This is a genomic window from Pseudomonas sp. MDT1-85 (assembly GCF_054898065.1).
Window position 1 is genome coordinate 345650 of sequence record NZ_CM142715.1, and the last position, 46851, is coordinate 392500.

Annotated in this window: 50 protein-coding genes and 1 rRNA gene (2 of these 51 only partly in view); 20 read left to right on the plus strand and 31 right to left on the minus strand. The window is 58.1% G+C overall.

Annotation, left to right across the window (positions count from 1 at the left end):
- A protein-coding gene (locus tag ACYZT2_RS01605) for a PA5502 family lipoprotein (protein WP_461969569.1) crosses the window boundary here: on the plus strand, positions 1-203 show its 3' portion. The gene continues 514 nt to the left of window position 1, outside the view; the window shows 203 of its 717 coding nt (coding positions 515-717); its start codon lies beyond the left edge, outside the window; its stop codon occupies positions 201-203.
- Between the two features lie 110 nt (positions 204-313).
- Here ACYZT2_RS01605 and katE read toward each other — a convergent pair whose 3' ends face one another.
- Complete coding sequence (gene katE / locus ACYZT2_RS01610) at positions 314-2452, minus strand: catalase HPII (protein ID WP_461969571.1); 2139 nt, start codon at positions 2450-2452, stop codon at positions 314-316.
- 264 nt (positions 2453-2716) lie between these two features.
- On the opposite strand from katE, the gene ACYZT2_RS01615 reads away from it, so the two are divergent.
- Genes ACYZT2_RS01615 through ACYZT2_RS01625 form a run of 3 tightly spaced genes read left to right on the plus strand, consistent with a single transcriptional unit; the run spans position 2717 to position 5231 of the window.
- The gene (locus ACYZT2_RS01615; RefSeq protein WP_461969573.1) at positions 2717-3724 is read left to right on the plus strand and encodes a methionine ABC transporter ATP-binding protein; all 1008 of its coding nucleotides are present in this window, start codon (positions 2717-2719) and stop codon (positions 3722-3724) included.
- Complete coding sequence (locus ACYZT2_RS01620) at positions 3724-4398, plus strand: methionine ABC transporter permease (RefSeq protein ID WP_461969575.1); 675 nt, start codon at positions 3724-3726, stop codon at positions 4396-4398. The genes ACYZT2_RS01615 and ACYZT2_RS01620 overlap by 1 nt, the downstream gene beginning before the upstream one ends.
- 59 nt (positions 4399-4457) lie before the next feature.
- Positions 4458-5231 (plus strand): MetQ/NlpA family ABC transporter substrate-binding protein, encoded by a 774-nt coding sequence (locus ACYZT2_RS01625; RefSeq protein WP_461969577.1) that lies wholly within the window; start codon positions 4458-4460, stop codon positions 5229-5231.
- A 152-nt stretch (positions 5232-5383) separates the two neighbouring features.
- Here ACYZT2_RS01625 and ACYZT2_RS01630 read toward each other — a convergent pair whose 3' ends face one another.
- The 5 genes from ACYZT2_RS01630 to ACYZT2_RS01650 are packed head-to-tail and all read right to left on the minus strand — an operon-like array spanning position 5384 to position 9292.
- Complete coding sequence (locus ACYZT2_RS01630) at positions 5384-6019, minus strand: SCO family protein (protein WP_063341991.1); 636 nt, start codon at positions 6017-6019, stop codon at positions 5384-5386.
- On the minus strand, positions 6016-6915 hold the full coding sequence (cyoE, locus tag ACYZT2_RS01635; protein ID WP_461969580.1) for a heme o synthase: 900 nt from the start codon (positions 6913-6915) through the stop codon (positions 6016-6018). The genes ACYZT2_RS01630 and cyoE overlap by 4 nt, the downstream gene beginning before the upstream one ends.
- Positions 6903-7982 (minus strand): COX15/CtaA family protein, encoded by a 1080-nt coding sequence (locus ACYZT2_RS01640; protein ID WP_461969582.1) that lies wholly within the window; start codon positions 7980-7982, stop codon positions 6903-6905. Before ACYZT2_RS01640 ends, cyoE begins: the two co-directional genes overlap by 13 nt.
- 10 nt (positions 7983-7992) lie before the next feature.
- Positions 7993-8586 carry a hypothetical protein gene (locus ACYZT2_RS01645; RefSeq protein ID WP_461969584.1) on the minus strand — a complete coding sequence of 198 codons (594 nt, stop codon included), beginning with the start codon at positions 8584-8586 and terminating at the stop codon, positions 7993-7995.
- Positions 8552-9292, minus strand: coding sequence for an SURF1 family protein (locus tag ACYZT2_RS01650; RefSeq protein ID WP_461969586.1), 741 nt, complete (start codon positions 9290-9292; stop codon positions 8552-8554). Before ACYZT2_RS01650 ends, ACYZT2_RS01645 begins: the two co-directional genes overlap by 35 nt.
- 70 nt (positions 9293-9362) lie before the next feature.
- On the opposite strand from ACYZT2_RS01650, the gene ACYZT2_RS01655 reads away from it, so the two are divergent.
- Entirely contained in the window at positions 9363-9566 is a 204-nt protein-coding gene (locus ACYZT2_RS01655; RefSeq protein WP_030129650.1) for a twin transmembrane helix small protein, read from the plus strand.
- A gap of 16 nt (positions 9567-9582) precedes the next feature.
- Here the strand turns inward: ACYZT2_RS01655 and ACYZT2_RS01660 are convergent, their stop codons facing one another.
- The 4 genes from ACYZT2_RS01660 to coxB form a co-directional block, all read right to left on the minus strand.
- Positions 9583-10470: a cytochrome c oxidase subunit 3 gene (locus tag ACYZT2_RS01660; RefSeq protein ID WP_461969588.1), complete on the minus strand. Its 888-nt coding sequence runs from the start codon at positions 10468-10470 to the stop codon at positions 9583-9585.
- 33 nt (positions 10471-10503) lie between these two features.
- Positions 10504-11061: a cytochrome c oxidase assembly protein gene (locus ACYZT2_RS01665; protein ID WP_461969590.1), complete on the minus strand. Its 558-nt coding sequence runs from the start codon at positions 11059-11061 to the stop codon at positions 10504-10506.
- 126 nt (positions 11062-11187) lie between these two features.
- Complete coding sequence (ctaD, locus tag ACYZT2_RS01670; protein ID WP_461969592.1) at positions 11188-12780, minus strand: cytochrome c oxidase subunit I; 1593 nt, start codon at positions 12778-12780, stop codon at positions 11188-11190.
- An 82-nt stretch (positions 12781-12862) separates the two neighbouring features.
- On the minus strand, positions 12863-13990 hold the full coding sequence (gene coxB, locus ACYZT2_RS01675; protein WP_461969594.1) for a cytochrome c oxidase subunit II: 1128 nt from the start codon (positions 13988-13990) through the stop codon (positions 12863-12865).
- Positions 13991-14362: 372 nt separating this feature from the next.
- On the opposite strand from coxB, the gene ACYZT2_RS01680 reads away from it, so the two are divergent.
- A complete protein-coding gene (locus ACYZT2_RS01680) occupies positions 14363-15013 on the plus strand; it encodes a hypothetical protein (RefSeq protein ID WP_461969596.1) in 651 nt (216 codons plus the stop codon).
- 119 nt (positions 15014-15132) lie between these two features.
- Here the strand turns inward: ACYZT2_RS01680 and ACYZT2_RS01685 are convergent, their stop codons facing one another.
- The 3 genes from ACYZT2_RS01685 to ACYZT2_RS01695 form a co-directional block, all read right to left on the minus strand.
- Entirely contained in the window at positions 15133-16659 is a 1527-nt protein-coding gene (locus ACYZT2_RS01685; RefSeq protein ID WP_461969598.1) for a SulP family inorganic anion transporter, read from the minus strand.
- An 80-nt stretch (positions 16660-16739) separates the two neighbouring features.
- Positions 16740-17471, minus strand: coding sequence for a carbonic anhydrase (locus ACYZT2_RS01690; protein WP_253554266.1), 732 nt, complete (start codon positions 17469-17471; stop codon positions 16740-16742).
- Between the two features lie 243 nt (positions 17472-17714).
- Positions 17715-18773 carry a PA0069 family radical SAM protein gene (locus ACYZT2_RS01695; RefSeq protein ID WP_461969601.1) on the minus strand — a complete coding sequence of 353 codons (1059 nt, stop codon included), beginning with the start codon at positions 18771-18773 and terminating at the stop codon, positions 17715-17717.
- A 232-nt stretch (positions 18774-19005) separates the two neighbouring features.
- Here ACYZT2_RS01695 and ACYZT2_RS01700 point away from each other — a divergent pair, with 232 nt between their 5' ends.
- Both ACYZT2_RS01700 and ACYZT2_RS01705 read left to right on the plus strand, forming a co-directional pair.
- Positions 19006-19311 (plus strand): hypothetical protein, encoded by a 306-nt coding sequence (locus ACYZT2_RS01700; protein ID WP_461969604.1) that lies wholly within the window; start codon positions 19006-19008, stop codon positions 19309-19311.
- Between the two features lie 299 nt (positions 19312-19610).
- On the plus strand, positions 19611-20258 hold the full coding sequence (locus ACYZT2_RS01705) for a phosphatase domain-containing protein (protein WP_461973308.1): 648 nt from the start codon (positions 19611-19613) through the stop codon (positions 20256-20258).
- A gap of 46 nt (positions 20259-20304) precedes the next feature.
- Here ACYZT2_RS01705 and ACYZT2_RS01710 read toward each other — a convergent pair whose 3' ends face one another.
- Together ACYZT2_RS01710 and prlC are read right to left on the minus strand one after the other, a co-directional pair.
- A complete protein-coding gene (locus ACYZT2_RS01710) occupies positions 20305-20592 on the minus strand; it encodes a YheV family putative zinc ribbon protein (protein ID WP_461969606.1) in 288 nt (95 codons plus the stop codon).
- Complete coding sequence (prlC, locus tag ACYZT2_RS01715; protein ID WP_461969608.1) at positions 20589-22640, minus strand: oligopeptidase A; 2052 nt, start codon at positions 22638-22640, stop codon at positions 20589-20591. Before prlC ends, ACYZT2_RS01710 begins: the two co-directional genes overlap by 4 nt.
- A 101-nt stretch (positions 22641-22741) precedes the next feature.
- Between prlC and ACYZT2_RS01720 the strand changes: the two genes are divergently transcribed.
- The 3 genes from ACYZT2_RS01720 (at position 22742) to ACYZT2_RS01730 (ending at position 24664) form a co-directional block, all read left to right on the plus strand.
- Positions 22742-23296 carry a gamma carbonic anhydrase family protein gene (locus tag ACYZT2_RS01720; RefSeq protein ID WP_461969610.1) on the plus strand — a complete coding sequence of 185 codons (555 nt, stop codon included), beginning with the start codon at positions 22742-22744 and terminating at the stop codon, positions 23294-23296.
- A gap of 51 nt (positions 23297-23347) precedes the next feature.
- Positions 23348-23998 (plus strand): HAD family hydrolase, encoded by a 651-nt coding sequence (locus ACYZT2_RS01725; RefSeq protein ID WP_461969612.1) that lies wholly within the window; start codon positions 23348-23350, stop codon positions 23996-23998.
- Positions 23999-24172: 174 nt separating this feature from the next.
- Positions 24173-24664 (plus strand): REP-associated tyrosine transposase, encoded by a 492-nt coding sequence (locus tag ACYZT2_RS01730; RefSeq protein ID WP_461969614.1) that lies wholly within the window; start codon positions 24173-24175, stop codon positions 24662-24664.
- Positions 24665-24710: 46 nt separating this feature from the next.
- Here ACYZT2_RS01730 and ACYZT2_RS01735 read toward each other — a convergent pair whose 3' ends face one another.
- Positions 24711-25802: an aminopeptidase gene (locus ACYZT2_RS01735; RefSeq protein WP_461969616.1), complete on the minus strand. Its 1092-nt coding sequence runs from the start codon at positions 25800-25802 to the stop codon at positions 24711-24713.
- Positions 25803-25860: 58 nt separating this feature from the next.
- Here ACYZT2_RS01735 and ACYZT2_RS01740 point away from each other — a divergent pair, with 58 nt between their 5' ends.
- Together ACYZT2_RS01740 and ACYZT2_RS01745 are read left to right on the plus strand one after the other, a co-directional pair.
- Positions 25861-26277 carry a PA0061/PA0062 family lipoprotein gene (locus tag ACYZT2_RS01740; RefSeq protein ID WP_461969618.1) on the plus strand — a complete coding sequence of 139 codons (417 nt, stop codon included), beginning with the start codon at positions 25861-25863 and terminating at the stop codon, positions 26275-26277.
- A 40-nt stretch (positions 26278-26317) separates the two neighbouring features.
- The gene (locus ACYZT2_RS01745; RefSeq protein ID WP_429431123.1) at positions 26318-26737 is read left to right on the plus strand and encodes a PA0061/PA0062 family lipoprotein; all 420 of its coding nucleotides are present in this window, start codon (positions 26318-26320) and stop codon (positions 26735-26737) included.
- Positions 26738-26743: 6 nt separating this feature from the next.
- On the opposite strand, the gene ACYZT2_RS01750 is transcribed toward ACYZT2_RS01745, so the two are convergent.
- Positions 26744-26977, minus strand: a complete 234-nt coding sequence (locus ACYZT2_RS01750) for a DUF1161 domain-containing protein (RefSeq protein WP_461969621.1) — start codon at positions 26975-26977, stop codon at positions 26744-26746.
- 175 nt (positions 26978-27152) lie between these two features.
- Positions 27153-27584: an OsmC family protein gene (locus ACYZT2_RS01755; protein ID WP_461969623.1), complete on the minus strand. Its 432-nt coding sequence runs from the start codon at positions 27582-27584 to the stop codon at positions 27153-27155.
- A gap of 238 nt (positions 27585-27822) precedes the next feature.
- On the opposite strand from ACYZT2_RS01755, the gene ACYZT2_RS01760 reads away from it, so the two are divergent.
- Positions 27823-28824: an LLM class flavin-dependent oxidoreductase gene (locus tag ACYZT2_RS01760; protein ID WP_461969625.1), complete on the plus strand. Its 1002-nt coding sequence runs from the start codon at positions 27823-27825 to the stop codon at positions 28822-28824.
- A 64-nt stretch (positions 28825-28888) separates the two neighbouring features.
- Here the strand turns inward: ACYZT2_RS01760 and ACYZT2_RS01765 are convergent, their stop codons facing one another.
- Positions 28889-29113, minus strand: coding sequence for a DUF1161 domain-containing protein (locus tag ACYZT2_RS01765; protein ID WP_461969627.1), 225 nt, complete (start codon positions 29111-29113; stop codon positions 28889-28891).
- Between the two features lie 130 nt (positions 29114-29243).
- Complete coding sequence (locus ACYZT2_RS01770) at positions 29244-29459, minus strand: dodecin (protein ID WP_007902773.1); 216 nt, start codon at positions 29457-29459, stop codon at positions 29244-29246.
- 154 nt (positions 29460-29613) lie between these two features.
- Between ACYZT2_RS01770 and ACYZT2_RS01775 the strand changes: the two genes are divergently transcribed.
- Positions 29614-29940: an ElaB/YgaM/YqjD family protein gene (locus tag ACYZT2_RS01775; protein WP_253554321.1), complete on the plus strand. Its 327-nt coding sequence runs from the start codon at positions 29614-29616 to the stop codon at positions 29938-29940.
- Here the strand turns inward: ACYZT2_RS01775 and ACYZT2_RS01780 are convergent.
- Positions 29937-30830, minus strand: coding sequence for a LysR family transcriptional regulator (locus ACYZT2_RS01780; protein WP_461969630.1), 894 nt, complete (start codon positions 30828-30830; stop codon positions 29937-29939). The genes ACYZT2_RS01775 and ACYZT2_RS01780 overlap by 4 nt on opposite strands.
- Positions 30831-30942: 112 nt before the next feature.
- Between ACYZT2_RS01780 and trpB the strand changes: the two genes are divergently transcribed.
- Positions 30943-32178: a tryptophan synthase subunit beta gene (gene trpB / locus ACYZT2_RS01785; protein WP_007902766.1), complete on the plus strand. Its 1236-nt coding sequence runs from the start codon at positions 30943-30945 to the stop codon at positions 32176-32178.
- Positions 32178-32990: a tryptophan synthase subunit alpha gene (gene trpA, locus ACYZT2_RS01790; RefSeq protein ID WP_461969632.1), complete on the plus strand. Its 813-nt coding sequence runs from the start codon at positions 32178-32180 to the stop codon at positions 32988-32990. Before trpB ends, trpA begins: the two co-directional genes overlap by 1 nt.
- Before the next feature lie 111 nt (positions 32991-33101).
- Here trpA and ACYZT2_RS01795 read toward each other — a convergent pair whose 3' ends face one another.
- From ACYZT2_RS01795 to ACYZT2_RS01840, 10 genes are all read right to left on the minus strand, one after another.
- Positions 33102-35063 carry a DUF7844 domain-containing protein gene (locus ACYZT2_RS01795; RefSeq protein ID WP_461969634.1) on the minus strand — a complete coding sequence of 654 codons (1962 nt, stop codon included), beginning with the start codon at positions 35061-35063 and terminating at the stop codon, positions 33102-33104.
- Complete coding sequence (locus ACYZT2_RS01800) at positions 35060-35380, minus strand: DUF2388 domain-containing protein (protein WP_461969636.1); 321 nt, start codon at positions 35378-35380, stop codon at positions 35060-35062. The genes ACYZT2_RS01795 and ACYZT2_RS01800 overlap by 4 nt, the downstream gene beginning before the upstream one ends.
- Before the next feature lie 28 nt (positions 35381-35408).
- Positions 35409-35726, minus strand: a complete 318-nt coding sequence (locus ACYZT2_RS01805) for a DUF2388 domain-containing protein (protein ID WP_461969638.1) — start codon at positions 35724-35726, stop codon at positions 35409-35411.
- Between the two features lie 107 nt (positions 35727-35833).
- Complete coding sequence (locus tag ACYZT2_RS01810) at positions 35834-36151, minus strand: DUF2388 domain-containing protein (RefSeq protein WP_461969640.1); 318 nt, start codon at positions 36149-36151, stop codon at positions 35834-35836.
- A 304-nt stretch (positions 36152-36455) separates the two neighbouring features.
- Positions 36456-36671, minus strand: coding sequence for a DUF1127 domain-containing protein (locus ACYZT2_RS01815; RefSeq protein WP_253554367.1), 216 nt, complete (start codon positions 36669-36671; stop codon positions 36456-36458).
- Between the two features lie 319 nt (positions 36672-36990).
- Positions 36991-38484: an acetyl-CoA hydrolase/transferase family protein gene (locus ACYZT2_RS01820; RefSeq protein ID WP_461969642.1), complete on the minus strand. Its 1494-nt coding sequence runs from the start codon at positions 38482-38484 to the stop codon at positions 36991-36993.
- A gap of 189 nt (positions 38485-38673) precedes the next feature.
- The gene (locus ACYZT2_RS01825; RefSeq protein ID WP_461969644.1) at positions 38674-40110 is read right to left on the minus strand and encodes an NAD(P)(+) transhydrogenase (Re/Si-specific) subunit beta; all 1437 of its coding nucleotides are present in this window, start codon (positions 40108-40110) and stop codon (positions 38674-38676) included.
- On the minus strand, positions 40110-40433 hold the full coding sequence (locus tag ACYZT2_RS01830; RefSeq protein WP_003187010.1) for an NAD(P) transhydrogenase subunit alpha part 2: 324 nt from the start codon (positions 40431-40433) through the stop codon (positions 40110-40112). Before ACYZT2_RS01830 ends, ACYZT2_RS01825 begins: the two co-directional genes overlap by 1 nt.
- 15 nt (positions 40434-40448) lie before the next feature.
- A complete protein-coding gene (locus tag ACYZT2_RS01835) occupies positions 40449-41570 on the minus strand; it encodes a Re/Si-specific NAD(P)(+) transhydrogenase subunit alpha (protein ID WP_461969646.1) in 1122 nt (373 codons plus the stop codon).
- 434 nt (positions 41571-42004) lie between these two features.
- Positions 42005-42904 carry a LysR family transcriptional regulator gene (locus tag ACYZT2_RS01840; protein WP_461969648.1) on the minus strand — a complete coding sequence of 300 codons (900 nt, stop codon included), beginning with the start codon at positions 42902-42904 and terminating at the stop codon, positions 42005-42007.
- A 158-nt stretch (positions 42905-43062) separates the two neighbouring features.
- Here ACYZT2_RS01840 and ACYZT2_RS01845 point away from each other — a divergent pair, with 158 nt between their 5' ends.
- The 3 genes from ACYZT2_RS01845 to ACYZT2_RS01855 all read left to right on the plus strand — a co-directional run.
- On the plus strand, positions 43063-44244 hold the full coding sequence (locus tag ACYZT2_RS01845) for an acyl-CoA dehydrogenase (RefSeq protein WP_030129615.1): 1182 nt from the start codon (positions 43063-43065) through the stop codon (positions 44242-44244).
- A 13-nt stretch (positions 44245-44257) separates the two neighbouring features.
- The gene (locus ACYZT2_RS01850) at positions 44258-45478 is read left to right on the plus strand and encodes a CaiB/BaiF CoA transferase family protein (protein ID WP_461969651.1); all 1221 of its coding nucleotides are present in this window, start codon (positions 44258-44260) and stop codon (positions 45476-45478) included.
- A gap of 645 nt (positions 45479-46123) precedes the next feature.
- A 16S ribosomal RNA gene (locus ACYZT2_RS01855) occupies positions 46124-46851 on the plus strand; it runs 811 nt beyond the window's last position.

Sequence of the window (46851 nt, forward strand, 5' to 3'; positions counted from 1 at the left end):
AACTGGATGCCATCGCCGCCGATGTGGTGAATTATCAATGCGATGTGAGCATTCAGGCGCCGCGCACCCAGGATTACCCATGGCTGGCCACGCTGCTGACCAAACGGGTGAAGAAACTGGATTCGGAGTTTGATCTGAAGCTGGAAAAGCAGATTTTGCGCAACATTCCGGCGCAGATGGTTTTGAGTCCGCGTAAGCCTTAAAAGCTTCGCGGGCAAGCCTCGCTCCTACAGATTCGACGCAAAAACCTGTAGGAGCGAGCGGGCGGCGATCCGACTTGCCCGCGAAGGCGCCCTTCCTAACGATAAAAATCCTAAGCCGGAACCGCCTTCGCCTTAGGCTCCCTCTCCCAAACCCGATGCTGCCCAATCGCAGCAAAAAACGCCTTGAACAGCGTGGCATCCGTACCCACGATCAGACCCGCATCAACCTCCAGTTTCAACACATCCAGCAACTGCTTCGCTTCGCCATGCAACGCGATGGCCTTCAAATGCTTGTACGCCTCAAGCAGGTAATGCAGCGCTACACCATCAGTACTCAGCGCCTTGATCGACGCCGCGCCACCCGGCACAAACACCGCGTCGAACGCTACAGAAGGCAAACCTTCCATCGACGCATCCACCGGCAGCACTTTGCCATCGGCGGTTGTCACGGGGGCCGAGGTCGGGCCGAGCAGTTTGGCGTGCGCACCTTCGGCCATCAGCGCCTTCTTCATCGCATCAATCGCCGCGCCATCCACCCCGTTGGCCGCCAGAATGGCCACTTTTCGGGTTTTGATATCCCCCGACAGCAGGTTGGCCTGGCTCAGGGCAGGGGAGTGGTCGAGTGACGTTTTGCGCACCTCGACCGTTCCGGCCTTCGGTACCGGCAAGCCGAGGTTCTGTGCCACGCGTTTGGCCAGTTCCAGATCGATATTGGCCAGGATCTCATTCACCTGCCGCACACGAATAAATTCGCGTTCGACCTTGCCCAACTCAAAGCTGTAGGCCGCGATGATGTGTTCCTGCTCGTGCTTGCTCATGCTGTGGAAGAACAGCCGCGCCTGAGAGAAGTGGTCGGCGAACGACTCGCTGCGCTGACGGATTTTCGCAGCGTCGATGCGCTCCGGATAAGTCTCGAAGCCACCGTTCTGCGCGGCCGGTGGGGTCTCTTTGGGCCAGCCGCTGTCAATGGAGTTTGGCTCGTAGGAAGCGCGTCCCTTGTCGATAGTAGTTCGATGCTGAGCATCCCGTTGACCATTGTGGAATGGCGACACCGGACGGTTGATCGGGATCTCGTGAAAGTTCGGCCCACCGAGTCGGCTGATTTGCGTATCGGTGTAGGAAAACAACCGACCTTGCAGCAACGGGTCATTGGAGAAGTCGATCCCCGGCACGATATGCCCGGGGCAGAAGGCAACCTGCTCGGTCTCGGCGAAGAAATTGTCCGGGTTGCGGTTGAGCACCATTTTGCCCAGCGGAGTGATCGGCACGACTTCCTCAGGAATGATTTTGGTTGGATCGAGAAGGTCGAAATCGAAGGCATGTTCGTTTTCTTCCTCGATGACCTGTACGCCCAATTCCCATTCCGGGTAGTCCCCCCTCTCGATGGACTCCCAGAGATCACGACGGTGGAAGTCGGTGTCTTTACCGGCAAGCTTCTGCGCTTCATCCCACACCAGCGAACAGGTGCCAGCGGCGGGGCGCCAGTGGAATTTTACGAAACGCGCCTTGCCTTCGGCATTGATCATGCGAAACGTGTGCACGCCGAAGCCCTGCATGGTGCGCAGGCTTTTGGGGATCGCCCGGTCAGACATGGTCCACATCACCATGTGCGCGGATTCCGGCACCAGGGAAACAAAGTCCCAGAAAGTATCGTGGGCTGAGCCGCCAGTAGGAATCTCGTTGTGGGGCTCGGGTTTTACCGCATGTACGAAGTCAGGAAACTTGATTGCATCCTGAATGAAGAACACCGGCATGTTGTTGCCCACCAGGTCGAAGTTGCCTTCGTTGGTAAAAAACTTCACCGCGAAACCTCGTACGTCCCGCACGGTATCGCCTGACCCGCGGGGGCCTTGCACCGTGGAAAAGCGCGCAAAAACCGGAGTCTTTTGATGTGGGTCTTGTAGGAACCCGGCCTTGGTCAGTACGGAATGGGTTTCATACGCCTGGAAGTAACCATGGGCTCCGGTACCACGGGCATGGACGATGCGCTCGGGAATGCGTTCATGGTCAAAGTGCGTGATCTTTTCACGCATGATGAAGTCTTCCAGCAACGACGGCCCGCGGGCACCGCCCTTCAACGTGTTCTGATTGTCCGCGACCTTCACACCCTGGTTGGTGCGCAAGGCCTGTTCGGTGGCATCGGAGCGAAATTTTTCCAGGCTGTCGAGCTTGGCGTTGGTGTTGCTGCGGTCCAGGGTATCGGTCCCGGCCAGTGCGCTTTTTGGGGCGGCAGGCTTTTTAGTACTCATCAGACGTAAACTCCTCGTTGCGATTCCCGTCGGGCCAAGGCTTATGAGCCATTGCCCGGACACGGCATCCAGGCATTCTCGAGTTGCTTAATCAGTGACCGATGGGGAGTTGGCGCCGTTCCTTTTTTCTGACCTTTGATCGCGTTATTGCCAAATCGCTGGTTGAATGCGAAATAAATGCTAAGAACCTCTATACGGACAGGCTAAAATGCGCGCCCGGCTAACCGCTGATCCTTTTCTAACGCGCCCCACAAGGTTCGCTACGTGATCGAGTTTCAAAACGTCCACAAAACTTACCGCGTCGCCGGTAAGGATATTCCCGCCCTGCATCCGACCAGTCTGACGATTGAGAATGGTCAGGTCTTTGGTCTGATCGGCCATTCCGGCGCGGGAAAAAGTACCCTGCTGCGTCTGACCAATCGCCTGGAAAACTCCAGTGGCGGCAAGATCATCGTCGATGGCGAAGAAGTCACCGCGCTGGATGCCAATAGCCTGCGGCGCTTCCGCCAGCAGGTCGGGATGATTTTCCAGCACTTCAACCTGCTGGCGTCCAAGACCGTGGCCGACAATGTCGCGCTGCCGCTGACCCTCGCCGGTGAACTGTCCCGTAGCGAAATCGACCAGCGTGTAGCGGAGTTGCTGGCGCGGGTCGGCCTGTCTGACCACGCGAAAAAGTATCCGGCGCAACTGTCTGGCGGTCAGAAGCAGCGTGTCGGCATCGCCCGCGCCCTGGCAACCAAACCGAAAATCCTGCTGTGCGATGAAGCCACCAGTGCCCTGGACCCGCAAACCACGGCGTCGGTCCTGCAACTGCTGGCCGAGATAAACCGTGAGCTGAAACTAACCATCGTGCTGATCACCCACGAAATGGATGTGATTCGTCGAGTCTGCGATCAGGTGGCGGTAATGGATGCCGGCAAGATCGTCGAGCAAGGTTCGGTGGCCGAGGTGTTCCTGCATCCCAAGCACCCGACCACCAAGCGCTTCGTGCAGGAGGACGAGCAAATCGACGAAAGTGAACAGCGTGACGACTTCGCTCACGTACCGGGGCGCATCGTGCGTCTGACTTTCCAGGGCGAATCGACCTACGCGCCGCTGCTGGGTACCGTCGCCCGGGAAACGGGAGTGGACTACAGCATCCTGGCCGGTCGCATCGATCGCATCAAAGACGTCCCTTACGGGCAATTGACCCTGGCCGTCACCGGTGGCGACATGGAAGCGGCGTTTGCTCACTTCACCGCAGCCGACGTCCACATGGAGGTGCTGCGCTGATGGAAGTCCTGACGAGTTTCTTTTCCAATATCGACTGGTACGAAATCTGGCTGGCCACCGGCGACACCCTGCTGATGCTCGGCGGTTCGCTGTTGTTCACCGTGCTTTTGGGATTGCCGCTGGGCGTCCTGTTGTTCCTGTGCAGCCCGCGCCAGTTGCTGGAAGCCAAAGGCGTGTACGCGATGCTGTCGCTGGTGGTGAATATTCTGCGTTCGCTGCCGTTCATCATTTTGCTGATCGTGATGATTCCGTTCACCGTGTTGATCACGGGCACCTCCCTGGGTGTCGCCGGCGCGATTCCACCGCTGGTGGTGGGTGCCACGCCGTTCTTCGCGCGACTGGTGGAAACCGCTTTGCGTGAAGTGGATCGCGGCATCATCGAGGCGACCCAGGCCATGGGCGCGACGACACGTCAGATCATCACCAACGCCCTGCTGCCGGAAGCCCGTCCGGGCATCTTCGCGGCGATTACGGTGACAGCGATTACACTGGTGTCCTACACGGCAATGGCCGGTGTGGTCGGCGCTGGCGGCTTGGGCGACCTGGCGATCCGTTTTGGTTACCAGCGTTTCCAGACGGATGTGATGGTTGTGACGGTGGTGTTGCTGCTGATGCTGGTTCAAGTGCTGCAAACCGTTGGCGACAAATTGGTTGTCCATTTCTCACGTAAATAAGTCATGAGCCGGCCATTCGCTGGCAGGCGCCAAACGGGCGCCCACAAGGAGTTAGCTGAATGAAAAAACTACTCGTCGCGTTCGCTGCCGTTGCAGCCTTTTCCGCACACGCTGCCGACACCCTGACCGTCGCGGCCACCCCGGTGCCTCACGCGGAAATCCTCGAGTTCGTTAAACCGGCCCTGGCCAAAGACGGCGTGGATCTGAAGGTCAAAGTCTTCACCGACTACATCCAGCCGAACGTGCAGGTTGCGGAAAAACGTCTGGACGCCAACTTCTTCCAGCACCAGCCGTACCTGGATGAGTTCAACAAGGCCAAGGGCACCAACCTTGTCAGCGTTGCCGGCGTGCATCTGGAACCGCTGGGCGCTTACTCCAGCAAGTACAAAGCGCTGACCGAGCTGCCGGGCGGCGCCAACGTGGTGATCCCGAACGACGCCACCAACGGCGGTCGTGCGTTGTTGCTGCTGGCGAAGGCTGGCCTGATCAAGTTGAAGGATTCGAACAACATCCTGTCGACCGTGAAGGACATCACCGAGAACACCAAGGACCTGAAATTCCGCGAACTGGAAGCCGCGACCATCCCGCGCGTGCTGACTCAGGTCGACCTGGCGCTGATCAACACCAACTACGCGCTGGAAGCCAAGCTCGATCCGTCCAAGGACGCGCTGGTCATCGAAGGCAGCGACTCACCGTACGTGAACATCCTCGTTGCCCGTCCAGACGACAAGAGCAGCGCCGCGATGCAGAAACTTGTTGCTGCGCTGCACAGCCCGGAAGTGAAAGCCTTCATTCTCGAGAAGTACAAAGGCGCGGTATTGCCGGCGTTCTGATCTGACGCAATAAGAAAAACGGGGACGCATTGATTGCGTCCCCGTTTTTTTATGCCTGAAATACCACCCCTGTAGGAGCCAGGCTTGCCGGCGAAGGCGTCCGTAAGATCGCCTTCGCCGGCAAGCCTGGCTCCTACAGGGGGTGGTGTTGTTTACTCGCGCTTGAGCATCACCGGCAGCTGCGCCACCAGTTTCTGGTTGTTCAACGGTGCACGAATAAACCCGCGCTGCGTCCCGTCCGGGCCGATCACCGCGAGGTTGCCGCTGTGATCGACGGTGTAATTAGGCTTGCTGGTGTCCGCCGGAATAAACGGAATACTCACCGCATTGGCCAGTTTCTGCAGGTCTTCGACCGAGGACGCAGTCAGCCCGATGAACTGTGGATCGAAGTAGCCCAGGTACTGCTTGAGTTGCTTGGGCGTGTCGCGGTTCGGGTCGACGCTGACCAAAACGACCTGCAACTTGTCCACAGCATCCGCTGGCAGTTCACTCTTGATCTGCCGCAATTGGGCGAGGGTGGTCGGGCAGATGTCCGGGCAGAAGGTATAGCCGAAGAACAACACACTCCACTTGCCTTTCAGCTCGTTGATCGCCACCGGCTTACCGTCCTGATCGGTCATCTTCACGTCCGGCAAATTACGGCTTTGCGGCAACAGGATGATCCCCGCATCGATCAGTGCCGTCGGGTCGCCCTGGTTTTTCCCGGTCAGTACTTTATTGATGGTCAGGCCCAGGATCAGCGCGATCAAGGCGACGAGAATGAAGACGGTTTTCTGGGTTCGAGTCATAGGTTCAACAGTAAGTAGTGGTCTACGAGCAGCGCGATAAACAGCAGGAACAAGTAGTAAATAGAGTACTTGAACGTGTTGATCGCCGCGTGCGGCCGAGTGCCACGGTACAGCACCACGGCCCATTGCAGAAACCTCGCGCCCAGGACGAGGGCACACATCAGGTAGAGCACGCCGCTCATGTGGATCACGTAGGGCATCAGGCTGACAGCCAGCAGCGCAAAGGTATAAAGCAGGATGTGGACTTTGGTGTAGTGCTCGCCATGGGTCACCGGCAGCATCGGAATGTCAGCCTTGGCGTATTCCTCTTTGCGATGAATCGCCAGTGCCCAGAAGTGTGGCGGGGTCCAGGCGAAGATGATCAGCACCAGCAGCAACGGTTCGGCACTGACATGACCGGTGGCGGCGGTCCAGCCGAGCAGTGGCGGGGCCGCACCCGCGAGGCCGCCGATGACGATGTTCTGCGGCGTCGCACGTTTCAGGAAACCGGTGTAAACCACGGCATAACCGAGCAAGGACGCGAGGGTCAGCCACGCCGTCAACGGGTTGGTGAAGGTGAGCAACAAGGCTTGGCCGAGCAGCGCCAGCACCAAGGCGAAGGTCAGCGCAGCGCTCGGAGATACCCGACCTTCGGCCAAGGGCCGTTTGTGAGTTCGGGCCATGACCGCGTCGATGCGCCGGTCCACCACATGGTTGACCGCCGCCGCACCCCCGGCACACAGGGCGATCCCCAAATTGCCAAACACCAGCACCGTCCACGGCACCCCGGCGCGGGTCGCGAGGAACATGCCGACCAGCGAGGTGATGAGCATCAGCACCACCACTTTCGGCTTGGTCAGCTCCAGATAATCGCGCCAGATTGCCTGACTGTGACGTTCGCCGATCAGGGTCGCCATGGCATTTCTCCTTTTATTGTTATCGGCCCGGCCGAGTGTTTACGCAGGCTGAGACGCCAGCGCACGGGAGGCTGATGCTTGACCCGAACCAGACTGGTTCGTGCGTGATAATTGACCAGCACCATCGTCAGCAGCAGCGCTGCACCGCCGGCGTTGTGGGCGACGGCCACCGGCAGTGGCAAGTGGAACACCACATTGCTGATGCCCAGGGTGATTTGTGCGGCAAGGGCGATCAGCACCATGGCGGCCAGGCGCGTCATGCCGACGATCTTCAGTTGCCAGGCCAGACCGAGCAGAACGAGGGTGACCAGTAACGCGCCGATGCGGTGAGTCAGGTGAATCGCGGTGCGGGCATCGCTGTCCAGTTGACCGCCCAGGTAATTGGGGCCGATGTGTTGGGTCAGGTGAAAGCCGTTGGCGAAATCAGCCGGTGGCAGCCATTGTCCGTGGCAGGTCGGAAAGTCGATGCAGGCCACCGCTGCGTAATTGGAACTGACCCAGCCACCAAGGGCAATTTGCAGGATCACCAGCAGCAACCCGGCGGTCGCCCAGTGCTGCAAACGTCGGGGCACGGTCAGCGCCGGCAACACGCCGGACAGGCGCAAGGTCAGCAGAAACAACAGGCTCAAGGTCGCAAAGCCACCGAGCAAATGCCCGGTGACCACTTGCGGCCAGAGCTTGAGCGTCACCGTCCACATGCCGAACGCCGCTTGGGCGAACACCACCGCCAGCACAAACAACGGCAGTTTCACCGGCTGCCCCGGGTGATGACGATGGGTCCAGGCCCGACCGGCCAGCACCGCGATCAATAGCCCCAACGTGCCGGCGAAGTAACGATGGAGCATCTCGTTCCAGCCTTTGTTGGCTTCTACCGGCGCATCGGGAAAATGCAGTTCGGCATGGGCCAATTGGGCTTCGCTGTTCGGCACGCTGATAAAGCCGTAACAGCCGGGCCAGTCCGGACAGCCAAGACCCGCATGGGTCAGGCGTGTGTAGGCGCCGAGCAACACCACAATCAGTGCCAGCAAGGTGGCAAACAGCGCGAGGCGAAATCCAGGTTTGGCCATGACGATGCCCTTATCCGATGTTCGACAGTTTCAGCAAATGGCGCAGGTCGTTGAGCAGGTCCTTGCCCTTCACCGTCGGGTCGTAGCGCAGCACCAGGTTGCCGTGAGGGTCGATGATCCACAGGTGCGGCGTGTCATTGCTCTGAGCGCCTTTGATGTAGGTTGGCGGGTCCAGTGAATAACGTTGCAGCTGCGGGTATTCACGTTGAAGTTTAGTCTCGTAATCGCTGTTCAGCGGCTGTGCGATGGCCAGCGCATGGCTGGCGCGGGAGGCCTCGCGACCGAGGCCGATCTGGATCTGGCGCGCCAGATACACCAGCTGCTGGCAGTCCACCGAACAGTCCTTGGGCGCTGTCACCAGTAACTGCCAGCGGTCTTCTTGCGCTGGTACGCCGATGTCGGCGCGGGTCTGGCCGTTGCCGATCAGTTCGCCGTGATAACTGCGGCCCTCCGGCACCCAGAACTGCAATTTGTACATGCCGGTGGCGAGGATCATCGGACCCACCACTCCTAACAGGATCAGTAACAACTGCAAGCGCCCGCGCCGACGATTTACCGGCGTTTTCGCCTCAGACATGCCGGGTGGATTCATGGCCGCTCCCATTATTGTTCTCCTTTGCGTTGTGCCAACCGAGATAGAGGTAAAGGCCGAGCAGGGCTATCGACAGGGCGAACCACTGCACGGCATAAGCCAGGTGTTTTTCCGGCCCCATGGCCACCACCGGCCAATCGGCCTGGTAGGTCGCGGGACCACTTTGCGCGCGTAATTCGTAGGCGAAACCGTCACGGTCAAGCGCCGCCCAGAGCCTGGCCGGTTCAATGGCGGTGACCAGTTGTGGCCAGGTCGTGGCGTCTGGGTCGGCGTGCAACTGGAACGTTGCGCCGGGGGAGACGTAGATCCAGGCGTCGAGGCTCAATGCTTGAGTCGGTGTGGTGAATGACGGCGGTGTGCGCCGATCCGGCCACGGCAACCAGCCACGATTGACCAACAGCCAGAGCCCGGTTGCCTGATCCCGGAACGGTTGCAGCAGCTCGACCCCAACCTTGCCGTCGCGCTGACGGTTGTCCAGCAGCAGGCTGTGTTCGGCATCAAACTGGCCGTGCAGGCGAACCCGGCGGAAGGCCGGATCTTCGGTGTGTTGCAGTTCGGTGCTGGCCATCGGTTCGGCTGCGCGGCGCTCGGCGTAGCTTTGCAGCAGCGCGCTTTTCTCCGCGCCCCGGCTCAACTGCCAGAACCCGAGTGACACCAGCAAAGGCAGCAGCATCGCGACCACCAGGGTCGGCCCGAGGCCCGGCCGAAAGCGTTTCATGGCGTCGCCAGAAAGTCGGTAATCGCGATAGCTATACTCAAATGCATCGCCTGTCCCCCGGAGTGTCACCATGCTCAAAGCAGCCATCGTCCTGATGCTGATTGCCACGGTTGTCAGCCTGTTCAGCGGCCTGTTTTTTCTGGTCAAGGACGACAGCCACTCGAATCGCCTGGTCATCGCCTTGAGTGTTCGTGTTGCGCTGGCCGCCACCACTGTCGGCTTGATCGCCTGGGGTTTTTTCAGCGGCCAGTTGGTGTCTCACGTGCCTTGGTAGTCATGAGAGCCAAGGCTCAGAGCACGTAGACGAAAACGAACAGACCGATCCACACCACGTCCACGAAGTGCCAGTACCAGCTCGCCGCCTCGAAGCCGAATTGATGGTCGGCATCGAAGTGCCCGCGCATGACCCGCATCAGCATCACGAACAGAATGATGGTGCCCATGGTCACGTGTGCGCCGTGGAAACCGGTGAGCATGAAGAACGTTGCGCCGTAGATGCCGGAACCCAGAGTCAGGCCCAGTTCGTGGTAGGCGTGCAGGTATTCTTCGGCCTGGAAACCGAGGAACGCGCAACCGAGCAACACCGTCAGTGCCAGCCAGATTTTCAGTGCGCCGCGGTGGCCTTTTTTCAAGGCATGGTGAGCAACGGTCACGGTGACGCTGGAACTCACCAGCAGCACGGTATTGAGTAGCGGCAGGCCCCAGGGGCTGATGACTTCCTTGGGTGGAGGAAAGAGTTTCGGGTCGGGGTTGTTCAGCAGCGGCCAGGTGAATTCAAACGTTGGCCACAACATGTGAGCGATGCCTTTGGTGCCTTCACCGCCCAGTGCCGGGCCCGTGATGTTGCGCACATAAAACAGCGCACCGAAAAAGGCGATGAAGAACATCACTTCCGAGAAAATGAACCAGCTCATGCCCCAGCGGAACGAGCGGTCCATCTGTGCGCTGTACAACCCTTGGCGACTTTCCTTGATCACCGTACCGAACCAGCCGAACAGCATGTAGGCCAGCAGCAGGCTGCCGACGAAAAAGATCAATGGACCATGGGATTCCGGACGCGCAGCCTTCAGGTCGTTGAACCAGGTGCCCAGGCCGAACACCGTGACGAACATGCCGACCGTGGCGATAATCGGCCATTTGCTTTGGGCTGGAACGTAATAATGTTCGTGAGTTGCCATTTATTGTTCTCCTTATCGGGCACGCTTTAACGCCTAGCCGCCGGTGCTTGCTGCAACAGCCACGGGCGGATGACGTGCGGTGATATCGAACAGCGTGTAGGACAGCGTCAGGTGCTTCACTTCCTTGGGCATGTCGCGGTCAACAATGAACCGTACCGGCATCTCGATGCGTTGACCGGGCTGCAGCACTTGCTGGGTAAAGCAGAAACATTCGGTCTTGTGGAAGTACGCGGCTGCGTTGCTGGGCGCGATGCTCGGAACCGCCTGAGCGCTCATCGGGCGATCAGTCGGGTTATGGGCGATAAAAATCATCTCGTTCACCGCCCCCGGGTGAGCGGTCAGCTCATCACTCTTGGGATAGAAATCCCAGGCCATGTCGGCGGCGTTGGTCGACAGAAACTGCACGCGAACCTGCCGCGAGGCGTCGACCGTTTGCTCGCCTTCATACTGCCCGGAGGTTTTGCCATTGATGCCGAACGCCTTGCACATCACGTCGTAGATCGGCACCAGGGCAAAGCCGAAGACAAACATCGCTACCACGACCAGCAACAGGCGGGTGACCAGTTTCTTCATCGAAATCGAATCAGCCATGATGCTTAACCTCTGCCGAGAACCCTGTGGGAGCGGGCTTGCTCGCGAAGCAGGCGCCGCGGTTTGGCGGACAGACCGCGTCATCGTTCTTCGCGAGCAAGCCCGCTCCCACATGGGTTACGGTGTTCATTTCACTTCCGGCGGCGTGGTGAAGGTGTGATACGGCGCCGGCGACGGAATGCTCCATTCCAGGCCTTCGGCGCCATCCCACGGCTTGGCCGGTGCCGGCTCGCCGCCACGAATGGTCTTGATCACGATGAACAGGAAGAAGATCTGCGTGGCCCCAAACATGAACGCACCGATCGACGACACCATGTTGAAGTCGGCGAACTGCAGGTTGTAGTCCGGAATCCGCCGCGGCATGCCCGCCAGGCCCACGAAGTGCATCGGGAAGAACGCCAGGTTCATGCCGATGAACGAGAGCCAGAAGTGCAGCTTGCCGAGGGTTTCGTCGTACATGTGGCCAGTCCATTTCGGCATCCAGTAGTAGGCCGAGGCGAAGATCCCGAAGATCGCCCCCGGCACCAGCACATAGTGGAAGTGCGCGACCACGAAGTAGGTGTCCTGATACTGGAAGTCCGCCGGGGCGATGGCCAGCATCAACCCGGAGAACCCGCCAATGGAGAACAGAATGACGAACGCCACGGCGAACAGCATCGGTGTCTCGAAGGTCAGCGAGCCTTGCCACATGGTGCTGGCCCAGTTGAACACCTTGACCCCGGTGGGCACCGCGATCAGCAGCGTGGCGTACATGAAGAACAACTCGCCCACCAGCGGAATGCCGACCACGAACATGTGGTGCGCCCAGACGATGAACGACAGGAACGCAATACTCGCCGTGGCGTAGACCATCGAGGTGTAGCCGAACAATGGCTTGCGCGAAAAGGCCGGAATGATCGAGCTGACGGCACCGAAGGCCGGCAGGATCATGATGTACACCTCGGGGTGACCGAAGAACCAGAACACGTGCTGGAACAACACCGGGTCACCGCCACCGGCGGCACTGAAGAAGCTGGTGCCGAAGTGGATGTCCATCAGCATCATCGTCACGCAGCCGGCCAGTACCGGCATCACCGCGATCAGCAGGAACGCGGTAATCAGCCAGGTCCAGACGAACAGCGGCATTTTCATCAACGTCATGCCGGGGGCGCGCAGGTTGAGGATGGTCGCGATCACGTTGATCGCACCCATGATCGAACTGATCCCCATCAAATGGATGGCGAAGATGAAGAACGTCACGCTTTCCGGCGCGTAGGTCGTCGACAGCGGTGCATAGAAGGTCCAGCCGAAGTTCGGCCCGCCGCCGGGGGTGAACAGGGTCGATACCAGCAGGATGAACGCCGCCGGCAACAGCCAGAAGCTGAAGTTGTTCATCCGCGGCAGGGCCATGTCCGGCGCGCCGACCATCAACGGGATCATCCAGTTGGCGAGGCCGACGAAGGCCGGCATCACCGCACCGAAGACCATCACCAGACCGTGCATGGTGGTCATCTGGTTGAAGAATTCCGGCTGGACGATTTGCAGTCCCGGCTGGAACAGTTCGGCACGGATCACCATGGCGAACGAGCCGCCCAGCAGGAACATGGAGAACGCAAACCACAGGTACAGCGTGCCAATGTCTTTGTGGTTGGTGGTCAGCACCCAGCGCATCAGGCCTTTGGCGGGGCCGTGGGCGTGGGCGGTGCCGGTATGAACATGGTCATCGACTACAGCAGTCATGTCCTGTCTCCTGCAAACGGATGGGCTGGGCGGGCCGGGGCGTCATGCCCCGAGCGGTTCCTTACGTACGCAATAAACCGGGTCATTTGCTTTCCGCCTGTTTCAGCTCCAGCACTTCTTTAGGGGTGACCATGTCACCTTTGTTGTTGCCCCAGGCGTTACGTTCGTAGGTCACGACGGCTGCGATATCGACTTCCGACAGTTGTTTGCCGAATGCCGCCATGGAGGTGCCGGGTTTGCCGTGGAAGACGATGTTCAGGTGATCCTTGATAGGTCCGGTGGCGATTTTCGAGCCCTTGAGTGCCGGGAACATCGGCGGCAGACCCTGACCTTCGGCCTGGTGACAGGCCACGCAAGCGGTGTGATAGACCTTGTCGCCGCGCTCCTTGAGCTCATCTAGGGTCCATTCCTTGCTGGTCAGCTCTTTGAGCTGCGCAGCTTCCGCCTTGCGCTCGCCCAGCCAGGTTTCGTAATCGGCCTTTTCCTTGACCTCGACCACGATCGGCATGAAGCCGTGATCCTTGCCGCACAGCTCGGCGCACTGGCCACGGTAGATGCCGGGCTTTTCGACGCGGGTCCAGGATTCATTGACGAAGCCCGGAATCGCATCGCGCTTGACCGCGAAGGCCGGCACCCACCAGGAGTGGATGACGTCGGCGGAGGTCACCAGAAAGCGCACCTTGGCACCGATCGGCAGCACCAGCGGCTTGTCGACCTCCAACAGGTAATGCTCGCCCTTGGTTTCCTTGTTGTGGATCTGATCGGCGGGGGTGGTCAGGTTACTGAAGAATTCGACGTCCTGACCCAGGTATTTGTAGTGCCACTTCCACTGATAACCGGTGACCTGAATATCGATATCCGGCTCAGTGTTGTCGTACATCTGGATCAGCGTGGCGGTTGCCGGGACCGCCATAGCCACCAGGATAAGCAGGGGCACGATGGTCCATAGAACTTCAACGGTCGTGTTTTCGTGAAATTTGGCGGCCACCTGCCCGGTCGAGCGGCGGTGGACCATCATCGACCAGAACATGACGCCGAAGACGATGATGCCAATCACCACACAGATCCAGAAAATGATCATGTGCAGATCGAATACTGCGTGACTGATTTCAGTCGCTCCAGGCGCCATATTCACAGTCCAGGCCGCTTGCGCCTGACTGAAAATCGACCACAACAGGAGGCCCATCCAGACATGTGGATGTCGCATCATTGCGGGTTCCCCTTATAGTTCTTTTTATCCCGCCGGCTTTCACCTGCGGCAAGGGAGCGGCTTTTTCAGACTACGAACTTGAATCGCCGAGCCTTGCTGCATATGCAGTCGGGCGTCATCAGCTAACTCCATTCAGAACCGAGTATAGACAGCGACTGCCACCTCGCAATGCGATGGCGTAAATCGACTGAAACAGGTTGGACTTGCGTTCCAGGTCACGAATGGAGAAGGATGCAGACGAGTGGTGGCAAATCGATATAACGTAGGCGTCTCAAGGATGAAATAATTATGACAAATACGTCTTAGGCTTTTTCATAAGCCAGCTACGTTATGTCTTCCCCTATTTCATTGCCTTTGTTTCCTGGAGTTTTCATGAACACCGCCGCATTGCGCGAGCAGATCCAAAAAGCCCAACAACATGAGGCCGAGACCGGCCTGTTGACTCGTCAACTGGAAACCCAACTGCCGCACCTTCACTCCGCCATCCAATTGCCGGATGTCGATGCCAATGGCGTAATGACGCGTTTTGTGGCCGCGTACATAGAACAAGTGCCGGATTTGCTGGATGCAGCCAATGAAGTCGCCAGGGAAGCGGGCATCGAGTCGCAGATCAAGCCGGTATTGAAAATCGCCGAGCAGTTCTTCCTCCAGCCGCCGGCGATCATGGCCGGTCATATCGGCCTGGACAGTCTGCTGGACGAAGCTTATCTGGCGCATCGGTTGGTCGAAGAGGTCAACGACCTGTACATCAAGCACTTTGGCCAGCCATTGATCCCCTTGGACATGACTGTTGCCAACCTGATTGCCCACCAACTGATCGGCGAGGAATTTGCCAATCAACTGGATGAGGCGGTGCATCACGCTGTGGACGAGATGCTTAACGATGAAAGTTTCGCGTTGGAGTCGGTAGAGGCCTACCGCGAGAAACTCAACAGCCCGGACACCGGCGCCGCGTGGAAGCGCTGGCCGTGCCTGTCGCGCCAATTGGGCGTGGGCCTTGAGCTGGATCAGCCAGCGGCTTGATCCATCGGTCAACACAAACCCCTGTGGGAGCGAGCCTGCTCGCGAAAGCGGTGTGTCATTCAACTTTGATGTCGACTGATACACCGCCTTCGCGAGCAGGCTCGCTCCCACAGTATCATCTACACGGCTGAACCTACTCCGGTTGTAGTACGCAACCGTCCTTCAAGCCTGCGCTTCAACCCTCGCGCTTCAATCAGCAGCTTCGAACCCTTGGCCGCATTGGCCCGACCCCACTCCTCCAGCAACTCCAGACACGAGTGATCGATGTAGCTCAGGTTATTGAGTGGCACATGCACCGTTGTGCCTGCGGGAATGCTCCCCAGCACTTGGGTCAGCGCCGGTACCTTGAGGAAGGTCGCCGCCCCCACGAGTCGCAGCTCCATCTCGCCGTCCGCCGGCAGATCGATCAGACTGATTTTCAGGCGCGAAGCCTTCCAGGCCAGTTTGGCCAGTGTCAGGCCGAAGCCGATCAGCACGCCGGTCAGCAGGTCGGTGAAGATGATTCCCAATGCGGTCGCCGCATAGGTAAACATCGGCATCCGGCCGTAACGACCCAAGCCGCGAAAGGCCTTGAGGTCCACCAGTTTGAAACCGGTATAAACCAGGACGCCTGCCAGGCTTGCCACCGGAATGCTTTGCAGCACGCTCGATAGCAGCAGCACGAAGGCCAGCAACCACAGACCATGAAACACCGTCGACAGTCGGGTGGTGGCGCCGGCCTGGACGTTGGCTGAACTGCGCACGATCACCCCGGTCATCGGCAGCGCGCCGAGCAGACCACACAGCATGTTGCCCACACCTTGCGCCGATAATTCGCGGTCGAAGTCAGAGCGCTGGCCATTGTGCATGCGATCCACGGCAGCGGCCGAAAGCAGAGTTTCGGCGCTGGCGATAAAGGCCACGGCGAAGGCAGCGATCAGCAAGGCCGGGTCTGCCAGATTGAGCAGGTCCGCCGGGCGCAGCCAATCGATGGCTTCCGCCAGATTGGCCGGGACTTCCACACGTTTGATCTGCAATGCGAGCACCAGGCTGGCAATCGTTGCCAGACCGACTCCCAGTAATGCTCCAGGAACGAAACGCAGGGAGTGCGGACGGAATTTTTCCCACAGCCACATCACGGCGATAGTCGACAACCCGAGCAAACCCGCTTGCCAGCCAAACGCCGGCAAAGCCTGAATCACTGCAGCGGGGAAGGCCGCCAGATTATCCAGCCCCGACGGCTTGGGCACGGCATCGAGCATCACATGCACCTGCGACAGCACGATCAGCACCCCAATCCCGGCGAGCATGCCATACACCACCGCTGGCGCCGTGACCCGAAACCAGCAACCCAGTTTCAAACGCCCGGCCACCAGTTGCAGAAAACCCGCGAACAGCAGGATCGGCCCGAGCATTGCAATACCATGCTGGCGCACCAGTTCGAACACCAATACCGCCAGCCCCGCCGCCGGACCGCTGACTTGCAGCGGCGATCCGGCAAGCCAGCCGACCACCAGACCTCCGATGATGCCGGTGATCAGGCCTTTGGCCGGTGGTAGTCCCGAGGCGATGGCGATACCCATGCACAACGGCAGGGCGACCAGAAACACAACCACCGAAGCCAGTAGCTCCCGTGGCAGAACAGCTTTTAATTGAGCAGCACGCATGGTGACTCTCCCGAAGTTTTCTTCAGGCATGGCAAAGCCAGGCTGCCAGATCAGCAGCCTCGGCTAAACCATACGAGGATTTAGAAGCGCGCTTTGGGCGTCGCCACCGGAATCGGATGACTGCCATCGAGCGGCAGGAAGCATCCCTGATCCGCGTCGTAAGCATTGATTTCGCTGGTTTCGATGTTGTAAACCCAGCCATGGATAAACAACTGACCGTTGGCCATGCGCGAGGCCACCGATGGGTGCGTGCGCAAGTGCTGTAACTGAGCGATCACATTCTCTTCAGTGAGGATGTGCATGCTTTCGTTTTCATCAGTGCAATTGCAGTTGTCCTGGACCATGGTTTTTGCCACTTCGGCATGCCGCAACCAAGCCTTGACCGTCGGCATCTTTTCCAGGCTCTGCGGGTTGAGCACTGCGCGCATCGCGCCGCAGTCGGAGTGCCCGCAGATGATGATGTGTTGCACGCCCAAAGCCAGTACCGCGTACTCGATAGCCGTGGAAACGCCGCCGTTCATCTGTCCGTAGGGTGGCACGACGTTGCCGACGTTACGGGTCACGAACAGATCGCCGGGGGCGCTTTGGGTGATCAGTTCAGGAACGATGCGCGAATCGGCGCACGCAATGAACATCGCCCGAGGCCGCTGGGCCGTGGCGAGTTTTTTGAAGAGTTCTTCCTGCTGCGGAAAGATCTCGTGATGAAAGTGCAAAAAGCCGTCAACGATATGCTTCAGCGCTGCATCGGCGGTTTCCGCCTCGGGTTGGGCTGAAGCCGACGCAGCCAACGGCTGTTTATCCTTGTCACTCATAATTCATCCTCTTTGGCGGAGTCAGGGAATTTTCCCGTTTTGTCCGGTATAAAGCCCAGTGGCTGTTTAAAAAACATCCAGGTCGAAGAGCCAGACCCGTCAGTCACTCGATGAACAAGGTAGCCGTTGAAACTTAACTCAAACTGAATAAAACGCTCTAGAACGAGTGTTCCAGGTCACAAAAAACGTGACCAGCCTAAATGCGGAGTATCGTTTTCTACTCAACCATAGGGCCAATTGTCCTTAAATCAACGACATTTGGCGACCCGGCGGACAAAAGGCTTCGCAATCCAGATTGAAACCTTCCCGACGATTGAGCCCCAGGCGCTTGATGGTTTTGGCGAAGCGTTGCGCCAACAGGTCGGCAAACGGCCCTTCACCGCGCATTCGGGCACCGAACCGGCTGTCGTAGAGCTCACCACCACGGCTTTGGCGGATCAGGCTCAACACATGAGCTGCACGCTGAGGATAGTGGGCGGCCAGCCACTCTTCGAACAGCGGCGCCACTTCCAGCGGCAGGCGCAACATCATGTAGGCCGCGCTTTGCGCGCCGACCGCATGAGCTTCGGTCAACAGGCTCTCGAGTTCGCTGTCGTTGATCATTGGAATCATCGGGGAGCACAACACGCCCACCGGAATCCCGGCTTCGCGCATCACCCGGATCGCCCGCAGTCGTGCCTTGGGTGCAGCTGCGCGCGGTTCGAGGATGCGTTTGAGTTCGTCATCCAGCGTGGTCAGGCTGATCATCACCGCCACCAGTCTTTGCTCGGCGAGTTCGACCAGCAAGTCCAGATCGCGAAGAATCAGCGAGCCCTTGGTGATAATGGTCAACGGGTGGCGGTAACGCAGCAGCACTTCGAGAGTCTTGCGGGTGATTCTGTGTTCACGCTCGATGGGCTGATAAGGGTCGGTGTTGGAGCCCAGGTTGATCGGCGCGCATTGATAGCCGCGCTTTGACAGTTGCTCCTCCAGCACGTCGGCGGCGTTGGTCTTGGCGATCAGTTTGGTTTCGAAATCCAGCCCCGGTGACAGGTCCCAATAGGCGTGGCTGGGCCGTGCGTAGCAATAAATGCAGCCATGCTCGCAGCCGCGATAAGGGTTGATCGAACGATCGAAGGGCAGGTCCGGCGAGTTGTTGCGGGTGATGATGGTTTTTGCCGTCTCGATGCGCACCTCGGTGCCTTGGGTGATCGGCGCTTCCTGATACCAGCCGTCATCCTCGGCCACCGAACGGCTTGGCGCGAAACGGTTGTGCGGGTTGGTGGCGGTGCCGCGTCCGCGAGGTGGGAGGAGAATAGCCATCGATAAAATTCCTTTAGCTGTATGTTCATACAGTATATCGGCTCGATGGAATCAGCCAGTGCCGTTCGGCGCCTGAATATTATTCACAATTGTATTAGATTGTTTTTAGTTCAAAAAAATAAGTTTTTGCAACCATGAGAAACATATTGCCAATAGAAAAGTGATGGGGCTAATTAGTACTATTCGCTTCGCACGAAGTTGTCGTGTACTCATTATTAAAAGGATTTACGTAATGTCGTCTTATAATCAGCGTGGTATTTTTTTGCAACTCGCGACTCCGTCTATCGTTAGTCCGAATGAAGTCAGGGTTTCCATGCAGTTTGCACTGAAGGAAGAGGGTTACGACGCACCAAATCAAGTGGTCACCTACTCGCTGTTTGATTCTCCTACCCGCGAGGCCGTGTCCACGGACGGCGGCAAAACTTTCACCATGGGCGCTGCACGCACTGATGTGGACGGCGATGGTGATATTGACGCACAAGACAAGGCAGTTCTCCTGGCACTGGCGAACGCTTATTCGAAGATCGTTAATCCTTGATTACGATTGAACGCTTGTAATAGGTAAATAGCAGGCAATAATAAGTTTAAGGATGTATTCAAAAAACGGACGGAGTTTCAGTGCCGTTTTTTGCACTTGAGTTTAACTTGTCCGCGGTTAAAAACTGTCTCTCGGCAGAAGCCGTATTGCATCAATTAGCCAAAAGCCGTTTTTTCGCCACGAAAGCAGGCGCACGTCGTTCGATTCACGATTCTTTGACGGCTGACTCACAGGCCTTTGACCCCTCCGGTTGCAAGGTATGCGTCATCTACCAGCCCTTTCATGACGGTCGCCTGAGCATGTCCCTACCGCGCCTCTTACTTGCGATGTTGCTTTTGTCGCTGGCCACATTTTTCAATCTGACACTCGCTCACGCGAATGACAGCGTTATGCCCCGCCCGGCGGAGTGGGCTCAATCAGTCGAGGTGCAATACAACCTCTTTCAAATGTCCCCGACGCTTTTCCGTAGCGCATTGCCCGATCGCGAAGCAGTACCGTTACTGGAAAAGCTCAAGGTCGGCACCATCATTACCTTCCTGCCCGAATCGGATTCAACCTGGTTGGCTACTCCAGGTATCGAGCAGATACAGTTGCCCTACCGCACCAATCACGTGGATGACAGTGATGTACTCAAGGCCCTCCGCACAATTCAGACCGCCGAGGCCAAAGGGCCTGTGCTTATGCACTGCAAGCACGGCTCTGATCGCACCGGCCTGATGGCCGCGATGTACCGAGTGGTCGTGCAGGGCTGGAGCAAAGAAGATGCCCTGAACGAAATGACCCAAGGCGGCTTTGGTGACAGCACCCATTTCAAGGAGGGTGTGCGTTACATGATGCAGGCCGATGTCGACAAACTTCGTACGGCGATGGCCAATGGTGATTGCAGCACGAGTCCATTTGCCAGTTGCTCGATGAAGAACTGGTTCAAATCGGCGCATGTCGAGTAGGGGATACCTCCCACTGCATGGCGCAGTGGAAGGTGGTTTCCAGCACTCAGTGTTGCTCGTCTGGCTTCTTTTTCAACCTCGGGTTCGGAAAAAACTGCACGGCCTGGACCTTGGCGTCCGGCACCTTGAGTGCCGAAGTATTGACCCGTGTGCCCAACTCCTTGGGCACCGACAGACCTTGTTCATTCAGCGTGTCGGAATAACCGCAGGCCACGCACTCGCGATGCGGAACGGCGTCTTCGCTCCACATCATCAACTTGTCCGGCTCGCTGCAGGCCGGGCACACCGCCCCGGCGATAAAGCGTTTTTTGGTAATCACAGGTCCCTCACTCATGCTGCCGCGTCCTCACTCAGGCCGCTGTGGCGCAAGAGTGCGTCAATCGATGGGGCACGGCCACGGAAGTCGACGAACAGCACCATCGGTTCTTGGGAGCCGCCTCGCGCCAGGATCGCTTCGCGGAACGCGCGACCGGTCTCGGCATTGAGCACACCCTCTTCTTCGAATTTCGAGAAGGCATCGGCCGACAATACTTCAGCCCACTTATAGCTGTAGTAACCCGCCGCATAACCACCGGCGAAAATGTGAGCGAAGCTGTTGGGAAAACGGTTGTAGGCCGGCGGACGCATGACCGAAACCTCGTCGCGCACGCCTTCGAGCACTTGCAGCACACTGCGACCGTCGCCGTGGGTGGCGTGCAATTCGAAGTCGAACAGCGAGAACTCCAGCTGGCGGACCATCATCAGGCCGGACTGGAAATTCTTCGCCGCGAGCATTTTCTCCAGCAGATCCTGAGGCAATGGCTCGCCGGTTTCGTAATGACCGGAAATCAGTGCCAGACCTTCCGGCTCCCAGCACCAGTTCTCCATGAACTGGCTTGGCAGCTCGACCGCATCCCAGGCCACGCCGTTGATGCCAGACACGCCCGCGTGCTCGACGCGGGTCAGCAGGTGATGCAGGCCGTGACCGAATTCGTGGAACAGGGTGGTCACTTCGTCGTGGGTCAGCAGGGCTGGTTTGCCACTGTCGGCCGGGGTGAAGTTGCACACCAGGTTCGCCACCGGGCTTTGCAGCACGCCATTGATCGTGCGGCGATGATCGCGGGCGCCATCCATCCAGGCACCGCCGCGTTTGTTGGCGCGGGCATACAGGTCGAAGAAGAACCGGCCGACGTGCTGGCCGTTTTCCTTGATTTCGAACAGGCGGACATCCGTATGCCAGGTGTCGAAGCCTTTCAGCTCGGCGATCTCGATGCCGTACAGGCGCTGGACGATACTGAACAACCCACCCAGAACCTTATCGATCGGGAAGTACGCGCGAAGGGTTTCCTGGGCGATGCTGTAGCGCTGTTCACGAAGTTTTTCACCGTAGAAACCGCTGTCCCAGCTTTGCAGGTCCGGGCAACCCTGTTCGGCAGCATAGGCCTTGAGCTGTTGCAGATCCTGGGCGGCGAACGGCTTGCTGCGTTTGGCCAGATCGCGCAGAAAACTCAGCACCTGATCGTTGGACTCGGCCATTTTGGTGGCCAGGCTCAGCTCCGAGAAACTGGCGAAGCCCAACAGTTTTGCCAGTTCCTGACGCAGGTCGAGAATTTCTTCCATGACCGGGCCGTTGTCATTCTGACCGGCATTCGGGCCTTGGTCCGACGCGCGGGTGCAGTAGGCGGCGTAGACTTCTTCGCGCAGGGCGCGGTCCTGGGCGTAGGTCATCACCGCGTAGTAACTCGGGAATTCCAGGGTGATCAACCAGCCATCCAGCTCTTTGGCTTGTGCGGCGGCGGCCATTTGCGCCTTGGCCGACTCGGTCAGACCGGCGAGGGCGGCTTCGTCGGTAACGTGCTTGGTCCAGGCTTGGGTGGCATCGAGCAACTGATTGGAGAAGCGGCTGCCCAGTTCCGATAGTTTGCTCTGCACATCGGCGTAACGCTTTTGTTCAAGCGCAGGCAGGTCGATACCCGACAGACGGAAGTCACGCAGGGCGTGTTCCAGGATCGTTTTCTGCGCCACGTCGAAACCGGCGGCCTCTGGGCTGTTGGCCAGTGCTTCATAGGCCTGAAACAGTTCACGGTTCTGGCCCAGCTCGGTGGCGTAGGCGCTCAAGGCCGGCAGGCAGGACTCGTAGGCTTCGCGCAACTCGGCGCTGTTGCACACGGCATTGAGGTGACTGACCGGGCTCCAGGCGGCGCCCAGACGATCGTTGAGCTCATCCATCGCCAGCACCAGGCCGGCCCAGGTCGGTTGTATACCCTGGATTCTGAGGATGTCGACGATGGCGGCGCGGTTATCAGCCAGGATCTTTTCAATGGCCGGTTGCACGTGTTCGGCACGGATCGCCGAGAACGGCGGCAGGTCGTAGGACTGCAGAAGAGGGTTGTTCACGCTCACGGTTGGCACCTTGGCTGGAAAACATGCGGGAAGAAACATGGCCCCATCTTAATTACAATCGACGCTCACCGCAGCTATCAGCAAAAGAGAGAGAGCCTATCGTGACCCTTCGCAAGTATCAGAACCACACGCCGCTGCTGGGCAAAGGCGCCTTTGTCGACGGCTCGGCAGTGGTGATCGGCGACGTCGAAATCGGCGAAGACAGCTCTGTTTGGCCGCTGACAGTGATTCGCGGCGACATGCATCGCATCCGAATCGGTGCACGCACCAGCGTGCAGGACGGCTGCGTGTTGCACATTACCCATGCCGGACCATTCAACCCCGATGGCTTCCCGCTGCTGATCGGTGACGATGTGACCATCGCGCATAAGGTCATGCTTCACGGTTGCGCCGTGGGCAACCGGATTCTGATCGGCATGGGCAGCATCGTCATGGACGGTGCGGTGGTCGAGGACGATGTGATCATCGGCGCTGGCAGCCTGGTACCCCCGGGCAAGCGTCTGGAAAGCGGTTTCCTCTACGTCGGTAGCCCGGTGAAACAGATCCGGCCGCTGACTGACAAGGAAAAAGCCTTTTTCACCTACAGCGCTGCGAACTACGTGAAGCTCAAGGATCTGCATCTGGCCGAAGGCTACGACCAGCTCCAAGCCTCTTGATAATAAGCCTCTTGATAATGGAAAGTGTCTCCCTATTGCTCAGGATTTTTCATGCATTACCAAACCGTACTGTTCGACCTCGATGGCACGCTGACCGACCCGCGCGAAGGCATCACCCGCTCCATCCAGTTCGCCCTGAGCAAATTGGGCATCGATGAGCCGGACCTGACCAGGCTCGAGCACTTCATCGGCCCGCCGTTGTTGCAGGCGTTCATGCATTTCTACGACTTCGACGAGCCCAAGGCCTGGGAAGCGGTGAACTTCTATCGCGAGCGCTTCAAAGTCACCGGCCTGTATGAGAACCGCGTGTTCGATGGCGTCACGCCGCTGCTGGAAACCCTCGCTGGGCAAGGGCGACAGCTGTACATCGCGACTTCCAAGCCATGGGTATTCGCCCGGGAAATCGCGCGGCACTTCGACTTCGCCAAGCATTTCAAAGTGATTTACGGCAGCGAGCTGGATGGCACGCGAACCAACAAGGTCGAGCTGATTGCGCACTTGATGAGCGAAGAAGGCCTGGACCCGGCCAATACCCTGATGATTGGCGACCGTAAACACGATCTGATCGGCGCTCGCAGCAATGGACTGGACGCGGCGGCGGTGGGATACGGGTTTGGCAGCCGGGAGGAGTTGAGCGCCGAAGCACCGGCGTATCACTTCGAGACGCTAGATGAGATGCATCAGGCGTTTTTGCAGCGTTAGTTGAATCGTCTTCGCGGGCAAGTTTCGCTCCTACAGGGGCTTTCGATCATCTGTAGGAGCGAGGCTTGCCCGCGAAGGCGTCCCCCCAGACACATCCTGAGCAACTGTTCTCACTCCAATACTTTCTTATCGTCCTAGCCTTAACACTCCAGCCACGATCAAGGAGGATCATCATTGCCAGAACTCAAACATGCTCATCGATTGCGCTCCGGGCGATATTCGGAGTCCGGGCAGATTTACCTGCTGACTGCGGTGGTTTTGAATCGAGAACCGCTGTTTCGCAGCATCAAGAATGGGCGTCTGGTGGTCGATGCTTTTAGAACGGCTGAGCGAGAAGGGTTTGCAACATCGTTAGCCTGGGTAGTGATGCCCGATCATTTTCATTGGCTGATTGAGTTACAAAATACTCAGCTACCTAAATTGATGGCCCGTACCAAATCCCGGATTGCAGTGACGGTCAATCGCTCGATTCGACGTCAAGGCCCGGTTTGGCAGCATGGCTATCATGATCGCGCCATTCGCAAGGAAGAAGACTTGCAGGCAGTTGCTCGATACATCGTCGCCAATCCGTTGCGAGCGGGGCTGGTGGATAGGGTCGGGGACTATCCGTTGTTGGTTGTGACATTCAAAGACGCCTTCGCGGGCAAGCCTCGCTCCTACAGATGATCGAAAAGCTCCTGTAGGAGCGAGGCTTGCCCGCGAAGAGGCCCGTTCAGCCACCGGGACTCTTTGATCCCGCCAACACCTTCAGCGCCGCCTTACGTTCCTCAGCCGGTAACGCGCCCAATTTCTCCACCTCCGCATAAAACCTTACCCAATCCCGATCAACCTGTTTGAACAACGTGGCAAACGCCGGCACCCACTGGTCGTACAAACCAAACGGCAACAGTCGGGCATTGTTCATCGGAGTGTTGATCCAGGCGTCATAGCGTTTGTTCCCGGCCCATCGGCTGTCGCGTAGCGTCCGGTATTCACGGCGCAATTGTTCGAACTCTGCGGCTTTCCGCTCGCGCATTTGCTCGGCAGGCAGTGGCAGGGCGTAAAGTCGTTCCAGCCTCTTGCGGGCGTCCATAATCAATTGGATGAACTGGTCGCGTTGCTGCACCAACGCTCCGTTATCCGCTGGCAGGCCACGGAATGCACGCCACTGGCGAGTGCCTTCCTGTTCGACGAAGGTGGCAAAGGACTCATTGAACTCGGTGTCGTCTTTCACATAAAAACGTTGATGGGCAAGCTCGTGGAAAATCAACGTGGCTAACCGTTCGTCGCCCCAACCCATCATCGAGCTCATGATCGGGTCGTTGAACCAACCGAGCGTCGAATAGGCCTCGACGCCGCCAATCGACACGTCCATACCTTGCAAACGATGCAACGCGGCTTCACCGCGGGCAGCGCTCTGGCTGTAATACCCTCGATAGGCGACGCAGCCTGCGATGGGGAAGCAATGGTTCTGTGGCTTCAGCGAAAACTCCGGCGTGGCAAAGACGTTCCAGACTACAAACGGCCGCCCGATGTCGGCGTACAGGCGGTAGCTCTGGTTGTCCGGCAGGTGCAGGCGTTGGCTGGCGAATGTCCGGGCTTTTTGTGATTGGGCCAGATGCGCGCGCAATTGCTGATCGCGGTCTGGGTCGGCAATCACACTGGAAACCGGCTCACGTGCCCGCAGCAAGTGCAGCTGACCACTGGCCAATTGGCCGTAATAGCTGATGCTGGTGCAGCCGTTAAATAACAAAAAAAGCATCCCCGGAAACAAAATGCGTAAAACGCGATCAAGTAACCCAAGGCTTGGACGCGGCCTGATCAAAATGAATCATCCCTGGAAAGTCTGCCCGCAAGACTATCCCGCCTATTGGAGCTCCGCTATGCGCAAGTTGATGCTGACGGGAGGCCTGCTGATGCTGGCCGGTTGTGCTGGACTGCCCTCTCCTGATCCTTCACAGGCATGGATCGATCTGGATACACGGCAGGAAGACACCGCGCTGCAAGCGGTAGAAGTCGATGACAAGGCTTCCATCGACAAGCGCTACTTCGAGGTGCAACCCGGTAGCCATGAGCTGACGGTTCGCTACTTGTTTGCGGTCCAGCCGACCAACATTGGTCCCGACGCCGAGCCACTGTGGCGCGACTGCCAGTTGAATGTGAAATTCAAGGACTTCAACGCCGGTCAGCGGTATCAGCTGCAAGCAGGAAATATCGGCTTTCGGCCGTGGGCGAAGCTCTACGATCAACAGCGAAAAGTGATTGGACAGGGCACACCGGCAGGCTGCCAACGTACCTGATCGACGCTATGCTGAATAATCAGTCCTTGGGATATTCATCATGCGCAGGTTGTTGCTGTTGCTCGCTGCAGGCGCCTTCGTCGGTTGCACGAGTCCGTTGCCGGCGGTCGATCCGCAGATGGCCTGGGTCGACTTCGCGACGCCGAGCCCCGGCGGGAAACTCCTGATGGCCGAACGGCTGGACAATCAGCGGCTGAGTGACGGGCGTTACTTCCAGGTCACCCCGGGAAGCCATGAACTAAGGGTACGTTTCGACTTTGAAGTGTTTGGTGGCGGCTCGGGCTTGATGAATGCTCCGCTGGAGCGGCTGTGCTACCTGACCATCAACTACGACCATTTCGAGGCCGGCCAGCGTTATCTGCTGGAAGCGCGTTCTATAGCGTTCACCCCCAGCGCCCGGCTGTACAACGCCAAGCGGGAAATCGTTGCTGAAGATCGATTGGCCAACTGCGTTATGTGAGGCAGATCAGCGGTCATTCTTTTGGTAGATGATTTTTTTGGTGCCGTATTCGCATGAACCCACGACCATGTTCTGATCGTGCACTTCGTCATTGGTGACGATTTCCAGGGTGTAGGACGAGACGTTATTGGCCTGGATCTTGGCTTCGATCTCGGCCTTGAGTTCCTCACAGGATTTCGGTGCCGCGAGGGCCGATGTGGTCAGCGCGCAACAGATAATCGCCAAGGCAAAACGTTTCATGGTTGAAGCTCCCTTAAGGCAGCGCGCAGGGTGATGCGCTGAAGCTGCTGTCATTTATTCGACCACAGTTTCGCCATTCAGGCTGTAATTCAGAGCAAAAAAGATCGCAGCCTTCGGCAGCTCCTATAGGGGTCGCGTGACCTGTAGGAGCTGCCGAAGGCTGCGATCTTTTGATCTAGTTGACCAACGTCGCATCCAGGCTGATTTTCGCATTCAGCACTTTGGACACCGGGCAACCCTCTTTGGCCTTGTTACTCAGTTCCTCGAATTGCGCCTGGGTCGCCCCGGGGATTTTCGCCTTGAGAATCAGTTTTACCGCTGTGATTGCGAAGCCCCCGTCTACCTGGTTCAGGGTAACTTCGGCATTGGTGTCGATACTGTCGGCCTTAAGGTTGGCCTCGCCGAGAATCATTGAAAACGCCATGGAAAAACAGCCCGCGTGAGCCGCGCCGATCAGCTCTTCCGGATTGGTGCCTTTACCGCCTTCGAAACGGGCCTTGAAGCCGTAGGGCGCGTCTCTGAGAACGCCGGTTTCCGTAGAAATCGAGCCAATACCTGTTTTTAGATCACCTTCCCAATGAGCCGATGCTTTCTTTGTGATAGCCATGTTTGCCTCCTCAAGATCCGGCGCGAAACGTCGCGCCTTCGTGGTTTTCGGTTACCAGGGTTCTGAGGATAGACCGTCCGGCAAAGTTCACCTCATCTGATCAGTCTTCTAATTGCGTAGGAATTTTGTCTCTCCTATTGAAACTCGGGTATATGCCCTCATTGCATAGAACACGCTTATAGACTCGGCAGGTTTTCGTTCGTGAAAAAACCTGCTTACCCATTGGAGAAGCAGGTTTATGAAACGACTGTCCGATATCAAGTTTTCGACCCTCGATCTGGTGCCCGTGCGGGAGAACGGCAGTGCGGCCCAGTCCCTGCACAATTCCCTGGATCTGGCGCAGCACGTTGAAAAATTCGGCTACAACCGCTTCTGGGTTGCCGAGCACCACAACATGGACGGGATCGCCAGTTCGGCGACGTCCGTTCTGCTGGGTTATCTGGCTGGCGGCACTTCGACCATTCGTGTCGGTTCGGGTGGCGTGATGCTGCCCAACCACGCGCCGCTGGTCATCGCCGAGCAGTTCGGCACCCTTGAAAGCCTTTACCCGGGACGGATCGATCTGGGCCTGGGTCGCGCCCCTGGCTCCGATCAGATGACCGCCCGCGCCTTGCGCCGTGAGCGTTCCGGCAGCGCCGACGACTTCCCGGAAGATGTGACCGAACTGATGCGTCACCTCGGCCCGCGCACGCCAGACCAGCGGATCATTGCCATGCCGGGTACCGGCACCAATGTTCCTATCTGGTTGTTGGGTTCGAGCCTGTTCAGTGCACAGTTGGCGGGTGAGCGCGGTTTGCCCTACGCCTTCGCTTCACATTTCGCACCGCGGTTCATGCATGAGGCGATTCGCGTTTACCGCAACCACTTCAAGCCTTCAGCGGTTTTGGATAAGCCTTACGTGATGCTCGGCGTGCCACTGGTGGCCGCGGATACCGATGAGCAGGCCGACTACCTGGCAACCTCGGTCTACCAACGGATTCTCGCGTTGATGCGTGGCCAGAGCCTGGTGCAACGCCCGCCAGTGAAGACCATGGACGGCCTGTGGCTGCCCCATGAGAAAGAAGCGGTCGGTGATTTCCTGGGCCTTGCCATGGTCGGCAGCCCGCAGAAAATCCGCGCCAAGCTGGAAGTGCTGATCGAACAGACTCAGGCCGATGAGCTGATTTTTACCTGTGACCTGTACGAACATGCCGATCGCCTGCACTCCTATGAGCTGCTGGCGCAGGTCATGAAGGGCTGACACTCAAGTTGCACCCACAAAAAAGCCGACGCCATTGCGTCGGCTTTTTCATTTTCGAGGGCGGTCAGCCCTGCTTGTAGACGATTTGCCTGGAGCCTTTTTCACAGGTGCCGACGACTTTTCCGTCAGCAGCAGCGCCTTTGTCGACGATTTCCAGTGTGTAATTGGAAACACCCTTGGCATCCAGTTTCGCTGCGATTTCGGCTTTCAGCTCGTCGCACGACTTGCCCTGGGCAAAGGCTGTTCCCGCCAGGCTCAACAAACCTACCGCCAAAATAAACTTCTTCATGGGTTGCACTCCCTGGTCGGATCAATAGGGGGAGGGCATCCAGCTCTCGGCCGGATGCGCTCACCACGTAGCGCTTTGCCATTTCCTATGGCATTCGGCCAGCGCGCAAGTTCAGAAGACTAGCTCAAACTCAGCTACTGGCAATCCGGAACCCGACTTTGAGCGTCACCTGAAAGTGTGCCGCTTTGCCGTCCTTGATGTGTCCGCGGGTTTCGGTCACTTCAAACCATTCCATGTACTTGAGGCTTTTGTTGGCTTCGGCCAGGGCATTGTTGATGGCGTCTTCAATGCTGGTGGTGGATGAGCCAACCAGCTCGACTTTCTTGTAGGTGTGATGGTCAGTCATGGCGTTCTCCTAAGGGTGTGAAATACAGCCTAGCAGTGATTTTTCTTATTTCTTCTGTCGACCAATCCGAGGGGAAGTTCAGATTTACTGCACTTTCTCGAACCCCTGAAGTCCCAACCAACACACGCAACTCAAACAATGCAGGAGATCCACCATGGCCAATACCTCGTTACGCAAAGCCTCATTGCAAAGCATGGAAGCCGAGATCGAGAGTCTGCTGAAATCGTTGGAAAGCCTGAAGGACGACGCCTCGGACGAGTCGCGTAGAACCCTTAAAACGCTGAAAAGCAACGCCGAGAACGCGCTGAAACATTCCCGCCATCTGCTCGCCGATGCCTATGAAGAGGTCAAGGTCAAAACCCGTGAAACCGGGATCGCGACGCGTGACTATGCCCAGGAACATCCTTGGACTACCGCCGGCGTCGCCGTTGGGGCGCTGGGCCTGCTCGCGGCCTATCTGCTGTGCAAACGCGGTAATTAAGAGGCCTGGCGCAGTTCGTTTTTAAGCCACTGCGCCAATTGCCGAGCGCGCCCGTCCGCGGCGCGCTTGGGTAGCCACAACGCCAGTTGCGCCGGGGTTTCACAGAAACCCCATGGCGCAACCAGGCGACCGGCCTTCAAGTCCTCGGCCACCAGCGGCTCGGGCGCGATGGCCACACCCAGCCCGGCCACTGCCGCCTCCAGCAAGTAATACAAATGCTCGAAACCCTGACCGTACTTCAGCGCCTTGGCGTCGAGGCCGCTTTGCTGTGCCCAACTAGGCCAGGCTTGCGGGCGTGAGGTGGTGTGCAGCAAGGGTTCGGTCAGCAGCGCATGAGCCGGTGCATTCTGCAGTCTTTCGCAGCCGACGAATCGTGGGCTCATGACCGGGCCGATGCGTTCGCTGGCCAATTCGTAGACCTGCATGTCTGCCGGCCATGGCGGCTCGGCAAACACCAGCAAAGCATCCAGGCCAGGCCGCCGTGGATCGAGATCGCCTTCGCCAGCCGACAGGTGCAAACGCAGATCCGGCAGGTCCGCATTGAGCCGCCCCAAGCGCGGAATGAACCAGCGCGCCAGCAGGCTGCCCGAACAACCGAGCACGAACGGCGCATCGGCGGTGCTTTGGGTCAATTCGGCGCAAACGCTGCGTAAACGCTCGAAGGCTTCGCCGCTGACATCGCGCAAACGGACCCCGGCATCTGTGAGTTTAAGGCCGCGTCCATCCTTGATGAACAGACTCACGCCGAGGTGTTCTTCCAGCACCTTGAGTTGTCGGCTGACCGCCCCATGAGTGACGTGTAGCTGTTCGGCGGCCTGACTGACGCTGTTCAGGCGGGCAGTGGCTTCGAAGGCGCGAAGGGCGTTCAGCGGAGGAAGGTCGTGGCTCATGGTATCTGTGAGTTTTCCTGACAGGTTGTGGCGATCTTATCGGTTTTCAGTGCGGGATGTCAGGGGTAGAGTGAACCCCATCGTCACCTCTCGAATACAACTGGAGCGACCCATGACCCAGACTAATCTGCGCAACGGCCCCGACGCCAACGGCCTGTTTGGCGCGTTCGGTGGCCGTTACGTCGCCGAAACCCTGATGCCGTTGATCCTCGATTTGGCCCGTGAATACGAAGCGGCCAAGGAAGATCCGGCGTTCAAAGAAGAATTGGCCTACTTCCAGCGAGATTACGTCGGACGTCCAAGCCCACTGTATTTCGCCGAGCGTCTGACTGAGTTCTGTGGCGGCGCGAAGATTTACCTCAAGCGCGAAGAGCTGAACCACACCGGCGCGCACAAGATCAACAACTGCATCGGCCAGATCCTGCTGGCGCGGCGCATGGGCAAAAAACGCATCATCGCTGAGACCGGCGCTGGCATGCACGGCGTGGCGACCGCCACCGTGGCCGCGCGGTTCGGCCTCGATTGTGTGATCTACATGGGCACCACTGACATCGAACGCCAGCAAGCGAACGTGTTTCGCATGAAGCTGCTGGGCGCCGAAGTGATCCCGGTGGTCGCCGGCACCGGCACCCTTAAAGATGCGATGAACGAAGCCCTGCGTGACTGGGTGACCAACGTCGACAGTACCTTCTACCTGATCGGCACCGTCGCCGGTCCGCACCCCTATCCCGCCATGGTTCGTGACTTCCAGGCTGTGATCGGCAAGGAAACCCGCGAGCAGTTGCAAGCCCAGGAAGGCCGTCTGCCCGACAGTTTGGTGGCATGCATTGGCGGTGGTTCCAACGCCATGGGCCTGTTCCACCCGTTCCTCGATGACAAGAGCGTCGAGATCATCGGCGTCGAAGCCGCCGGTTATGGCATCGAAACCGGCAAGCACGCGGCTAGCCTGAACGGCGGCGTACCGGGCGTGCTGCACGGCAATCGTACTTTCTTGTTGCAGGACGATGACGGCCAGATCATCGACGCTCATTCGATTTCCGCCGGCCTCGACTATCCGGGCATCGGCCCGGAACACGCCTGGTTGCATGACATCGGCCGCGTCCAGTACACCTCGGTGACCGACGACGAAGCCCTCGACGCGTTCCACAAATGCTGCCGTCTGGAAGGGATTATTCCTGCACTGGAAAGTGCCCATGCCCTGGCCGAAGTGTTTAAACGCGCACCGACGCTGCCGAAAGATCACCTGATGGTGGTCAACTTGTCCGGCCGTGGCGACAAAGACATGCAAACCGTGATGCACCACATGGAACACTCTCAACAAGAGCAATCCAAGCAGGAGAAACACTGATGAGCCGCCTGCAAACGCGTTTTTCCGAACTCAAGGAACAAAACCGCGCCGCCCTGGTGACCTTCGTGACCGCCGGCGACCCGAGCTACGATACGTCTCTGGCGATCCTCAAAGGCTTGCCGGGAGCGGGTGCCGATGTGATCGAGTTGGGCATGCCCTTCACCGATCCGATGGCCGATGGCCCGGCGATTCAACTGGCCAACATTCGTGCCTTGGGCGCTAAACAGAACCTGGCGAAAACCCTGCAAATGGTTCGCGAGTTCCGCGAAGGCAATAACGAGACGCCGCTGGTGCTGATGGGTTACTTCAACCCGATTCACATGTACGGCGTGCCGCGTTTCATCGCTGAAGCCAAAGAGGCCGGTGTCGATGGCTTGATCGTGGTCGACATGCCGCCCGAGCATAACGGCGAGCTCTGCGACCCGGCACAGGCAGCGGGCCTGGACTTCATTCGTCTGACCACTCCGACGACTGATGACGTGCGCTTGCCGACGGTATTGAACGGCAGTTCCGGCTTTGTTTACTACGTGTCGGTGGCGGGTGTGACCGGTGCGGGCGCGGCGACTCTGGAACATGTCGAAGAAGCCGTCACCCGTCTGCGTCGCCATACCGATCTGCCGATCAGCATCGGTTTTGGTATTCGCACACCGGAGCAAGCGGCATCCATCGCGCGTCTGGCCGACGGTGTGGTGGTGGGGTCGGCGCTGATCGATCACATCGCCAATGCCTCGACGCCGGATCAGGCTGTGGAGGGCGTACTCAGCCTGTGTGCAGCCTTGTCTGACGGCGTACGTAAAGCGCGGGTCAGCTGAAGGCAAAGTTCCTGATACAGAGGAATTAGAGCCTCGCGGCACAGACTAAACAGCAAGACCGAGGGCTTCAGGACTACGTTCTGAGGCCCTCGGTCTTTGGGGGCCTGTTCCTCAGGGCAACTCCAACCCACCTGCTGCCTTGTGCAACTTCCTCAAATGTTCGCCAACCTGCTTCAAATTGGCTTCGTTGGCGGCCATTTCGGCGGCCCGACTCGGGTCGAGCAATGCTCTGACTTCCTTATCGAGATCCCCAGTCAGTGCTTGCAACTGCTTCTGGCGCAGGCTGCTTTCCGACTCCAGGCGCGTCCACTCGTTCGGCTGCGGCAAACCATAACCACCGGTGCCGAGCAGTTCGGCCGGACGGCTGAGGAAGCCGCTGTTGGCGAGAATCTGCTGCAAGGTCGCATTGGCCTTATCCATGCTGCCATTCTTCAATTCCTGAGCGCCCAGATAACGTTGCTTCACTTCGTCCTGAGCCAATACAACCTGCTGACGGAAACTGGCCTGCTCCAGCAGCAGCAACGCCGCGCTGGTACGCAAGTCAGCCTGGTCAAACCATTTGCGCCGCTCTTCCGCTTTCAAGGCCAGCCAATCCTCGACCTTGTCCTGCTTGATCGGCAAATGCTTCTTCAGTACTTCGAACATCGCTTGATAACGATCGCGGAAGGAGTCGAAGCGATAGCCCAGACGTAACGCTTCGCGGGGATCGTCCAGCACGCTGGTGTCCGCCAATCCGCGGCCCTTGAGCACTTCCAGCAAACCGTTGGGCATGATGCTGTCGAGGCCGACCAGTTGCGCATTGTTGGTACTGCTGCGCAGTAATTTCAGGCCTTCTACCGCGCAGTTGTTGGACAGGAAAAAATAGTTGCCGTCGTAACTCCAGTGCATCTCCGCGGCGTGCTCCACCACATTTTCGATCTCGCTGTGCGACAGGTTCAGAGGCACTGAAGCCAGGCTGCGCAGTTCGGTCTTGGTGTATTCGTCGATCACCTGGGCCAGCGGCAAGACAAACAGGCGCGACGGGTATTTGCCCACCAGCCCGTCCCAGCTCGACAGCTGTACGTCGCCGACGAAGGCGCGGTAGGACAACACCAGATGCTGATCCAGATCCAGTCGACAATCCGGCCCACGAGGCCGACCGGGTGCGCAGATCACCAGTCGCAGCATGCTGTGGCCCCAGCGGCTGACCCAGTTCTGGTTGGCCTCTGCCAGCAGATAATCAACAGCGTAAACCCGTTCCGGATCGACCTGACCCAAGGGCTGCTTGGCGAAGTCGTTACCCGCATTGAGGAAGGCGAATGATTGGGCGCAGGTGTCTTTGGCGGCGGGCGCCCAACCGAAATGTTCTTTGTAGTAGCGATACAGTGCAGGGCGACGGCAGGCATAGCTTGGGTCGAGGAGGAAATACTCCATATTGACCGCGACGAACTCCTTCGGGCTGCTCGTCTCGTAGATGTCCGGGCTGCGGGCAATCTGCCGGTTGTGTTGTTCTCGCACTCCGCGTCTACCGACGTATTGCGGCCAACCGGCCAAATCCAGCAGGCGAGGGTCGTCGCTGAGGGTCCAGCGTCGTTCCGTCTGCCCGCGGCATTGATCGGGGATGCCGATCAGCCCGGAGCTGCTGTTGCGTTGCTTGCAGCGCTGAATCAGCGTGCGCTCGGCGTCTGGCCACAGACGCGCGCGGTCATAAATATGGGTGAGTTCGTGCAACACCGTGGCGAGCATTTCCCGGCGCACGGTGCCGTGAGGGCGGTACGTTTTTTGGGTCGCGGCGCTGCCGTTGGTGAGGCTGGCGAGAAGATTGCGATTCAGGTCCAGCTCGGACACCAGCGATGCCTGACCGTAAGCATCGCTCGGCATATCGTCGGTCCAGCCGACATCAATGCGCCGGTCCAGTTGCTCAATGAAGCGCGGCGGTAACGCCTGCATGGCTTCATCAAGCAGCGCCTGACTGGCCTGCTGTTGCGCGGGGCTCAGACCGTCGGTCTTGAGCCGTAGTTGCAGGCCGGCCTGAGCCGTATTGCCGAGCAGCAACACAACCCCGGCCAGCAGCCAGGCGCCTAATGACTTCACAGGGCGAGGATGGCTTCGGCGAGAACCTGATCACTGGCGTCTCGGGCTTCCGGTACGCGGGTGCGCAAGGTGTCGAAGGCCGCTTCCAGGTGCGCACCACGGATTTCACCGTCGCTGGCGACGAAACTGGCCGCATCGTCGTGGGCTTCACGGACAATCTTCGAATCACGGATGGACGTGGTGGTATCGGACGTGAAATCAAGCGTGCGCTCGGAGGCACGAATGATGATGTTACTGGTGGCTACCAGGGTGTGCGCCTGGGCCACGTCGGCCAACAACAGCAGGCCAAGGGTGGCAGCAATCAGCGGGTTACGCATGGAACGACTCCGGAGGAACAAGGGATAACTATTGGACGAGAATTGCCTGTGCCAGTTCAAGGTCGCTGGCATGAAGTTTTGGCTGGGTCCGACGCAGGTAAATCAAGGCGGCCTCCAGTTGCGCTCCTCGCAGTTGGCCGTCACTGGCAATGAACGCGGCAGCGTCATCCCGGGCGGCGATCAGCAGCTTATGGTCGAAGGGCGCGGAGGTCACCATGCTGGTGGCATAACCACTGGCCACGGTGCCTTGCGTAGACAGGTTGAAAGCATCGAAGGCATGGGCCGAACCCGACCAGCAAGCCGCAAGAAAAACCGCAGTGATCGAAAGACTTGAAAGAAAACGCATGAGACTCGATAGCTGAAAGCGAGTCCCAAGGCTAGCGCAATGCCCGGGCTAGAGCCAGTGCCGAAACATGGGGACACGACGGGCGTGTCCCACGTCAGAGCTGTCGCTTAAATCGTCAGGATGGCCTGGGCCAGCTGTGCGTCGGTCGCATTCAGTTGTGGAGTCTGTTGGCGGATATGGTCAAGAGCGCTTTCCAGTTTCACACCACGAATGGCGCCTTCACTGGCGACGAAACTGGCGGCATCGTCACGAGCAGCACGGACGATTTTGTCATCGCGAAAGGAAGACGAGATGTCCGAAGTAGCGTCGGAGGAGGACTTCAGCCCACCAACAATGGAATCGGTGGTCACGATAAAGCTGGTGGCGTGGGAATTGGCAGCCACGACAAGCAGGGCGGCAGCACTGAGCAGACGTAGACGGGACATGGGATAGCTCCTTTGGATAGACCGGTTTAGAGGTGGCGCAGGATCAGACGCCTGTCGTAAAGCGTTCGCCACGTTCTGTCTGGATATTAGGCTTGTGTACATCGATTAGAACAGTCCAATAAAACTGTATTGGTTGAATATAGGTTATTTTAAAATTGTACCTATTGATGATTGCCTCCCTTTGTACGACTCAATACGAAGCTCCAAAACGACAAAACCCGTCGTGGTTTCCCACGACGGGTTTTGTTTGTTCGATTCGGGTTGCTGGCGGTGGATCCGGAGAATCAGGGCCAGCGACGCTAACTTAGCGCCAGAACGGCTTGCTCAGCTCTTCGTAGCGCTGTGCTTCGCTAATCCCTGCGTCAGCCAGCAGACGCGAATCCAGACGAGCCAATTGATGGCGGCTGGAGATGCGGCGCTGCCACAGCATCAGGTTGGCGAGAACGCGCAGAGGCATGGAAGCCTGGGTGTTTACAGCTTTGTCTTCGAAGAACAGTTCGGAACTGAGTGTACGTTCCATGGTTGACATCCTTCCGCTTATGGCGGGATTAGGTAGTGGTTTAACTGATGCCAATGATCCTCTCGTTTGGCCACTCTCTGTAGATACAGTTCACCTGTATTGTGAGAGACCAGTTAACTGTTAAAAGGCGCTGTACTGGTCTAAATTGAGGCAACTGTACTTGTTCGCACTAATTAGGTGCATTATTACTCAATTCAACGCAAAAGGCAGGAAAATACCGTAGGAAAAGACCGGTACAGCAGTACAGTTTTTTACGGCGTGGAGTCTTATCACCGCGAGCTGACGAAACTGTGTTTGCGTCAGCTGCCATCTGTATCAACTACACCGCCAGCATGCGCCCGGTTTCTTCCAGGTTAATGTGCCAACTCAGGGCGTCGCGAAGGATGTGCGGGGTGTGACCGCCAACTGCGCAAGCGGCAGTGAAGTAGTCATTCAAGGCTGGGCGATAGTCCGGGTGAACGCAGTTGTCGATGATGACCCGGGCGCGCTCACGCGGTGCCAGGCCACGCAGGTCGGCCAAACCTATCTCGGTCACGAGAATGTCGACGTCATGTTCTGTGTGGTCGACGTGGCTGACCATGGGGACCACGCTGGAAATCGCGCCGCCCTTGGCAATCGACTTGGTGACAAAGATCGCCAGGTGCGCATTGCGCGCGAAATCGCCGGAGCCGCCGATGCCATTCATCATTCGCGTGCCGCAGACGTGGGTGGAGTTGACGTTGCCGTACAGGTCGAACTCCAGCGCAGTGTTGACGCCAATAATGCCCAAGCGCCGCACCACTTCGGGATGGTTCGAGATTTCCTGGGGGCGCAGCACCAGCTTGTCCTTATAGTGCTCCAGGTTCCCGAATACATCGGCATTGCGCCGGCTCGACAGAGTGATCGAACTGCCCGAAGCAAAGCTCAGCTTGCCAGCGTCGATCAGATCGAAAGTCGAATCCTGCAGCACTTCGGAGTACATGGTCAGGTCTTCGAACGGCGAGTCGATCAAGCCGCACATCACCGAATTGGCGATGGTGCCGATACCGGCTTGCAGTGGGCCGAGTTTGTTGGTCATGCGCCCGGCAGCCACTTCTTGTTTGAAGAAATCAATCAGGTGATCAGCGATGGCCTGTGTGTCGCTGTCCGGCGGCAAGACAGTGGACGGCGAGTCAGGCTGATTAGTGATCACGATTGCGACGATTTTTTCGGGCGGTATCGGGATCGCGGTGCTACCGATGCGGTCGTCGACCTTCACCAGCGGAATAGGCGTGCGGGTCGGCCGGTAGGTCGGGATATAGATGTCGTGCAGACCTTCGAGATTCGGGTTGTGAGCCAGGTTTATCTCGACGATCACGTGCTTGGCGAAAATCGCGAAGCTGGCCGAGTTGCCTACCGAGGTGGTCGGTACGATATGGCCCTGCTCGGTGATTGCCACGGCTTCGATCACCGCGATGTCCGGTAGCTTGAGTTGTTGGTTACGCAGTTGCTCTACGGTTTCCGACAGGTGCTGGTCGATGAACATGACTTCGCCAGCATTGATCGCCTTGCGCAGGGTGCTGTCCACCTGGAACGGCATGCGTCGCGACAGTACGCCAGCTTCAGTCAATTGTTTGTCGAGGTCGTTGCCCAGGCTGGCACCGGTCATCAGGGTGATTTTCAGCGGCGCGACCTTGGCACGCTCGGCCAGGGCATGAGGCACGGCCTTGGCTTCGCCGGCTCGGGTAAAGCCGCTCATGCCGACGGTCATGCCGTCCTGAATCAGAGCGGCAGCGTCGGCGGCGCTCATCACCTTGTCCAACAATGAAGGCAAGCGAATACGGTCACGGTACATGGATTGTTATCTCGGGCAACGGAAAGCAAGGTGCGCAGTCTAGTGAATTTGAGCCTCGCCCGTCCCGCTACCAAGGTCGCATTCGAGGTGTCTATTCTGGGCCTTTCAGACAAAACACCTTTACCGGATCGGTAACAGCCACAAACAAAAACGCCCCGACGAGTCAGGGCGTTCAGGTTGCCGAAGGGTTTACTCGACGGCTTTAACCATGTCTTCGATGACTTTTTTGGCGTCGCCGAAAACCATCATGGTCTTGTCCAGGTAGAACAGCTCGTTGTCCAGACCGGCATAGCCGCTGGCCATTGAGCGCTTGTTGACGATGATGGTCTTGGCTTTGAACGCTTCGAGAATCGGCATGCCGGCAATCGGCGATTTCGGGTCGTTCTTGGCGGCCGGGTTGACCACGTCGTTGGCGCCGAGCACCAACACCACGTCGGCCTGACCAAACTCGGAGTTGATGTCTTCCATCTCGAACACCTGGTCGTAAGGCACTTCGGCCTCGGCCAGCAATACGTTCATGTGGCCAGGCATCCGACCCGCAACCGGGTGAATCGCATACTTCACGGTCACGCCGCGGTGGGTCAGCTTCTCGGTCAGCTCTTTCAATGCGTGCTGCGCGCGGGCCACCGCCAGGCCATAGCCCGGAACGATGATCACCGTGTCGGCGTTGGTCAGCAGGAAGGTGGCGTCGTCAGCCGAACCGGATTTCACCGGGCGGGCTTCTTTCGAGCCTGCCGGGCCAGCGGCGTCTGCTGTGTTGCCGAAACCGCCGAGCAATACGTTGAAGAACGAACGGTTCATCGCCTTGCACATAATGTACGAGAGGATCGCACCGGACGAACCGACCAGCGAGCCGGCAATGATCAACATCGAGTTGTTCAGCGAGAAGCCGATACCTGCTGCGGCCCAGCCGGAGTAACTGTTGAGCATCGACACCACCACGGGCATGTCTGCGCCGCCGATCGGGATGATGATCAACACGCCCATCACGAAGGCCAGGGCCAGCATCAGAGCAAACGCGCTGAGATTGCCGGTCAGCATGAAGGTGATGCCCAGTGCCAGCGTCGCCAGACCCAGCAGCAGATTCAGCTTGTGCTGACCGCTGAACTGTACTGGTGCGCCTTGGAACAGGCGGAACTTGTACTTGCCCGACAGCTTGCCGAACGCAATCACCGAACCGGAGAAGGTAATTGCACCGATGGCAGCGCCAAGGAACAGCTCCATACGGTTGCCCGCCGGAATCGAATCACCCAGCTGTTTAACGATGCCCAAAGACTGCGGCTCGACCACCGCTGCAATAGCGATGAACACTGCAGCCATACCGATCATGCTGTGCATGAAGGCGACCAGTTCCGGCATCTTGGTCATTTCAACGCGCTTGGCCATGATCGAACCGGCGGTGCCGCCGACCAACAGACCGATAATGACGTAACCGATGCCGGCAGTAGCGAGCTCTGCCCCTAGCTTATAGATGAGGCCCACTGTAGTGAGGATCGCCAACGCCATACCGAGCATGCCGTAGACATTGCCGCGCCGCGACGTGGTTGGGTGCGACAGACCTTTTAGGGCCTGGATGAAGCAGATCGACGCGATCAGGTAGAGCGTCGTTACCAGATTCATGCTCATTACTTGGGCGCCTCTTCTTTTACGGCTTTCGGGGCTTTTTTCTTGAACATCTCAAGCATTCTGCGTGTCACGAGGAAACCACCGAACACGTTCACTGCCGCCAAAGCCACCGCCAGGGTGCCCATGGTCTTGCCCAGTGGGGTCACGGTCAAAGCTGCCGCCAGCATGGCGCCGACGATCACAATCGCCGAAATGGCGTTAGTCACCGCCATCAATGGCGTGTGAAGTGCAGGTGTAACGTTCCACACCACGTGATAACCGACATAAATCGCCAGCACGAAGATGATCAGGTTGTAGATACCGGGGGAGATAAGCTCTTCCATCGTCTGAATCCCTGCTTAGGCGTTTTTGCGGATGACTTGGCCGTCGCGGCACATCAGGCACGCGGCGACGATGTCGTCTTCGAGGTTCACTTCAAACTGGCCTTCTTTGTTGAAGACCAGCTTCAGGAAGTCCAGCAGGTTGCGCGCGTACAGTGCCGAAGCGTCTGCCGCGACCGCGCCGGCCAGATTGGTCGGGCCGCAAATGGTCACGCCATTTTCGATGACCACCTGATCGGCGACGGTCAGCGGGCAGTTGCCGCCCTGAGCTGCCGCGAGGTCGATGACCACGGAGCCTGGCTTCATCTGCGCCACGGTTTCGGCGCTCAGCAGCGTCGGCGCCTTGCGGCCCGGGATCAGCGCAGTAGTAATGACGATGTCAGCCTGCTTGGCGCGTTCGTGCACGGCCAAGGCCTGGCGCTGCATCCAGCTGGCCGGCATGGGGCGTGCGTAACCGCCGACACCGACTGCGCATTCGCGCTCTTCATCGGTTTCGTACGGCACATCGACGAATTTCGCACCCAGGGATTCGATCTGTTCCTTCACGGCAGGACGCACGTCGGACGCTTCGATGACTGCTCCCAGACGTTTCGCCGTGGCAATCGCCTGCAAACCGGCTACGCCAGCGCCGAGAATCAGCACGCGCGCCGCTTTCACGGTGCCCGCAGCAGTCATCAGCATCGGCATGAAGCGTGGATAGTGGTGAGCGGCCAGCAACACGGCTTTATAGCCGGCGATGTTCGCCTGGGACGACAGCACATCCAGGCTCTGGGCGCGGGAGGTGCGCGGCGCGGCTTCCAGCGCAAACGCGGTAATACCGCACTCGGCCATCTTTGCGATGGTTTCATTGCTGAACGGATTGAGCATACCCACCACAACGGTGCCGCTCTTTATCAGCGTCAGCTCACTGTCACTGGGGGCAACCACCTTGAGAATCAGCTCTGCGCCAAAGGCATCATTGGCACTGCCAATGGTCGCGCCTGCCGCTTCATAAGCACTGTCGACAACGCTGGCGTTAATACCGGCGCCGCTTTGCACAGTGACTTTATGACCCTGGCCGATCAGCTTCTTGATGGTTTCCGGGGTTGCAGCAACCCGTGTTTCACCCGTCTGGGTTTCGAGAGGAACACCAATGTGCACGTCAAATCTCCTGCGTGATCTTATTGAGTAAACCCAAGCACTTCGGATGGTGCGTCTGGGGCGGCCGATCAGCACGATCCCACCAAATCAGGGCGGGGCGCGGCATTTTGCAGGCGAACTTTGTGCCCTTCAAGGGATTATGACGGGTGACGGAAAATTAACTACAAGTCACCCCGTGACCGAATGTCGCACTGATCGGTGCAATCCCTTGCAGGCCGCGGCTTGTGAGGATTCTGTCCAAAATTCAAGAATTTACACATCGGCACGGTGAATGAGGCGTCATTGCCTGCCAATAGAGGCTCAAGGCCACGTACTCAGGCCTTTGTAGGACGTTTGTGCTACTCCTCGGTACAGTCTGCCAATATGCGACAAATACTTATATCTGTAGTGCTTTTGTCTTCCTGACTACGGGGTCAGCTTATAAGGTGGAGCCTTTATCCTTCTAGGCTGTAGCTTTGTGCCTGATTAACCAGCCAATCGCGAAATGCCCTTAAAGACGCAGATTCGACCTTTCGCTCGGGAATCATCAGGTAATAGGCCTTGATGCTCGACAGTGCCTGGGCGTTAGCAATCACCAGGCGCTTCTCTGCCAATTCGCGTTGAATCAGGAAAGGTGGAATCAGCGCGATCCCCATATCGTGCATCGCCGCTTGAGCAAGCATGGAGAATAGCTCGTAACGCGGCCCTGTCATGTCTCGCGGGATATTCAGGTTTTGAGAGTTGAACCATTGGCGCCAGGCGTAAGGGCGTGTGGTCTGCTGGAGCAGGGGCAGTTCGGCGATTTCACTGGGGCTCAGGTTGGTTTTTCTTCCCAGTAACGTGGGGCTGCACACTGGCATCGGATTTTCGCCCATTAGCCTGTGGGATTCGGTACCCGACCAGTCGGCGTCGCCGAAATAGATCGCGGCATCGAATTCGGTGTCGGCAAACAGGAAGGGGCGGGTGCGGTTGGTGAGGTTAACCGTCACTTCCGGGTGTTTGTGCTGAAAGTCCTTGAGCCGTGGCAGCAGCCATTGAGTACCGAAGGTTGGCACCACCGCCAGCTCGATCACGTTGGCGCCTTGCTGGCCCATCACTGACAAGGTATCGCGTTCAACCGCGTCGAGCTGGGTGGCCACTCGGCGGCTGTAGGAAAGTCCGGCCTCCGTCAGCTTCACTCCGCGCCGGGAGCGTCGGAATAGTTCGACGCTGAGGAACTCCTCAAGGCTGGCGATCTGTCGGCAAATCGCTCCCTGTGTGAGGGAAAGTTCCTGGGCGGCTTTGGTAAAGCTCTCGTGGCGCGCTGCAGCTTCAAAGCTGATCAGGGCGGTAGTGCTGGGGATCTTCCTGCGCATGTACGTCAACCTCACTAATACATCGCATATAAGCTATTTTTGCGACGTTACGGAGTGAGAAATTAGCACAACAGTATGCAAAATCCTCGTTTGTCGTGAAGCCGAACCCGGCCTAGGATCGGTCCACGTTATTTGACCCGATTCGAGAGGACTCACTCATGGGCGGTAAAGCTAGCTTCAACTGGATCGATCCCCTGCTGCTGGATCAACAGCTCACTGAAGAAGAACGCATGATTCGCGACACGGCTCAGCAATTCGCTCAGCAGAAGCTCGCTCCGCGCGTTCTCGAAGCTTTCCGCCATGAGAAGACCGATCCGGCGATCTTTCGCGAGATGGGTGAAGTGGGTCTGTTGGGTGCGACGATTCCTGAGCAGTACGGTGGCAGCGGCCTTAACTACGTCAGCTACGGTCTGATTGCCCGTGAGGTCGAGCGTGTCGACTCCGGCTATCGCTCGATGATGAGCGTGCAGTCCTCGCTGGTCATGGTGCCGATCAACGAATTCGGCACCGAAGCACAGAAGCAGAAATACCTGCCGAAGCTGGCCTCGGGTGAGTGGATCGGTTGCTTTGGTCTGACCGAGCCTGACCATGGTTCCGACCCGGGCGCGATGATTACTCGTGCACGCAAAGTGGAAGGCGGCTACAGCCTCACCGGCAGCAAAATGTGGATCACCAACAGCCCGATCGCCGATGTGTTCGTGGTTTGGGGCAAGGACGACGCGGGCGACATTCGTGGTTTTGTTCTGGAGAAGGGCTGGAAAGGTCTGAGCGCTCCGGCCATTCACGGCAAGGTTGGCTTGCGTGCATCCATCACCGGCGAGATCGTCATGGACAACGTGTTTGTCCCTGAAGAGAACATCTTCCCGGATGTCCGTGGTTTGAAAGGTCCTTTTACCTGTCTTAACTCGGCACGTTACGGCATCTCCTGGGGCGCACTGGGCGCTGCCGAGTTTTGCTGGCACACCGCTCGTCAGTACACCCTGGATCGTAAGCAGTTTGGTCGTCCATTGGCGGCCACGCAGTTGATCCAGAAGAAGCTGGCTGACATGCAGACCGAGATCACTCTGGCGCTGCAAGGCTGCCTGCGTCTGGGTCGTATGAAGGATGAAGGCACGGCTGCCGTCGAGATTACTTCGATGATGAAGCGCAACTCCTGTGGCAAGTCCCTGGACATTGCTCGCATGGCGCGCGACATGCTGGGTGGTAACGGCATCTCCGATGAGTTCGGTGTCGCTCGGCACCTGGTCAACCTGGAAGTGGTGAATACCTATGAAGGTACGCATGACGTCCACGCGCTGATCCTCGGTCGCGCGCAGACCGGCATCCAGGCGTTCTATTAATAGGAGAACGGCCATGGGCGCGCTTTCGCATCTACGGGTACTGGATTTATCGCGGGTGCTTGCCGGGCCTTGGGCCGGGCAGATCCTGGCGGACCTTGGCGCCGAAGTCATCAAGGTCGAGCGCCCGGGCAATGGCGATGACACGCGCGCCTGGGGGCCTCCGTTCCTTAAAGATGCTTATGGCGAGAACACCAGCGAGGCGGCCTATTACTTGTCCGCCAACCGCAACAAGCAATCAGTGACTATCGACTTCACGCGGCCAGAGGGGCAGCAGATCGTGCGTGAGCTCGCGGCGAAGTCTGACATCCTCATTGAAAACTTCAAGGTCGGTGGCCTGGCGGCTTATGGGTTGGACTATGAGTCGCTCAAGGCGATTAATCCGAAGCTGATCTATTGCTCGATCACCGGCTTCGGTCAGACCGGGCCGTATGCCAAGCGTGCGGGTTATGACTTCATGATCCAAGGCTTGGGCGGTCTGATGAGTTTGACCGGTCGTCCCGAAGGAGATGAAGGTGCGGGCCCGGTGAAAGTCGGTGTGGCGCTGACAGATATTTTGACCGGGCTCTATTCAACGGTAGCGATCCTGGCGGCCTTGGCTCATCGGGATCAGGGCGGTGGCGGTCAGCATATAGACATGGCATTGCTGGATGTTCAGGTGGCTTGTCTGGCCAATCAGGCGATGAACTACCTGACTACAGGCGTTGCGCCTAAACGCCTGGGCAACGCTCACCCGAATATCGTGCCTTATCAGGACTTTCCTACGGCCGATGGTGATTTCATCCTCACCGTGGGAAACGATGGGCAGTTCCGCAAGTTTGCGCAGGTGGCTGGTCAGCCGCAGTGGGCGGATGATCCACGTTTTGCGACCAACAAATTGCGGGTGGCTAACCGAGCAGTATTGATTCCGCTGATCCGCCAGGCGACCGTGTTCAAGACTACTGCCGAATGGGTGGCGCAGTTGGAGCAGGCAGGCGTGCCATGCGGACCGATCAATGATCTGGCTCAGATGTTTGCCGATCCTCAGGTTCAGGCGCGTGGGTTGGCCATTGAGCTGCCTCATGCTTTGGCCGGGATGGTGCCGCAGGTGGCGAGCCCGATACGTCTGTCCGAGACTCCGGTGGAGTACCGTAGTGCGCCTCCTTTGTTGGGTGAGCACACGCTGGAGGTTCTGCAGCGGGTGTTGGGTCTGGATGCTGGCGTCGTTGCTGGGTTCAAGGCGTCTGGAGTGCTATGAGCATTCCTTCTATATATAGCAGGGCTAGTTTTGCTTTCCCTATATAGAAGGAAATGTGCAGTTTTCAGGCTTTCTGCAAGTTATTGATAGAAAAGCGTAATCAGGGGTTGACGGCAGATTCTGGAAGTCTATAATTCGCCCCACTTCCGGCGCAGTCGAAACGGAAAACTCCTTGGTAAACAAAGAGTTACGCAGTTTTCGACAGCGGTTACGCTTCAGTTCATCGAAGCCAGAAGGAGTTGAAAGGGCGGTGTTGTTTGGCTCTTTTGACGGTTCGATCTTCTCGGTCGAAAGTGGAGAAAAAGAGGTGTTGACAGCAGCGAGTAACGCTGTAGAATTCGCCTCCCGCTAACGAGAGATCGAAAGCGCAAGTGGTTGAAGTTGTTGAGGAAAACCTTGAAAACTTCTGAAAATAACCGCTTGACAGCAACAGAGGCTGCTGTAGAATGCGCGCCTCGGTTGAGACGAAAGATCTTAACCAACCGCTCTTTAACAACTGAATCAAGCAATTCGTGTGGGTGCTTGTGGAGTCAGACTGATAGTCAACAAGATTATCAGCATCACAAGTTACTCCGCGAGAAATCAAAGATGTAACCAACGATTGCTGAGCCAAGTTTAGGGTTTCTTAAAAACCCAAAGATGTTTGAACTGAAGAGTTTGATCATGGCTCAGATTGAACGCTGGCGGCAGGCCTAACACATGCAAGTCGAGCGGCAGCACGGGTACTTGTACCTGGTGGCGAGCGGCGGACGGGTGAGTAATGCCTAGGAATCTGCCTGGTAGTGGGGGATAACGCTCGGAAACGGACGCTAATACCGCATACGTCCTACGGGAGAAAGCAGGGGACCTTCGGGCCTTGCGCTATCAGATGAGCCTAGGTCGGATTAGCTAGTTGGTGAGGTAATGGCTCACCAAGGCGACGATCCGTAACTGGTCTGAGAGGATGATCAGTCACACTGGAACTGAGACACGGTCCAGACTCCTACGGGAGGCAGCAGTGGGGAATATTGGACAATGGGCGAAAGCCTGATCCAGCCATGCCGCGTGTGTGAAGAAGGTCTTCGGATTGTAAAGCACTTTAAGTTGGGAGGAAGGGCAGTTACCTAATACGTATCTGTTTTGACGTTACCGACAGAATAAGCACCGGCTAACTCTGTGCCAGCAGCCGCGGTAATACAGAGGGTGCAAGCGTTAATCGGAATTACTGGGCGTAAAGCGCGCGTAGGTGGTTCGTTAAGTTGGATGTGAAATCCCCGGGCTCAACCTGGGAACTGCATTCAAAACTGACGAGCTAGAGTATGGTAGAGGGTGGTGGAATTTCCTGTGTAGCGGTGAAATGCGTAGATATAGGAAGGAACACCAGTGGCGAAGGC

What these genes read in the sequence shown, in the direction of transcription:
- katE (WP_461969571.1), bottom strand. Translation starts at nt 2,452, where the DNA reads ATGAGTACTAAAAAGCCTGCCGCCCCAAAAAGCGCACTGGCCGGGACC.
- ACYZT2_RS01620 (WP_461969575.1), top strand. Translation starts at nt 3,724, where the DNA reads ATGGAAGTCCTGACGAGTTTCTTTTCCAATATCGACTGGTACGAAATC.
- ACYZT2_RS01625 (WP_461969577.1), top strand. Translation starts at nt 4,458, where the DNA reads ATGAAAAAACTACTCGTCGCGTTCGCTGCCGTTGCAGCCTTTTCCGCA.
- ACYZT2_RS01630 (WP_063341991.1), bottom strand. Translation starts at nt 6,019, where the DNA reads ATGACTCGAACCCAGAAAACCGTCTTCATTCTCGTCGCCTTGATCGCG.
- cyoE (WP_461969580.1), bottom strand. Translation starts at nt 6,915, where the DNA reads ATGGCGACCCTGATCGGCGAACGTCACAGTCAGGCAATCTGGCGCGAT.
- ACYZT2_RS01640 (WP_461969582.1), bottom strand. Translation starts at nt 7,982, where the DNA reads ATGGCCAAACCTGGATTTCGCCTCGCGCTGTTTGCCACCTTGCTGGCA.
- ACYZT2_RS01645 (WP_461969584.1), bottom strand. Translation starts at nt 8,586, where the DNA reads ATGGGAGCGGCCATGAATCCACCCGGCATGTCTGAGGCGAAAACGCCG.
- ACYZT2_RS01650 (WP_461969586.1), bottom strand. Translation starts at nt 9,292, where the DNA reads ATGAAACGCTTTCGGCCGGGCCTCGGGCCGACCCTGGTGGTCGCGATG.
- ACYZT2_RS01655 (WP_030129650.1), top strand. Translation starts at nt 9,363, where the DNA reads ATGCTCAAAGCAGCCATCGTCCTGATGCTGATTGCCACGGTTGTCAGC.
- ACYZT2_RS01660 (WP_461969588.1), bottom strand. Translation starts at nt 10,470, where the DNA reads ATGGCAACTCACGAACATTATTACGTTCCAGCCCAAAGCAAATGGCCG.
- ACYZT2_RS01665 (WP_461969590.1), bottom strand. Translation starts at nt 11,061, where the DNA reads ATGGCTGATTCGATTTCGATGAAGAAACTGGTCACCCGCCTGTTGCTG.
- ctaD (WP_461969592.1), bottom strand. Translation starts at nt 12,780, where the DNA reads ATGACTGCTGTAGTCGATGACCATGTTCATACCGGCACCGCCCACGCC.
- coxB (WP_461969594.1), bottom strand. Translation starts at nt 13,990, where the DNA reads ATGATGCGACATCCACATGTCTGGATGGGCCTCCTGTTGTGGTCGATT.
- ACYZT2_RS01680 (WP_461969596.1), top strand. Translation starts at nt 14,363, where the DNA reads ATGAACACCGCCGCATTGCGCGAGCAGATCCAAAAAGCCCAACAACAT.
- ACYZT2_RS01685 (WP_461969598.1), bottom strand. Translation starts at nt 16,659, where the DNA reads ATGCGTGCTGCTCAATTAAAAGCTGTTCTGCCACGGGAGCTACTGGCT.
- ACYZT2_RS01690 (WP_253554266.1), bottom strand. Translation starts at nt 17,471, where the DNA reads ATGAGTGACAAGGATAAACAGCCGTTGGCTGCGTCGGCTTCAGCCCAA.
- ACYZT2_RS01695 (WP_461969601.1), bottom strand. Translation starts at nt 18,773, where the DNA reads ATGGCTATTCTCCTCCCACCTCGCGGACGCGGCACCGCCACCAACCCG.
- ACYZT2_RS01700 (WP_461969604.1), top strand. Translation starts at nt 19,006, where the DNA reads ATGTCGTCTTATAATCAGCGTGGTATTTTTTTGCAACTCGCGACTCCG.
- ACYZT2_RS01705 (WP_461973308.1), top strand. Translation starts at nt 19,611, where the DNA reads ATGTCCCTACCGCGCCTCTTACTTGCGATGTTGCTTTTGTCGCTGGCC.
- ACYZT2_RS01710 (WP_461969606.1), bottom strand. Translation starts at nt 20,592, where the DNA reads ATGAGTGAGGGACCTGTGATTACCAAAAAACGCTTTATCGCCGGGGCG.
- ACYZT2_RS01725 (WP_461969612.1), top strand. Translation starts at nt 23,348, where the DNA reads ATGCATTACCAAACCGTACTGTTCGACCTCGATGGCACGCTGACCGAC.
- ACYZT2_RS01740 (WP_461969618.1), top strand. Translation starts at nt 25,861, where the DNA reads ATGCGCAAGTTGATGCTGACGGGAGGCCTGCTGATGCTGGCCGGTTGT.
- ACYZT2_RS01745 (WP_429431123.1), top strand. Translation starts at nt 26,318, where the DNA reads ATGCGCAGGTTGTTGCTGTTGCTCGCTGCAGGCGCCTTCGTCGGTTGC.
- ACYZT2_RS01750 (WP_461969621.1), bottom strand. Translation starts at nt 26,977, where the DNA reads ATGAAACGTTTTGCCTTGGCGATTATCTGTTGCGCGCTGACCACATCG.
- ACYZT2_RS01755 (WP_461969623.1), bottom strand. Translation starts at nt 27,584, where the DNA reads ATGGCTATCACAAAGAAAGCATCGGCTCATTGGGAAGGTGATCTAAAA.
- ACYZT2_RS01760 (WP_461969625.1), top strand. Translation starts at nt 27,823, where the DNA reads ATGAAACGACTGTCCGATATCAAGTTTTCGACCCTCGATCTGGTGCCC.
- ACYZT2_RS01765 (WP_461969627.1), bottom strand. Translation starts at nt 29,113, where the DNA reads ATGAAGAAGTTTATTTTGGCGGTAGGTTTGTTGAGCCTGGCGGGAACA.
- ACYZT2_RS01770 (WP_007902773.1), bottom strand. Translation starts at nt 29,459, where the DNA reads ATGACTGACCATCACACCTACAAGAAAGTCGAGCTGGTTGGCTCATCC.
- ACYZT2_RS01775 (WP_253554321.1), top strand. Translation starts at nt 29,614, where the DNA reads ATGGCCAATACCTCGTTACGCAAAGCCTCATTGCAAAGCATGGAAGCC.
- ACYZT2_RS01780 (WP_461969630.1), bottom strand. Translation starts at nt 30,830, where the DNA reads ATGAGCCACGACCTTCCTCCGCTGAACGCCCTTCGCGCCTTCGAAGCC.
- trpB (WP_007902766.1), top strand. Translation starts at nt 30,943, where the DNA reads ATGACCCAGACTAATCTGCGCAACGGCCCCGACGCCAACGGCCTGTTT.
- trpA (WP_461969632.1), top strand. Translation starts at nt 32,178, where the DNA reads ATGAGCCGCCTGCAAACGCGTTTTTCCGAACTCAAGGAACAAAACCGC.
- ACYZT2_RS01800 (WP_461969636.1), bottom strand. Translation starts at nt 35,380, where the DNA reads ATGCGTAACCCGCTGATTGCTGCCACCCTTGGCCTGCTGTTGTTGGCC.
- ACYZT2_RS01805 (WP_461969638.1), bottom strand. Translation starts at nt 35,726, where the DNA reads ATGCGTTTTCTTTCAAGTCTTTCGATCACTGCGGTTTTTCTTGCGGCT.
- ACYZT2_RS01810 (WP_461969640.1), bottom strand. Translation starts at nt 36,151, where the DNA reads ATGTCCCGTCTACGTCTGCTCAGTGCTGCCGCCCTGCTTGTCGTGGCT.
- ACYZT2_RS01815 (WP_253554367.1), bottom strand. Translation starts at nt 36,671, where the DNA reads ATGGAACGTACACTCAGTTCCGAACTGTTCTTCGAAGACAAAGCTGTA.
- ACYZT2_RS01820 (WP_461969642.1), bottom strand. Translation starts at nt 38,484, where the DNA reads ATGTACCGTGACCGTATTCGCTTGCCTTCATTGTTGGACAAGGTGATG.
- ACYZT2_RS01825 (WP_461969644.1), bottom strand. Translation starts at nt 40,110, where the DNA reads ATGAGCATGAATCTGGTAACGACGCTCTACCTGATCGCGTCGATCTGC.
- ACYZT2_RS01830 (WP_003187010.1), bottom strand. Translation starts at nt 40,433, where the DNA reads ATGGAAGAGCTTATCTCCCCCGGTATCTACAACCTGATCATCTTCGTG.
- ACYZT2_RS01840 (WP_461969648.1), bottom strand. Translation starts at nt 42,904, where the DNA reads ATGCGCAGGAAGATCCCCAGCACTACCGCCCTGATCAGCTTTGAAGCT.
- ACYZT2_RS01845 (WP_030129615.1), top strand. Translation starts at nt 43,063, where the DNA reads ATGGGCGGTAAAGCTAGCTTCAACTGGATCGATCCCCTGCTGCTGGAT.
- ACYZT2_RS01850 (WP_461969651.1), top strand. Translation starts at nt 44,258, where the DNA reads ATGGGCGCGCTTTCGCATCTACGGGTACTGGATTTATCGCGGGTGCTT.